Source organism: Paenibacillus sp. FSL F4-0236 (assembly GCF_038000135.1).
In the GTDB taxonomy this organism is placed as follows: Bacteria; Bacillota; Bacilli; order Paenibacillales; family Paenibacillaceae; genus Paenibacillus_AQ.
The window spans coordinates 5,362,662-5,420,332 of the sequence record NZ_JBBOBK010000001.1 but is presented as its reverse complement, the minus strand read 5'-3'; the positions used below and the strand labels follow the sequence as shown (position 1 = coordinate 5,420,332).

Annotated in this window: 47 protein-coding genes, 2 rRNA genes and 1 riboswitch (2 of these 50 cut by a window edge); of the genes, 43 read left to right on the top strand and 6 right to left on the bottom strand. The window is 46.5% G+C overall.

The genetic code is table 11. From position 1 onward, the window contains the following. The 5 genes from NSQ29_RS24205 to NSQ29_RS24185 form a co-directional block, all read left to right on the top strand. Positions 1-381, top strand: a 23S ribosomal RNA gene (locus NSQ29_RS24205); it begins 2,548 nt to the left of the window's first position. A 130-nt stretch (positions 382-511) separates the two neighbouring features. After that, positions 512-628, top strand: a 5S ribosomal RNA gene (rrf, locus tag NSQ29_RS24200). 238 nt (positions 629-866) lie between these two features. Next, the gene (locus tag NSQ29_RS24195; protein ID WP_149647558.1) at positions 867-1,622 is read left to right on the top strand and encodes an acyl-[acyl-carrier-protein] thioesterase; all 756 of its coding nucleotides are present in this window, start codon (positions 867-869) and stop codon (positions 1,620-1,622) included. A gap of 184 nt (positions 1,623-1,806) precedes the next feature. Then, positions 1,807-2,394 carry an RNA polymerase sigma factor gene (locus tag NSQ29_RS24190; RefSeq protein WP_341126296.1) on the top strand — a complete coding sequence of 196 codons (588 nt, stop codon included), beginning with the start codon at positions 1,807-1,809 and terminating at the stop codon, positions 2,392-2,394. Continuing rightward, positions 2,369-3,559 carry a DUF4179 domain-containing protein gene (locus NSQ29_RS24185; protein ID WP_341126295.1) on the top strand — a complete coding sequence of 397 codons (1,191 nt, stop codon included), beginning with the start codon at positions 2,369-2,371 and terminating at the stop codon, positions 3,557-3,559. The genes NSQ29_RS24190 and NSQ29_RS24185 overlap by 26 nt, the downstream gene beginning before the upstream one ends. Positions 3,560-3,665: 106 nt before the next feature. On the opposite strand, the gene NSQ29_RS24180 is transcribed toward NSQ29_RS24185, so the two are convergent. Continuing rightward, complete coding sequence (locus NSQ29_RS24180; protein WP_341126294.1) at positions 3,666-4,583, bottom strand: AraC family transcriptional regulator; 918 nt, start codon at positions 4,581-4,583, stop codon at positions 3,666-3,668. Between the two features lie 47 nt (positions 4,584-4,630). Next, entirely contained in the window at positions 4,631-5,077 is a 447-nt protein-coding gene (gene tsaA, locus NSQ29_RS24175; RefSeq protein WP_042184734.1) for a tRNA (N6-threonylcarbamoyladenosine(37)-N6)-methyltransferase TrmO, read from the bottom strand. Positions 5,078-5,204: 127 nt separating this feature from the next. Here tsaA and NSQ29_RS24170 point away from each other — a divergent pair, with 127 nt between their 5' ends. The 19 genes from NSQ29_RS24170 (at position 5,205) to ilvA (ending at position 27,572) form a co-directional block, all read left to right on the top strand. Continuing rightward, the gene (locus tag NSQ29_RS24170; RefSeq protein ID WP_341126293.1) at positions 5,205-7,340 is read left to right on the top strand and encodes a DNA topoisomerase III; all 2,136 of its coding nucleotides are present in this window, start codon (positions 5,205-5,207) and stop codon (positions 7,338-7,340) included. Positions 7,341-7,477: 137 nt separating this feature from the next. Next, complete coding sequence (locus NSQ29_RS24165) at positions 7,478-8,683, top strand: MFS transporter (protein ID WP_341126292.1); 1,206 nt, start codon at positions 7,478-7,480, stop codon at positions 8,681-8,683. 112 nt (positions 8,684-8,795) lie between these two features. After that, on the top strand, positions 8,796-9,059 hold the full coding sequence (locus NSQ29_RS24160; RefSeq protein WP_042193264.1) for a DUF1294 domain-containing protein: 264 nt from the start codon (positions 8,796-8,798) through the stop codon (positions 9,057-9,059). A 40-nt stretch (positions 9,060-9,099) separates the two neighbouring features. Next, a complete protein-coding gene (locus NSQ29_RS24155; protein ID WP_042184737.1) occupies positions 9,100-9,534 on the top strand; it encodes a universal stress protein in 435 nt (144 codons plus the stop codon). A gap of 375 nt (positions 9,535-9,909) precedes the next feature. Next, a riboswitch (purine riboswitch) is annotated at positions 9,910-10,011 on the top strand. A gap of 210 nt (positions 10,012-10,221) precedes the next feature. Further along, positions 10,222-10,707 (top strand): 5-(carboxyamino)imidazole ribonucleotide mutase, encoded by a 486-nt coding sequence (gene purE, locus NSQ29_RS24150; RefSeq protein ID WP_341126291.1) that lies wholly within the window; start codon positions 10,222-10,224, stop codon positions 10,705-10,707. Between the two features lie 53 nt (positions 10,708-10,760). Continuing rightward, positions 10,761-11,939: a 5-(carboxyamino)imidazole ribonucleotide synthase gene (gene purK / locus NSQ29_RS24145; protein WP_341126808.1), complete on the top strand. Its 1,179-nt coding sequence runs from the start codon at positions 10,761-10,763 to the stop codon at positions 11,937-11,939. Between the two features lie 5 nt (positions 11,940-11,944). Continuing rightward, positions 11,945-13,240, top strand: coding sequence for an adenylosuccinate lyase (gene purB / locus NSQ29_RS24140; protein ID WP_042124027.1), 1,296 nt, complete (start codon positions 11,945-11,947; stop codon positions 13,238-13,240). Positions 13,241-13,488: 248 nt separating this feature from the next. Continuing rightward, on the top strand, positions 13,489-14,379 hold the full coding sequence (locus NSQ29_RS24135) for a phosphoribosylaminoimidazolesuccinocarboxamide synthase (protein WP_341126290.1): 891 nt from the start codon (positions 13,489-13,491) through the stop codon (positions 14,377-14,379). 126 nt (positions 14,380-14,505) lie between these two features. Next, the gene (gene purS, locus NSQ29_RS24130) at positions 14,506-14,751 is read left to right on the top strand and encodes a phosphoribosylformylglycinamidine synthase subunit PurS (protein WP_036680912.1); all 246 of its coding nucleotides are present in this window, start codon (positions 14,506-14,508) and stop codon (positions 14,749-14,751) included. Between the two features lie 5 nt (positions 14,752-14,756). Next, positions 14,757-15,446, top strand: coding sequence for a phosphoribosylformylglycinamidine synthase subunit PurQ (gene purQ, locus NSQ29_RS24125; RefSeq protein WP_042124034.1), 690 nt, complete (start codon positions 14,757-14,759; stop codon positions 15,444-15,446). Then, the gene (purL, locus tag NSQ29_RS24120) at positions 15,424-17,670 is read left to right on the top strand and encodes a phosphoribosylformylglycinamidine synthase subunit PurL (protein WP_076286946.1); all 2,247 of its coding nucleotides are present in this window, start codon (positions 15,424-15,426) and stop codon (positions 17,668-17,670) included. The genes purQ and purL overlap by 23 nt, the downstream gene beginning before the upstream one ends. Next, positions 17,655-19,151, top strand: coding sequence for an amidophosphoribosyltransferase (gene purF, locus NSQ29_RS24115; protein WP_341126289.1), 1,497 nt, complete (start codon positions 17,655-17,657; stop codon positions 19,149-19,151). Before purL ends, purF begins: the two co-directional genes overlap by 16 nt. 114 nt (positions 19,152-19,265) lie before the next feature. Beyond that, positions 19,266-19,568 carry a hypothetical protein gene (locus tag NSQ29_RS24110; RefSeq protein WP_341126288.1) on the top strand — a complete coding sequence of 101 codons (303 nt, stop codon included), beginning with the start codon at positions 19,266-19,268 and terminating at the stop codon, positions 19,566-19,568. A 307-nt stretch (positions 19,569-19,875) separates the two neighbouring features. Further along, positions 19,876-20,916, top strand: a complete 1,041-nt coding sequence (gene purM, locus NSQ29_RS24105; RefSeq protein ID WP_341126287.1) for a phosphoribosylformylglycinamidine cyclo-ligase — start codon at positions 19,876-19,878, stop codon at positions 20,914-20,916. Further along, positions 20,916-21,533 (top strand): phosphoribosylglycinamide formyltransferase, encoded by a 618-nt coding sequence (purN, locus tag NSQ29_RS24100; protein WP_076286942.1) that lies wholly within the window; start codon positions 20,916-20,918, stop codon positions 21,531-21,533. The genes purM and purN overlap by 1 nt, the downstream gene beginning before the upstream one ends. A 161-nt stretch (positions 21,534-21,694) precedes the next feature. After that, entirely contained in the window at positions 21,695-23,242 is a 1,548-nt protein-coding gene (gene purH / locus NSQ29_RS24095; RefSeq protein WP_341126286.1) for a bifunctional phosphoribosylaminoimidazolecarboxamide formyltransferase/IMP cyclohydrolase, read from the top strand. Positions 23,243-23,265: 23 nt separating this feature from the next. After that, positions 23,266-24,531, top strand: a complete 1,266-nt coding sequence (purD, locus tag NSQ29_RS24090; protein WP_076300197.1) for a phosphoribosylamine--glycine ligase — start codon at positions 23,266-23,268, stop codon at positions 24,529-24,531. A gap of 286 nt (positions 24,532-24,817) precedes the next feature. After that, positions 24,818-26,113: an SEC-C metal-binding domain-containing protein gene (locus NSQ29_RS24085; RefSeq protein ID WP_341126285.1), complete on the top strand. Its 1,296-nt coding sequence runs from the start codon at positions 24,818-24,820 to the stop codon at positions 26,111-26,113. A gap of 196 nt (positions 26,114-26,309) precedes the next feature. Next, positions 26,310-27,572 (top strand): threonine ammonia-lyase IlvA, encoded by a 1,263-nt coding sequence (gene ilvA / locus NSQ29_RS24080; protein ID WP_341126284.1) that lies wholly within the window; start codon positions 26,310-26,312, stop codon positions 27,570-27,572. 86 nt (positions 27,573-27,658) lie between these two features. Here ilvA and NSQ29_RS24075 read toward each other — a convergent pair whose 3' ends face one another. Further along, positions 27,659-28,600: a hypothetical protein gene (locus tag NSQ29_RS24075; protein WP_341058849.1), complete on the bottom strand. Its 942-nt coding sequence runs from the start codon at positions 28,598-28,600 to the stop codon at positions 27,659-27,661. A 47-nt stretch (positions 28,601-28,647) separates the two neighbouring features. After that, positions 28,648-29,310, bottom strand: a complete 663-nt coding sequence (locus tag NSQ29_RS24070; protein WP_341126283.1) for a DUF1129 family protein — start codon at positions 29,308-29,310, stop codon at positions 28,648-28,650. 183 nt (positions 29,311-29,493) lie between these two features. On the opposite strand from NSQ29_RS24070, the gene NSQ29_RS24065 reads away from it, so the two are divergent. From NSQ29_RS24065 to corA, 8 genes are all read left to right on the top strand, one after another. Continuing rightward, positions 29,494-29,697: a hypothetical protein gene (locus NSQ29_RS24065; RefSeq protein WP_042184766.1), complete on the top strand. Its 204-nt coding sequence runs from the start codon at positions 29,494-29,496 to the stop codon at positions 29,695-29,697. A gap of 235 nt (positions 29,698-29,932) precedes the next feature. Next, positions 29,933-30,763, top strand: coding sequence for an alpha/beta hydrolase (locus NSQ29_RS24060; protein WP_341126282.1), 831 nt, complete (start codon positions 29,933-29,935; stop codon positions 30,761-30,763). Between the two features lie 85 nt (positions 30,764-30,848). Then, a complete protein-coding gene (locus tag NSQ29_RS24055; protein WP_339268666.1) occupies positions 30,849-31,625 on the top strand; it encodes a DODA-type extradiol aromatic ring-opening family dioxygenase in 777 nt (258 codons plus the stop codon). Between the two features lie 243 nt (positions 31,626-31,868). After that, entirely contained in the window at positions 31,869-32,966 is a 1,098-nt protein-coding gene (locus NSQ29_RS24050; RefSeq protein WP_341126281.1) for a DUF3048 domain-containing protein, read from the top strand. A 202-nt stretch (positions 32,967-33,168) separates the two neighbouring features. Further along, on the top strand, positions 33,169-33,786 hold the full coding sequence (locus NSQ29_RS24045; RefSeq protein WP_042184774.1) for a DUF47 domain-containing protein: 618 nt from the start codon (positions 33,169-33,171) through the stop codon (positions 33,784-33,786). A gap of 13 nt (positions 33,787-33,799) precedes the next feature. Beyond that, positions 33,800-34,792: an inorganic phosphate transporter gene (locus NSQ29_RS24040; protein ID WP_076300202.1), complete on the top strand. Its 993-nt coding sequence runs from the start codon at positions 33,800-33,802 to the stop codon at positions 34,790-34,792. A 98-nt stretch (positions 34,793-34,890) separates the two neighbouring features. Then, the gene (locus tag NSQ29_RS24035) at positions 34,891-35,259 is read left to right on the top strand and encodes a hypothetical protein (RefSeq protein ID WP_341126280.1); all 369 of its coding nucleotides are present in this window, start codon (positions 34,891-34,893) and stop codon (positions 35,257-35,259) included. Between the two features lie 917 nt (positions 35,260-36,176). Next, positions 36,177-37,136 carry a magnesium/cobalt transporter CorA gene (gene corA / locus NSQ29_RS24030; RefSeq protein WP_042184779.1) on the top strand — a complete coding sequence of 320 codons (960 nt, stop codon included), beginning with the start codon at positions 36,177-36,179 and terminating at the stop codon, positions 37,134-37,136. A 16-nt stretch (positions 37,137-37,152) separates the two neighbouring features. On the opposite strand, the gene NSQ29_RS24025 is transcribed toward corA, so the two are convergent. Beyond that, positions 37,153-37,722 carry a tyrosine protein kinase gene (locus NSQ29_RS24025; protein ID WP_341126279.1) on the bottom strand — a complete coding sequence of 190 codons (570 nt, stop codon included), beginning with the start codon at positions 37,720-37,722 and terminating at the stop codon, positions 37,153-37,155. 430 nt (positions 37,723-38,152) lie between these two features. On the opposite strand from NSQ29_RS24025, the gene NSQ29_RS24020 reads away from it, so the two are divergent. From NSQ29_RS24020 to rlmD, 4 genes are all read left to right on the top strand, one after another. After that, positions 38,153-38,443, top strand: coding sequence for a YerC/YecD family TrpR-related protein (locus NSQ29_RS24020; protein ID WP_019913624.1), 291 nt, complete (start codon positions 38,153-38,155; stop codon positions 38,441-38,443). Between the two features lie 3 nt (positions 38,444-38,446). Continuing rightward, on the top strand, positions 38,447-39,217 hold the full coding sequence (locus tag NSQ29_RS24015) for a sirohydrochlorin chelatase (RefSeq protein ID WP_341126278.1): 771 nt from the start codon (positions 38,447-38,449) through the stop codon (positions 39,215-39,217). Positions 39,218-39,446: 229 nt separating this feature from the next. Next, positions 39,447-40,337, top strand: a complete 891-nt coding sequence (locus NSQ29_RS24010; protein WP_042184783.1) for a diacylglycerol kinase — start codon at positions 39,447-39,449, stop codon at positions 40,335-40,337. Between the two features lie 90 nt (positions 40,338-40,427). After that, positions 40,428-41,912, top strand: coding sequence for a 23S rRNA (uracil(1939)-C(5))-methyltransferase RlmD (gene rlmD / locus NSQ29_RS24005; RefSeq protein WP_341126277.1), 1,485 nt, complete (start codon positions 40,428-40,430; stop codon positions 41,910-41,912). Positions 41,913-42,142: 230 nt separating this feature from the next. On the opposite strand, the gene NSQ29_RS24000 is transcribed toward rlmD, so the two are convergent. Further along, positions 42,143-43,933 (bottom strand): flavocytochrome c, encoded by a 1,791-nt coding sequence (locus tag NSQ29_RS24000; protein ID WP_341126276.1) that lies wholly within the window; start codon positions 43,931-43,933, stop codon positions 42,143-42,145. Positions 43,934-44,157: 224 nt separating this feature from the next. Here NSQ29_RS24000 and NSQ29_RS23995 point away from each other — a divergent pair, with 224 nt between their 5' ends. The 7 genes from NSQ29_RS23995 to NSQ29_RS23965 all read left to right on the top strand — a co-directional run. Beyond that, a complete protein-coding gene (locus NSQ29_RS23995) occupies positions 44,158-45,795 on the top strand; it encodes a sensor histidine kinase (protein WP_341126275.1) in 1,638 nt (545 codons plus the stop codon). Then, positions 45,770-46,552, top strand: a complete 783-nt coding sequence (locus tag NSQ29_RS23990; RefSeq protein WP_339244750.1) for a response regulator transcription factor — start codon at positions 45,770-45,772, stop codon at positions 46,550-46,552. The genes NSQ29_RS23995 and NSQ29_RS23990 overlap by 26 nt, the downstream gene beginning before the upstream one ends. Positions 46,553-46,953: 401 nt before the next feature. Beyond that, a complete protein-coding gene (locus NSQ29_RS23985) occupies positions 46,954-49,974 on the top strand; it encodes a DUF4855 domain-containing protein (RefSeq protein WP_341126274.1) in 3,021 nt (1,006 codons plus the stop codon). A 280-nt stretch (positions 49,975-50,254) separates the two neighbouring features. After that, positions 50,255-50,824 carry an SF0329 family protein gene (locus NSQ29_RS23980; RefSeq protein ID WP_341126273.1) on the top strand — a complete coding sequence of 190 codons (570 nt, stop codon included), beginning with the start codon at positions 50,255-50,257 and terminating at the stop codon, positions 50,822-50,824. Positions 50,825-51,305: 481 nt separating this feature from the next. Next, positions 51,306-51,455, top strand: a complete 150-nt coding sequence (gene scfA / locus NSQ29_RS23975) for a six-cysteine ranthipeptide SCIFF (protein WP_076098734.1) — start codon at positions 51,306-51,308, stop codon at positions 51,453-51,455. Between the two features lie 122 nt (positions 51,456-51,577). Beyond that, entirely contained in the window at positions 51,578-52,972 is a 1,395-nt protein-coding gene (gene scfB / locus NSQ29_RS23970; protein ID WP_341126272.1) for a thioether cross-link-forming SCIFF peptide maturase, read from the top strand. A gap of 390 nt (positions 52,973-53,362) precedes the next feature. Then, a protein-coding gene (locus tag NSQ29_RS23965; RefSeq protein WP_341126271.1) for an S-layer homology domain-containing protein crosses the window boundary here: on the top strand, positions 53,363-57,671 show its 5' portion. 1,694 nt of this gene lie beyond the right edge of the window; only the first 4,309 of its 6,003 coding nucleotides appear in the window; its start codon is at positions 53,363-53,365; its stop codon lies beyond the right edge, outside the window.

Here is a 57,671-nt window from a genome sequence, read left to right as displayed (position 1 = left end):
TCATCGCATCCTGGGGCTGAAGTAGGTCCCAAGGGTTGGGCTGTTCGCCCATTAAAGCGGTACGCGAGCTGGGTTCAGAACGTCGTGAGACAGTTCGGTCCCTATCTGTCGTGGGCGCAGGAAATTTGAGAGGAGCTGTCCTTAGTACGAGAGGACCGGGATGGACGTACCGCTGGTGCACCAGTTGTTTCGCCAGAAGCATGGCTGGGTAGCTACGTACGGACGGGATAAGCGCTGAAAGCATCTAAGCGTGAAGCCCCCCTCAAGATGAGATTTCCCAATTAGTAAGACCCCTTGAAGACGACGAGGTAGATAGGTTGGAGGTGGAAGTGCAGTAATGCATGGAGCTGACCAATACTAATCGGTCGAGGGCTTATCCTATACTTAGAACGCAAATTCAATTCGGATTCAGTTTTCAGGCGACTCAAGCCTGTAACACGCTTAGAAATTCATTCTCACTTCTGGTGATGAACGAAATTTCACGCGGCAGTGTCTGTTTCACAGACGCATGTTTGGTGGCGATAGCGGAGGGGTTCCACGCGTACCCATCCCGAACACGACCGTTAAGCCCTCCAGCGCCGATGGTACTTGGACCGAAGGGTCCTGGGAGAGTAGGACGTTGCCAAGCACACGAAGCCATTGTTGATTTATCAACAATGGCTTTTTTGTTCCCTTTATCGCTTAATTTAAATAATGTGGATAAGTCATGGGGAAATAACGAGAAAATAAAAGTTACTAACATGTGGATGAAATAATAAAATATATTCAAAAATGAAAGTAGTCCCCAATTTATGTGGATAGAGCAGTGGTATATGTGGATACTTCAAGTAAATGCAAGGATATTTTGCATGGCAGGAGGATAAACAATGGACAACAGTAGTAATCTTGTGTGGATAGAAGATTTTTCTGTACATGCGAGCGACACGGATTATCGTTCACAGGGTAAGTTATCCTTTATTCTGGATATCATGCAATGTGCGGCAGACTTCGCAGTGGGTAATTTGGGGATAAGTGTGGAAGAAATTCTGAGTGCAGGAATGGGCTGGATGATGATTACGTTAGACCTTGATTTTAAGCGTATTCCTCGCCCAAATGATGTGCTTAGCGTACATACCTGGAGTAAAGGTACTAAAGGGGCTCTATGGCAACGGGATTATCGTATTTTCGATGCAGATCATATAGAGATTGCCACAGCGCGTTCTATATGGGCTTTAGTAGATATTGAGAAGAGAAAGATACTCAGACCGAACGCTCTTCCAGTTCAGGTTAAGCACTATAATGGCGATTCAGTAGGGGATATGCCTGTTAAGGTAACGATCCCTACTGATATTACTATGGAAGAAGCTTATCGGTATCAGGTAAGATATAGTGGGCTGGATAGCAACGGACATCTGAATAATGCGCGATACGGAGATTTATGTTGTGATGCACTCAGTTTAGCGGAATGGGATAATGCAGAGTTCACACGCTTCCGGATTACATACCTACAAGAAGCTAAGTTTGGGGATGAACTGACTATTTTACGCTCAGCTGTAACGGATGATGGTATATATGTCCGTGGCCAGAATAGTGATATTGTATTTTTTGAAGCATGTATTGAGTTGAAAAATATAAATAAGTAAAAAGTTTATAAATATGGAATATTATTATAAAAGCGATTTCTCCGAGCATCTATCGGGGTAGTCGCTTTTTTTTGTTGAAAAACAGATGGTGTATATAACATATTTGGAAAAAATTTTGAGCCTGTCACAATTAAAGGGATCACAATCGTTATATAGTTGTAGTCAATAACAAGGAGGTGATTCTTTGGAACGTCGCAGCCCCGGGGTCCAAGTGAATCAAACAATAATTGAAGAGGCTATTGATCAGGTTCTTGCGGGTAACCGCGAAGCCTATAGAACTATAATACAAGCCTATGAAAGAAAGATTTATACGTATTGCTATTATATTTTGAGAAGTCATGAAGAAGCAGAGGATGCTGTGCAAGATATATTTGTAAAAGTGTATCAGGAACTCAGACGTTATGAGAAACGAGTCTCTTTTGATTCATGGCTGTATAAAGTGGCCTATCATCATTGTTTGGATCAGGTTCGCAAACGCAAACGAAGAAACCGTCTGTTGTCGCTATATAAAGAGCAGCAGCCGAAAGCCTATTATAATCCTAACGATGAGGAGCCATTGCAGAAGTTATTTATGGATGATCTGACAGCTGAAGAGAGCAATCTTCTGATTCTTAAGGTAGTAGAGCAGTACAGTTTTGAAGAAATGGGTCAGATTATGGATTGTAATTCAGCTACTTTACGCAAGAAATTTGAACGTCTACGCAAAAAGTTAGTCCGGCAAAGAATGAATGAAGGAGGAAGCCCTCATGGAGAAATGGCAAGATCCAACTGAAAGTCAGAAGATGGAGCACATTCGTCAAACATTCCAAAATCATGAAATGCCGGTAGACAGTTTCAGCGATTCAATTATGAAGCGAATAGGAGACGAGGGAATGGAAAAGCGAGCGTCAAGAAAAAGTGGGAATAAGTTTCTGAAAAAATCATTGGTGGCTGCCGCGGCAGCAGCAGTGTTGGGTGCGGGAATAATCGGTAGCGGATTTATATCCCCAGTCATGGCTGAAACGTTAAAGCAGATTCCTGTTGTAGGAAGTATTTTTAAGGGGATTGACGATAAAGGTCTAAATGCTGCTAAAGAAAAAGGATTATCTACTGCGCCTAACCAAAGCGTTACCCATGATGGAGTGACCTTGAAGGTTACCGATGCCTATTATGACGGCTCGCGGTTGGCTTTTGCGATTGAACGGGAAGGCATTGATAAGGATAAGATGATGGCAGAAATGATTATTGAACCGACTGAATTCGATCCAGCGGTAAAAGAACAGCAGTATGCGAAAGTGACAATGAACCAGTCCGAAAAAGGGTTGTTGGGTTCAGCAGAAGTGAAATTGCCGAATGGAAAGAATCTGGAGGCCCAAATGTCGTCTTTTGGCGATGTTGAGGGTAAAAAGAATGCTATTTTATACGATTATAGAAATCTAAATAATGTAGAGGCTTTGGGGAATGAATTTGAATTAAGCATCACTGTGCCGGTTACACAAATCGCAGAGCCTTTTGAAATTAAGGTGCCGGTGAAAAAAGTAACGGAAGGAATTATCAAGCTTGATCTGAACCAAACAAAAGAGGCAGAAGAATTCAGTTATACGATTACCAAGCTGGAATTAACTCCAGCCACAAGCAGATTACAGCTCAGCGAAGAAGGTAAAGCGCCAACTGTGAAAGAAAAGGATGGATACACAACCTCTGAAATGTTCTATGAAATTGTTGATGAACTAGGCAATGCATTTTCTTCGAGTGGGTCATTCAACTTGCCGGCTATAGTCTATCCTATGGGAGACAAAGATTTCAGTCCGTTCCCACAAACACCAAAAACAATTACAGTTAAGCCGTTTACTTACTCCATTGATGAGAGCCATAAAGCATTAAGAGATGAAGAAGGAAAACAAGTTAAACATTATTATCCGGAGCTTGAACAAACGATTCAGGTGGAGCAAGAGTAACTATTAATCCCATAAGCAAAAAAAGTCCGTGTCTGCATAGCAGATACGGGCTTTTTGTTAAAAGATAAGAATTTATAAGCTAAACAACTATAATATCTTTATATTTCTAAGAGAAACGGTTGTCATTTATAAAAGATGACAACGTAGTCTCTTCTTGTAAAAATTCTAACGGAATGTAGATTTCACTCACCGAGTTTTCGTTATCTGGTCCAAGATACAATTCACCATAAAATTCCAATTCAAATGGAATGGACATCCTGTATTCTGTTTTCGGCAGCCAGATTCCGTAGATATATTTATATGTAGAAGGGATATCACAAGAGCGGCCTTTATGGATGAATTTAAGATAACGTATAGGTGGTAAGATCTGAAGGGGGAAAGTCTGATTGTGGTCTGCATTTATAGGATTAAGTTCGCAGGCACACATGATCGAAAAACCGTTACTCTCATAGTCGTCTGGCCAGAAGCCAAGCTGATAATATTTTTCAGGTTGTATCCTATCAGATATAGTATCTACCTTACTGAAAAGCAAAGGCCAAGTATCAGAAATGACGGAGAAATCATGGTCTATTTTAACTACGGGTCCTTGAAGTATAATTTCCCCGAAATCAACGAGCTGGGGGGAAAGATCGCTATAAGAAGGGACTTGAAGTAGATCCTGTTCATATAGTCTAGGCAACAAAGGGAGTTTCGTTTTATTAATTCTTTTTCGAACAAGAGAGGGGGTCGTGTGCAGCATTCTTTTGAAGGCACGAGTAAAGGTCTCATAGTTACTAAAGTTATAGTCTAATGAGATGTCCTGGAGTGAGCGTTCTGGCATTCGGTGAATGTCCAAGGCTGCTTCAGTGATTTTGCGTCTGGCTATATAGTCGCCGGGTGCTATCCCAGTGACTGCTTGAAATAGGCGGGTGAAATGATAAAGTGAGTATCCCATTTCTTTGGAAAGGACAGCTACAGGAAGAAGCGTGTTTAAGCGATCCTCAATGAGATCTAATGCTTGAATGATTAGTTGGCGATTGTTCAAGAGATGCCCTCCCATAACAGTTAGAAATGGTGTCCAACACGATGACTTCAATTATTTGTTGTCCAGTCTCCCCAATTAGCAGCCCAATCGGGAACGGTCACTTCCATTACGCGATCGGCACTAGGAAAATAAGCTTTGATGTCGAGAATTGGTGTACCAGGATAGGCATCAAGTCCAGCCACCTCTACGATGCCAGAAGCTTCATCGACAGACAGGGTTGCTGCTACACTAAGCCCAATTGGATTAGGTCGAATAGGGGAACGGGAAGCGAATACTCCAGTTAATGTTTCGTCATAAGGTGGTTGAATCTGTGTAGTCTGGCGGAATTGATCATCTGCAAACTCGTGCAGCCACCAAAGCACTTGGCAATGACTAAATTGAGATAAACCTTTAAGCGCCGGGCTAAATTCCGGTTTGATTTCCAGTCGTAAATTACGTGGCGTACCTGTAACCCAACCTATAGGTACTATATTATAGCTTTCTTGTTCATTCATTGACTATGACTCCTTTCGGGTATCAGATATTATTTAGTTTATAACGGAGTGACCCGGTAAGGCCTGACGATATTTGCTAACATTCATTTAATGATATAATGAAATTTGATGTGGAAAGGGGAGCATTATGAAGACATTAGTATTGGCGGAGAAGCCGTCTGTTGCACGCGAGATCGCACGAGTCATGGGATGTAATAATAAACAGAAGAGCTATATTGAAGGTCCAAAATATGTGGTTACCTGGGCACTGGGTCATTTAGTCGGCCTGGCAGAGCCTGAAGATTATAATAAAAAGTTTGCAACTTGGGCTTTGGAGGATTTGCCTATTTTGCCGGAGAAGGCAAAGCTGAAGGTGCTGCGTGAGACCAACCAGCAATACAAAGCTGTTCAGCATCTAATGAAGCGTCAGGATATTGAGGAGCTTGTGGTAGCTACGGATGCTGCTCGTGAAGGAGAGCTGTTGGCACGTTGGATTATGAATATGGCGGGATGGAAAAAGCCATTCCGGCGGCTGTGGATATCCTCGCAGACTGATAAGGCGATTAAAGAGGGATTCGCAAAGCTCCGCCCAGGTCGCGATTTTGATCGTCTGTATGAATCTGCACGTTGCCGCGCAGAGGCGGATTGGATGATTGGACTGAATGTCACGAGAGCTTTGACATGTAAGTTCGGTTCGCCGCTCTCCGCAGGGCGGGTACAAACGCCGACATTAGGGATGATCATGGATCGTGAACAGGAGATTACGGGTTTCCGTTCCGTTGATTTTGAGACGCTGACTGCTGATTTTGGAGATTTCCAAGCGGCATGGCGGGCCAGTAACGGCGATGGTCGGATATTTGAAAAGGATAAGACGGCAAGTCTAAAGGATAAGCTTACTGGACGCAGCGGCCGTATTATTAAGGTACAAAAGAGTGAGAAGAGCGAACCTCATCCACTCGCTTATGATCTGACTGAATTGCAGCGCGATGCGAACCGGAAGTTCGGCTTCTCCGCGAAGCAGACCTCCAGTGTGCTTCAGCGGTTATATGAGCAGCACAAGCTTGTCACTTACCCGCGTACGGACAGTCGTTACTTAACATCAGATATGACGGGCACACTCAAGGAAAGACTGGATAGTGTTGCGGTCGGTCCATATGCAGCGTTAGCACGTCCATTGCTGCGCAAGCAGCTGCCGATTACGAAGCGGATCGTGGATGATAGCAAAGTAAGCGATCACCACGCTATTATTCCTACAGAACAGACCGTATTGTTAAATGGCCTGAGTACTGAGGAACGTAAGCTGTATGATCTGATTGTACGGCGTTTTATTAGCTTGTTCTACCCACCAGCTCGTTATGATGCGGTAGCTGTAACCGTCAATGTGGAAGGCGAAAGCTTCCATGTCAAAGGGACGACGGTAAAAGATGCCGGCTGGCGCGAAGTATACGGCGGAGATATGAGTAATGATGACGATGACGAATCTGCGGACGAGCCGGCAGCGGGCAGTGTGAAGCTACCTGAGTTGCGCGAAGGAGCAACTGTCACGATTGGCCGCTGCATGGTTCGTCCTGGACGAACACAGCCACCGAAGCGTTATAATGAAGCTTCGCTGTTGACGCAAATGGAGAAGCATGGCCTTGGAACCCCGGCGACCCGCGCGGATATTATCGAGAAGCTGGTAAGCTCCGATACCATTGAACGCCAAGGGAATCTGCTGCATCCGACTGGTAAAGGCAAGCAGCTTATTGAGTTGGTATCCACACAGCTACGGACACCAGATCTAACTGCGCGCTGGGAAGCTGAGCTGGAGAAAATAGCGCGTGGTCAAGGCAAGCCGGAGCTCTTCTTGCAAGGCATCCGCAGTATGGCACAGGAGCTGGTAACTGGCGTCAAAACTAGTGGAGCAGAATATAAACCGCATAATGTCTCGAACAGTAACTGTCCGGAATGCGGTACAAGACTGCTGGAGAAAAAGAGCAAACGTGGCAAGCTGCTTGTATGCCCAGCAGATAACTGTGGTTATACCCGTGCCGGAGAGAAAAGACTATCGAATCGCCGCTGTCCACAGTGCCATAAGAAAATGGAGCTCAAAGAGGGTAAAGCAGGCATGTTCGTACAATGTTTGGGCTGTGGAATCACAGAAACCTTGGATAAGGATCATAAGCATGTGAATAAACGCGAACAGCAAAAGCTGGTACAGCAATACAGTAAGCAAGAAAGCATTGGTTCTAACCTTGGGGAACTGCTGAAAGCAGCGCTTGAAGGGCAAAAGAAGGATAAGTAAAAAGGATCGCATGTATCGTAATAAAAAGGCTGCTGAGTGTACTCAGTAGCCCTTTTTTCTGTCCACGTAAGTTTTTGTGGTCTACAGATAGGCTTTGAATTAGAATGTTAAGCAAATACTTAGAGCAGGTGATTAGGGTGGCAGCTGAACAACAAGTGGATCAACTAAAAGCAGCAGGTAGCCCAGAGGGGCAGGGTGGCAGTAAGTTTTTCTTTCTCGTTATTGTATTTATGTTTTGGTTCTCTTCTTATATTTATGTTCCGGTGCTTTCTCCTTATGTGGAGCATTTGGGAGCATCGTATTTTATGGTGGGCATGGTGCTTGGCGTATATGGGCTAATGCAGATTCTGTTCCGACTGCCGATTGGCATCGGTTCGGATTATTTGAATCGGCGGCGTCCGTTTATCTATCTGGGACTGATTGCGAGCGGAGCCAGCTGCTTTCTTTTTATGTGGGGAGCACAGCCTGGGTGGGCATTGGCAGCACGAGCGGTATCCGGTATAGCGGCTTCGGCATGGGTTGTCTACACTGTGATGTTCGCGGGATATTTCCCGAAAGAGGAAGCTGGAAAAGCGATGGGCATGCTGCAATTCACTACGGTAATCGCCCAATTGACCAGTATGATGATCAGTGGCTATATGGTGGAGCATTGGGGCTGGAATACCCCGTTTCTGATTGGTGGATTTGTAGCGATTGCGGCGCTGTTGCTTGCGCTGCGGCTGCCTGAACAAAAACAGGAGAAACGGCAAAGTGCGATCCAGATCAAGGACTTAGCGGGTGTTATGAAGGAGCCACTTCTGGTAAGAGTTTCTCTGCTGTCAGTGTTGGCACACTGTGTGCTATTCATAACGATGTTCGGATATACGCCAAACCAAGCTCTGAATATCGGAGCAAGTAAAGAAAGCTTGGGCTGGCTGACGCTCGCTTTTATGATTCCGCATGCTGTCGCGACCCTCTATGGCTCACGGACATTTGGTAGGCTGCTAGGAGACCGGGGCACGCTTCTCTTAGGCTTCGCGGGAAGTGCATTGTTTACACTTCTTATTCCTTCAATGCCGACGTTAGCGACGCTCTGTCTGACTCAGATAGGAAACGGATTTATGCAGGGACTTATTTTCCCATTGTTGCTAGGCAAGTCGGTGTCAGAAGTAGATCCATATAAGCGTGCAACAGCTATGGGCTTCTATCAGGCGGTTTATGCAATAGGTATGTCGGCTGGGCCATTCGTGGCAGGCTGGATGAGCGCTCTTTATGGCTTGACCGGAGGGTTCTGGCTGGGTGGAATTGCGGCGGCGTTGGCTGCGGTGTTGTCATGGATATGGATGAAGGATGCGAAGCAGTGAAAAGAAAGAGGCAGGTAGCGAAGTTATCAGAGCGTGTAAGGATGATTGGTTTTTTGTGAAAAAGAGGAATATAATAGAGATAGATAGGAAGCAAGGAGGAGAGCCCGGGAGAATGGTCAAGGTTATAATGTTGTGGTTTGTGGTAATTAATATTATCGGATATGTAGTGATGTCCGAAGACAAGAACAAAGCCCGTAAACGGCGAGAACGTGTACCTGAGAAGACACTTTTTCTGCTGGCAGCTATGGGCGGGGCACTAGGCGTGCTGATTGCCATGTATCGTAAGCGCCACAAGACGCGACATATGTCCTTTAGGATCGGAATTCCGTTACTTCTGTTGCTGAATATCTTTTTGTACAGCTATTTTTTAAGGTGATAGTCTTAATGATTACAAACTAGAAAAAGAGGTGGCGTACATGTTATTCTCTAAAATTTTACTCGCCTATGATGGATCTAAGGCTTCTAATCAAGCATTGGAGCGCGCAATTGAACTCGCAAAAGTAACTCCGGGCTCTACGATGCATGTCGTACACGCATTTGAATTTCCAAGATTTTTTATCGGAGAAGCTCTAGCACCACTACCGGCTTCAGTAAATAAAGAATATTATGATTTAGCAGTGCAGACTACGGAAGAAGTCAAGGGACGCCTTGAGGCTGAAGGCTTGAATGCTGAGGTTGAGCTATTACAAGGATCACCCGCTGAAGTGATTTTGAAATATGCTAAAGAACATGCTATAGATGTAATTGTTATCGGCAGCCGCGGACTTGGCGGAATACGTGAGTTTGTTCTGGGAAGTGTGAGCCACAATGTAGTACAAAGCGCCCGCATTCCAGTGCTGGTTGTAAAATAATATAAAGTTAAAAGGGACGCTTATGGCGTTCCTTTTTTCAAATATAAGAAAGTATATGTTTCAAACTATACTTTATCCTTATATTTCTCGCATAAACGCTAACCGTCATACAGGGACGCCAAAGGCGTTTATACTTGATTATTAAGAAACGAAATGACTAAATTCATATCCAGTAGAGGAATTATATGTATTTCCATGAAGCCTATTCTACAGTTAATATAACATCTGTTGTTAGAGCTAATAGTGTACGGAAAGAAGTCTTTATCATCAAAATAAGTGGCTATCGAGAAATTAAATACGCCTAAAAGCGAACGATTATTAATCGGAATTTACCAATGTTCGTGTTTGAGTTGACATCCTGTGTAGGGGATTGTTAAACTGATGTCATGAGCAACTCGTATAAAACCGGGGATATGGCCCGGAAGTTTCTACCCGGGAACCGTAAATTACCGGACTACGAGGAAATAGGATGATAGAATGCGGCAATGCGGTCCGGGTAACGGAATGATGCATTATGCCATTTTCCGCGCTTAATGCAGCCTAATGATAGGCACGCGGATTATTTTTTCCTAATTTCTTTACTAGTCCGATCCTCCCGCAGCAAAATGCGTCTGGTCATCGGGCTTTTTTTATTCGAATTTACAAGATAAAGATATCCATACTAGTGACTGGAAGGTAGGTCGAATCATGTCTGTGCAGGTAGCTGTTATCATGGGCAGTAAATCGGATTGGGATACGATGGAGCACGCTTGTGCGGTGCTTGAAGAGCTGGGATTATCTTATGAGAAGAAGGTAGTATCTGCGCACCGGACGCCGGACTTGATGTTCAGCTATGCGGAGGAAGCCGCGGGCCGGGGTATTCGCGTCATTATTGCAGGAGCGGGTGGTGCAGCGCATTTGCCGGGTATGGTGGCAGCAAAGACGATCCTGCCTGTGATTGGAGTGCCAGTGCAGTCGAAGGCGCTTAATGGGCTGGATTCGCTTCTCTCCATCGTGCAGATGCCAGGAGGCATTCCAGTGGCAACGGTAGCCATTGGTAAGGCAGGAGCCATTAATGCAGGCCTCCTGGCTGCACAGATTATCGGAGTATTCGATCCAGAAGTGCAGCAGCGCGCGCAGCTGCGGCGGGATGCGATCCGCGACGAAGTCCTTGAAAGCAGCGACAGCTTATGAGACCGGAGGAGCTGAAGCTGCAGGAGGCTGGCGGCGCTACTTCGCCAGCCGCTATGGATGCGTCCGGTACGGACACCGTCCGGACGCTACTGCCTGGCGCGACCGTCGGCGTGCTCGGCGGCGGGCAGCTCGGGCGCATGATGGCGCTGGCTGGCAGCGCCATGGGGTACCGCTTCGTGGCGCTGGACCCTGCGCCGGATGCGCCTAGCGGTCAAGTCACGCCGCAGATTACAGCGGCGTATAACGACCGGGACGCGGCGCGGGAGCTAGCCCGCCGCTCGGACGTCATCACGTACGAGTTCGAGAACGTTGACGCGGGCGTTGCCGCGCTGCTGACGGAGGAATCGTACGTGCCGCAGGGCAGCGCGCTGCTGTATACGACGCAGCATCGGCTGCGCGAAAAAGCCGCCATCGAGGCGGCAGGCGTACCCGTCGCCCCGTACCGGAAGGTGGATAGCCTTGCGGAGCTGAAAGTGGCGGCGGCTGAACTTGGACTACCTTGTGTACTGAAGACAGCCACAGGCGGTTATGACGGCAAGGGACAAGCCGTGATCCGTCAGGTAGAAGAGCTGGAAGAAGCCTTCCGGCAAGTAGCACCCGGATCCGTTGTGCCGGAGCTGGTGCTTGAGAAGTTTGTAGCTTTTAAGTGTGAAATATCCGTTGTTGCTGCACGCAGTGCTTCTGGTGAGGTTAAGAGCTTCCCACCGTCGGAAAATATTCATGTGAATAATATTTTGCATCTGTCCATTGTGCCTGCAAGAGTGGCAGAGGACATTCAGCGGAGAGCATGCGAATTGGCAGAGACATTAATCGCTGGACTTGATGCGGTTGGACTGCTGGCAGTAGAAATGTTCGTCACAGAGGACGGACAATTGTACGTCAATGAGTTAGCACCAAGGCCGCATAACTCCGGGCATTACACCATGGACGCTTGCGCGACTTCACAGTTCGAGCAGCATGTCCGGGCGATTTGTAATCTGCCGCTAGGCGATACAACGCTTTTGACACCTGTAGTTATGGTAAATGTACTAGGCCAGCATTTGGATGGCGCGATTAAAGCGACCTGTACACAGGACGAAAAAGATAATAAGCTGGGTGTTGTACCTAAGCTTCATATATATGGCAAGACTGAGAGTAAGACCGGCCGCAAGATGGGCCATATCAATCTGCTCTGCAAGGATACCGGAGACGGCTTGTCCTGGGTGGAGCAATCTAAACTTTGGAGGAACTAAAGAATATGATCGAACGTTACAGCAGACCTGAGATGCGAGCTATTTGGACGGAGGAAAATAAATTCAAAGCGTGGCTGGAAGTTGAAATTTGCGCTTGTGAAGCATGGGCTGAGCTCGGAGTCATCCCGCACGAAGACGCAGCTAAACTGCGTAAAGACGCTAAATTCGACATCGCACGCATTGATGAAATAGAACAAGAGACTCGCCACGACGTTATCGCATTTACACGTGCGGTTTCCGAGAGCCTTGGCGCAGAGCGCAAATGGGTTCACTACGGTCTTACTTCTACTGACGTGGTAGATACAGCATTAGGTTACTTGCTTCGTCAAGCGAATGAAATTCTAGAGAAGGATATCATCAACTTTATTGAGATCCTTAAAGATAAGGCTATTGCTTACAAGGATACGCCGATGATGGGCCGTACGCATGGTGTTCATGCCGAGCCAACTACCTTTGGTCTGAAAATGGCTCTATGGTACGAAGAAATGAAACGTAACTTGGAGCGTTTCCGCCATGCTGCGAACGGTGTACAGTTCGGGAAAATCTCCGGTGCCGTTGGTACGTACGCTAACATCGATCCTTTCGTAGAAGAATTCGTTTGCCGCAAGCTCGGCACAAGCCCAGCTCCAATTTCTACACAAACGTTACAGCGTGACCGTCATGCTGAATACATGGCTGCTCTTGCTTTGGTAGCGACATCGTTAGACAAATTCGCTACTGAAATCCGCGCTCTGCAAAAGAGTGAGATTCGTGAAGTGGAAGAAGCTTTTGCCAAAGGTCAAAAGGGTTCCTCCGCTATGCCTCACAAACGTAATCCGATCGGCTGCGAGAACATTTCCGGTCTGTCCCGCGTCATTCGCGGACATATGGTTACAGCTTACGAGAACGTGCCACTCTGGCATGAACGCGATATTTCGCACTCCTCTGTGGAACGTATCATCCTTCCGGATGCGACAATGTTGCTCAACTACATGCTGAACCGTTTCGGTAACATCGTGAAGAACCTGACTGTATTCCCAGAGAACATGAAGCGTAACATGAACCGTACGTTCGGTGTTCCTTTCTCCGGTCGTATCTTGACTAAACTGATCGATAAAGGCCTTAGCCGTGAGCAAGCGTACGATACCGTTCAACCGCGTGCTATGCAAGCGTGGGAAGAGCAAAAACAATTCCGCGATATCGTGGAAGCTACACCTGAGATCACTAACGTTCTTACCCCAGAAGAAATTGAAGATGCATTTAACCCTTCTTGGCACCTTAAGCATGTGGACACCATCTTCCGCAAGCTAGAGCTTATCTAAAAAAGATAGGTTAGTGGTGAACTAAGGAGTTAGATATAAAGGAAATTGGTCGAATGGTGTAATGGAGAGGTAGTTTGGAACTGTAGAAGCGTTAGCGTTCGCCTTTATGGTTGGATTTCTACCGCGAAGAGCGGTTTAAATCAGGAAATCCAACCATAACAGCGATCGGAAGTCCAAACATTCCTCGGAATTACGCCTTTGAGACCAGTTGCAGTAATCAAGATCATTAGTTCAAGGGAGGAAAGGTCATGACATCGTCGGCCGTATCCACAGCCGTGGAACTCATCAATGCGCCGCTGCTCTATAAAGGGAAGGTTCGTGAGCTATACGATTTAGGGGAGAATGTACTGATCGTCGTCACGGATCGGATATCTGCTTTTGACTATGTGCTGGACCCAGCGGTACCTGAAAAGGGCAATGTGCTTAACCGTCTGAGTGCGTTCTGGTTCGGAAAGACCAAAGAGCTAATGGAGAATCATGTCGTTCATATCGATGTGGATCTGCTCGGAGATATCGTTAAGGACAAGGAAGCTCTCAGAAACCGTGTTATGGTGGTACGCAAAGCAGAGCGCATCGATATCGAATGTGTTGTGCGTGGGTGCATCACCGGTGGGGGCTGGAGACAATATCAAGAAACTGGCAAAGTGAATGGTATTGAGCTTCCTAAGAACTTGCGCAAAAATGCGCTGCTGGCACAGCCAATCTTTACCCCTGCGGCTAAAAACGATGTAGGTCATGATGAGGATATTCCTTTTGAAACAATGCAGGAGCTAATCGGTGCTGATCTTGCTCTCGAGCTGCAGGAGAAGAGCTTGCAATTGTTCTCTTTTGCCAGAGAGTATTGTGCTGAGCGGGGAATCATTCTAGCAGATTGTAAATTTGAATTCGGCTTGCTGGATGGCAAAGTGATTCTGATTGATGAGATTTTTACGCCGGATGCTTCACGTTTCTGGGCTAAGGACAAATACGCTCTTGATATCGAAATTGATAGTATGGATAAAGAACCTGTTCGTACGTATCTATCTGCATCCTCCTGGGATAAAAATAGCAAACCTGATCCACTTCCACTAGAAGTAGTTGAAGAAACAACGCGCCGTTATCTGGACATTTATCATCGTCTTACTGGCAAGTCTTTATAGCTCAACATTGTGTGTTTACTCATGGGAATAAATGAAGTGTATGTTTTTAAAGCTAGAGTTACTTTTAGTAGAGTTTCAGCTTTCAGAAAGTATATACACATAAAAATTAGGAGGAACTACAAGCATATGTTAAAAGCGACGGTATATGTCACCATTAAGAAGAGCGTTCTCGATCCACAAGGTGTAGCAGTGCAAGGAGCACTTCATTCGGTAGGTTTTCAAGAAGTTGAAAGTTTGCGTATTGGGAAATATATGGAGCTGACTTTGGACACGGATAACCGTGCTGAAGCAGAAGTACGTCTCAAGGAAATGTGCGAAAAGCTACTTGCCAACACGGTGATCGAGGATTACCGCTACGAATTGGAGGACTAAACGACATGAAATTTGCTGTACTTGTCTTCCCAGGCTCTAACTGTGATATTGATTGCTACAAGGCGGTAGAGGACAGTCTCGGCGAACCAGTCGATTATGTGTGGCATACAGCGACAGATTTGTCGGCGTATGATTGCATTTTGGTTCCAGGCGGATTCTCATATGGTGATTACCTGCGCTGCGGCGCGATTTCAAGATTTGCTCCTGTAATGGCTGAAGTTGCTAAAGCAGCAGAGCAAGGGAAATTCGTGCTAGGCATTTGCAATGGGTTCCAAATTCTTACTGAGGCTGGTTTGTTGCCAGGCGCGCTGCGTCGTAACATGTCCATGAAGTTCCGTTGTCATGATACAGTGCTTAAGGTTGTTAATAACGAAACCCCATTTACTATTGATTATGCTAAGGATGAAGAAATCATCATCCCAATCGCTCACGGCGAAGGAAACTACTACTGTGATGAAGAGACTTTAGCAGAACTGAAAGCTAACAATCAGATTGTGTTCACATATAGCGATAATCCTAACGGCTCTGTAGCTGATATTGCGGGTGTTAGTAATGTGCAGGGGAATGTAGTCGGCATGATGCCTCACCCTGAGCGTGCAGCTAACAGCTTGCTCGGATCTGAAGATGGCAAACGAATGTTCACATCTATACTGAAGACTTGGAGGGATCGTCATGACGCAGCAAGTATCCGTTAAGGAACCGACCGCAGAACAGATCGCAGAGCAGAAAATTTACAGCCAATTCGGTGTGTCGGACAGCGAATATGAGCTCATCAAGTCTTTTATGGGACGTTTGCCGAATTATACTGAAATCGGCGTATTCAGCGTAATGTGGTCCGAACACTGTGCATACAAGAACTCTAAGCCATTGTTGAAACGTTTCCCAGTTACTGGACCACGTGTCCTGATGGGACCTGGCGAGGGCGCAGGGATTGTAGATATCGGAGACAACCAAGCGGTTGTATTCAAAATCGAAAGTCATAACCACCCCTCTGCGGTAGAACCTTTTCAAGGTGCGGCAACAGGCGTAGGTGGTATCATTCGTGATATTTTTTCCATGGGCTCAAGACCTATCGCACTGCTGAATTCCTTGCGTTTCGGCAAGCTGGAAAGCGATCGCGTGAAATATTTGTTCGAGCATGTCGTGTCGGGTATTGCTGGTTATGGTAACTGTATCGGGATTCCAACCGTGGGCGGCGAAATCATGTTCGATGATAGCTATGACGGTAACCCGCTTGTTAACGCAATGTGTGTCGGTCTGATTGATCATGATAAAATCCAGCGTGGTGTCGCTAAAGGTGTAGGAAACCCAGTCTTCTACGTAGGTCCTCCTACTGGACGTGATGGAATTCATGGGGCTACTTTTGCATCCGTTGAACTAAGTGAAGAGTCCGAAGCAAAACGTACAGCTGTACAAGTAGGCGATCCATTTATGGAGAAGCTCGTTATGGAATCTTGTCTAGAGTTAATCGACAGCGGCATCGTTATTGGGATTCAGGATATGGGTGCGGCTGGACTTACCTGCTCTAGTGCCGAGATGGCAAGTAAAGCGGGCAACGGTCTGGAGCTGTATCTTGATCAGGTGCCACAACGTGAAGACGGCATGACCCCTTATGAAATGATGCTTTCGGAATCGCAAGAACGGATGTTGTTCGTAGTAGAACCGAAGGATGAAGCTCAGGCGCAAGAGATTTTTGATCGCTGGGGTGTAATCTGCTGTAAGGTCGGTAAAGTAACGGATGATGGTCGCTTGAAGCTATATCATCACGGTGAGGTTGTTGGCGACATGCCTGTAACAGCGCTCGTAGATGAGTGCCCAGTCTACAACAAACCATCTGAGGTTCCTGCTTATTATGTAGAAAATGAATCGGTAGATACACTTCGTTACGCGGAAGTTACAGATCTAGGTGGCGCACTTCGTACTGTTCTTGGATCACCAACCGTAGCAAGCAAAGCTTGGGTATACAACCAATATGATTACATGGTTCGGACTAGTACGGCTGTTCGACCTGGATCTGACGCGGCTGTAGTTACCATTCATGGTACACGTAAAGGACTTGCGATGACCACGGACTGTAACGGGCGTTATGTTTATCTTGATCCTGAAGTGGGTGGACGGATTGCAGTCAGCGAAGCAGCTCGTAACATCGTTTGTTCGGGTGCTGAACCGCTTGCTATTACCGATAACCTGAACTTCGGAAACCCTGAGAAACCTGATGTGTTCTGGCAAATGGAGCGTGCGGTTGATGGTATGGCTGAAGCTTGTCGTGTGCTGGATACTCCGGTTATCGGCGGGAATGTCAGTCTATATAACGAAAATACGACGGGATCCATTTACCCAACACCGGTTGTCGGCATGGTTGGTTTAGTAACGGATACGGATCATATTACGACTCAAGGCTTCAAACAAGAAGGAGATTCCATTCTTCTGCTAGGTGTAACAAAAGCTGAGCTTGGTGGTAGTGAATTTCAATATGCTGTTCATGGTGTAACCGAAGGCCGCCCTCCAGCTTTGGATTTGGCTACTGAGAAAACACTGCTGAGCGCAGTGCTTACCTCGATTCGCGGCGGTCTGGTGCGTTCAGCACATGACTTGTCCGAAGGCGGTCTTGCTGTAGCACTTGCAGAGAGCTGTATCAGTGGTGGTATTGGTGCGAACGTTGAACTTTCTGCTAATGGACTTAGATCCGATGTAGCTTTGTTCAGTGAGAGCCAATCACGTATCGTGCTGACGGCAGCACCTGAACGTGCGGAAGAGCTGAAAGCAGCGATTGCTGCCAGCGGCGTTCCAGTGGAAATCATCGGAACTGTAGGTGGAGACAGACTGCGCGTAAATCTGGACGGTGCATCCGTATTAGATGAAGCTGTAGCAGAATTGAAATTCGTTTGGGAGGATGCTATTCCATGTCTTATGAAATAAAGACCGGGAAAGAGCAGGAGACTCCTATCCTGTGGACTGGTGACTTTTACAATGAAGGAACGGGCTCGGGAGATATTTTTGACACATTAAAAGAAGAATGCGGCGTTTTCGGGGTCTTCGGACACCCGGAAGCGGCGTCCATGTCTTATTACGGCTTGCACGCCTTACAGCACCGTGGGGAAGAAAGTGCGGGCATCTGCGTAGCAGATGGTCGTGATTTCAACTATCACCGCGGGATGGGGTTAGTAAAAGAAGTATTCGACAAGGACAAAATTGCCTCACTGGTTGGAGACATGTCCATCGGGCATGTACGTTATTCCACCAGCGGAGACAGCCGCTTAACTAATGCACAGCCGCTCGTATTCAAATATCGTGACGGTGATTTGGCGATTGCTACAAACGGTAACATAGTAAATGAACCGTTGATTCGTAAACAGCTTGAGCAAAGCGGATCGATCTTCCAAACCACAAGTGATACAGAAGTGCTGGCGCATCTGATTGCGCGTTCGTCTAAGGATTTTGTTGAAGCGGCTAAGGATGCGCTAAAACAACTGGTTGGCGGATTTGCTTTTCTGCTTATGACGAATGACAAATTAATTGTCGCTTCGGATTCCCATGGTTTGCGTCCGCTTGTAATGGGACGGATCGGCGACGCCTATATTTTTGCTTCCGAATCTTGCGCCTTAGAAGTTATCGGAGCACAGTTAGTCCGCGATATCGAACCTGGCGAACTGCTCGTGCTTGATAAAAATGGCCTGTTAGAGGACCGTTTTACCGAGCCAAAACGTAAAGCGCTATGCGCGATGGAGTATATTTACTTCTCTCGCCCAGACAGTGATATGAACGGCGCTAACCTGCACACCGCCCGTAAGCGGATGGGTAGCCGAATGGCATTAGAAGCTTTCGTAGATGCTGACCTCGTCACTGGTGTACCGGATTCAAGTATCTCGGCAGCGATTGGATTTGCGGAGCAGACAGGCATTCCTTATGAGCTTGGGCTCATCAAGAATAAGTATACAGGCCGGACCTTCATCCAGCCTAGCCAAGAGCTGCGTGAGCAAGGTGTGAAAATGAAGCTAAGCGCCGTGCGCAGTGTGGTGGATGGCAAACGTGTTGTCATGATCGATGATTCCATCGTGCGTGGAACAACTTCACGGCGGATCGTCAATCTGCTCCGCGAAGCGGGAGCCGTAGAGGTTCACGTGCGGATTACATCGCCGCCCTTCAAGAATCCTTGCTTCTACGGCATTGATACCCCAGACCGCCGCGATCTCATCGCGTCGTACAAGTCCATTGCGGAAATGTGCGAAGAGATTAATGCCGATTCCTTGGCATTCTTGTCACCGGAGGGCTTAATCACTTCCATTGGTGGTCACAACAAAGATGATTACAAAGGCGGGCTATGCCTTTCCTGCTTCGATAATGATTACCCGACGCAGGTTGATTTTGGCGGGGAAGAGAAAGATGGCTGCTCGTGTTGACATCCCCCTAAGTCCCCCTTGCAAAGGGGGATTCCGAAGGGCTCTGCCCTCCGGCCACCCGAAAGCTCGGCGGTAGGAGTTGGGTTATAACTTGCTAAGAAGACTTGGGTACGAGTGCTCGCTTTGTCCCTGTGTGCTACGCACGGACGGGACACGCTTTACGGCGCTCCGCCCCCGGCTGCATACCGCCGCCGGGAATGGCTCGCCAAGCTAGTCGCTAGTCTCGCTAAGGTAGGCGCTCGGCTACGCCCAAAGCGCCAAGAGCAGCTCACCAAGCTCGTCCCTGTTTGCTGCGCAAATGCGGAACCCGCTAGTCTCGCTAAGGTAGGCGCTCGGCTGCGCCCAAAGCGCCAAGAGCAGCTCACCAAGCTCGTCCCTGTTTGCTGCGCAAATGCAGGACCCGCTTGTTTCGCTTAAGGAGGTGCATGGCTCAGCTCATGCACCGAGGTCTTGAGGTCCGTGTGCAAGGCGCGCACTGCGGCTTGCAGTAGGGTGAAAGCGGTGGTTGGAGGGAGTTATGGAGAGGAAGTTTGGAACTGTAGAAGCGTAGCGCTCGCCTTTATGTTTGGATTTCTACCGCGAAGAGCGGTTTAAATCAGGAAATCCAAACATAACAGCGATCGGAAGTCCAAACATTCCTTGTAATAGCTCCCCTATAACCACCAAAAAAATCCCGAATGCCCCACAAACGCGCTCTAAATTAAAATAAGATGAGGTGTCCCAAGTGTCGGAAGCTTATAAAAACGCCGGAGTGGATATTGCGGCTGGTAACGAAGCGGTAGAACGCATGAAAAAGCACGTAAAACGTACTTACCGTCCAGAAGTAATGACGGATCTTGGTGGGTTCGGAGCGCTGTTTGGCCTCAATAAAGATAAATATGAAGAGCCAGTGCTCGTATCGGGAACCGATGGTGTAGGCACGAAGCTCAAGATCGCGTTCGCTGCGGATCGCCATGACACGATTGGGATCGACGCTGTAGCTATGTGCGTGAACGACATTGTAGTGCAAGGCGCGGAGCCGCTATTTTTCCTCGATTATCTGGCTTGCGACAAAGTCGTACCGGAGAAAATCGAAGCGATCGTAGCAGGAATCGCAGAGGGCTGTCACCAAGCAGGTTGTGCGCTGATTGGCGGCGAAACGGCTGAAATGCCGGGCATGTATTCAGCGGGTGAGTATGATATCGCTGGATTCACAGTTGGCGTTGCTGACAAAGCGAAGCTGGTAACAGGCGCTAACATCGCTGCTGGAGACACAGTGATTGGTTTAGCTTCTAGCGGCGTGCACAGCAACGGCTTCTCACTGGTGCGTAAGCTTTTGCTTGAGGATGATGGCTATGGCCTGAATGATGTGCTTCCGGAGCTTGGAGCTCCGCTTGTGGATGTACTTCTTGCACCAACTAAGATTTATGTGAAGTCTTTGCTGGCGCTCTTGGAGCAGCTTCCGGTGAAAGGGATGGCACATATTACGGGTGGCGGATTCATCGAGAATATCCCGCGCGTATTGCCTGACGGTGTAGATGTGGAGATTAATTACGGATCGTGGCCGATTCTGCCGATCTTCGGTTTGATGCAGAACAAAGGAAAAGTAAGCAACCGTGATATGTTTACTACTTTTAATATGGGAATTGGACTTGTTCTGGTAGTAAGTAGCGCTGATGGAGAACATGCTCTTGAACTGCTCAAAGCGAGCGGAGAAGAGGCGTATATCATTGGTAAAGTGACAGAAGGGGAACGCAAAGTAACCTTTACTGGAGCTGAAGTGTGATGCAATGGAGTCGAATCGCTGTTTTTGCTTCTGGGCAAGGCAGTAATTTTGCTGCACTGATCGATGCACAGAGAGCAGGCTTGCTTGGTGAGGGCAATATTGAGTTGCTTGTATCCGACAAGCCAGAGGCACCTGTAGCTAAGCGAGCGGAGGATGCGGGCATTCCCGCCCTCTTGCTGCGGCCAAAAGACTTCGCCAGCCGTGAACTCTACGAAGCAGAGATTGTAGCAGAGCTTCAGCGGCGGGAAATCGGGCTGGTTGTGCTGGCAGGATACATGCGTCTTATTACGCCAGTGCTTTTAACGCCGTATGCTGGACGAATTATTAACATTCATCCATCGCTGCTGCCTGCTTTTGCAGGAAAAGATGCAATCGGACAAGCGCTGGATTATGGCGTGAAGCTGACGGGTGTTACTGTGCATTTTGTCGATGGAGGTATGGATACCGGGCCTGTTATTGCTCAGCGCAGCGTAGCCCTGCAGGATAACGACACGGCGGATTCATTGGCAGAACGTATTCATAAGGTTGAGTATGAGCTGTATCCCGAAGTGGTTGGTGCTTTTGCCAGCGGGAAAGTGGAACTGAGTGGAAGAAAGACGATTATCCGCGAAAAGTAAGCTGCACCGCAGCCATTCGAAGTTTTGGATCGACATTTGGTGACAGACCGAGATGTTTCAGGGTATTTCTCGGGAAATATTGCATAAGCGGCGTTATGTGTCGCGTTGTGGGTTTTCTTCATATTAAATCGCACGTACAACCTGAAGGAGGACTATTCAAAGTGAGTATCAAAAGAGCGCTAGTCAGCGTATCGGATAAACAAGGTATCGTGGATTTTTGCCGCGAGTTGTCTGCATTAGGCGTAGAAATTATCTCTACAGGTGGAACAAGCACGCTTTTGGCTAAAGAAGGTGTTCCAGTCATCGGGATTTCCGATGTGACAGGATTCCCAGAAATCATGGACGGACGTGTCAAAACCTTGCACCCTGCTGTACACAGTGGATTGCTTGCGGTTCGTGATAACGAGGAACACACGCGTCAAATGAAGGAGCTTGGTCTGGACTACATCGATCTGGTTGTTGTGAATCTGTATCCTTTCGCGGAAACGATCGCAAAACCTGACGTATCTTACGAGGAAGCCATCGAGAATATCGATATCGGCGGACCTACGATGCTGCGTTCTGCGGCGAAGAACCATGCTTTTGTGAGTGTAGTGGTGGATGCTAATGACTACGCTACTGTACTTGAAGAGGTTCGCGCAGGTGGAGATACAACGCTAGAAACACGCAAATGTCTTGCGGCAAAAGTGTTCCGTCATACGGCGGCTTACGATGCCTTGATTTCCGATTATTTGGCTAACGTTACTGGCGAGCCTCTGCCAGAGCGCTACACCGTGACTTATGAGAAAATTCAGGATCTGCGTTATGGCGAGAATCCGCATCAAAAAGCGGCGTTCTATCGCAAGCCATTGGCGGCACTGGATACACTCACTGCGGCTGAACAATTGCACGGCAAAGAGTTGTCTTATAACAATATCAACGATGCTAACGCAGCACTACAAATCGTGAAAGAATTTGAAGAGCCTGCTGTCGTAGCGGTTAAACATATGAACCCTTGTGGTGTAGGTGTGGGTGAAAGTGTATACGAAGCTTATCAAAAAGCTTACAACGCGGATCCAACTTCTATCTTTGGTGGGATTGTAGCAGCAAACCGGATTATTGATGCAGACACAGCGAACCTGCTGAAAGATATTTTCCTCGAAATCGTGTTGGCACCAGGCTTTACGGAAGAAGCACTGGAAATCCTTACGAAGAAAAAGAATCTCCGTTTGCTCAAAATCGGTAACCTTAGTACGGCTAGTGCGCGTAAGAGCAGCTTTGTAGTTACCTCTATTGATGGAGGAATGGTTGTACAGGAGAGCGATGTGCACTCTGTGAACCCAGATGATCTACAAGTCGTTACGGACCGTAAACCAACCGAGGAAGAATTGAAACAATTGTTGTTCGGATGGAAAGTAGTTAAGCATGTGAAATCTAATGCGATTGTGCTGGCTGCTGATGATATGACCGTTGGCGTAGGTGCAGGACAGATGAATCGCGTTGGTGCAGCTAAAATTGCAATCGAACAAGCTGGTGAAAAATCTAAGGGAGCCGTACTCGCTTCCGACGCGTTCTTCCCAATGGGCGATACGCTTGAAATGGCAGCAAAAGCAGGAATCACTGCAGTGATTCAGCCAGGCGGCTCCATTAAAGACGAAGAGTCAATTAAGGTCGCTAATGAGTATGGTATTGCTATGGTCTTCACAGGCGTCCGTCATTTCAAACACTAGAGCACTGGGAGGATCATATTCGGATGGATATTTTAGTGGTTGGCGGCGGCGGCCGGGAACATGCGATGATTTGGAGTCTATCCCAAAGCCCCAAGGCAGGTAAAATCTATTGCGCACCCGGCAACGCCGGGATTGCGCAGTTAGCCGAATGTGTGCCGATCGGAGTATTTGAGTTCGATCGTCTGACGGCTTTTGCGAAAGAGAAGGAAGTAGGTCTTGTTGTAATCGGCCCAGATGATCCACTCGCTGCTGGGATTGTGGATGCTTTTGAAGCACAGGATATTCCTGTGTTTGGCCCACGCAAGAATGCGGCGGAGATCGAAGGCAGCAAAACCTTTATGAAGGATCTTTTGCATAAATATAATATTCCGACAGCAGCCTATGAGAAGTTCGACGACTATGAAGCTGCGCTAACTTATTTGCGGGAACAGCCGCTTCCGATCGTAATCAAGGCAGATGGTCTGGCTGCAGGAAAAGGCGTGACGGTTGCTTATTCGTTGGAAGAAGCAGAGCAAGCGCTTGCTGATATTATGGTCACTAAGGTATTCGGTGAGGCAGGCGCTCAGGTTGTTATTGAGGAATTTCTAGCTGGACAGGAAATGTCGATTCTGGCTTTTGTCGATGGAGAGACGGTGCGTCCTATGGCTGCTGCCCAGGATCATAAGCCCGTATTTGATGGGGATAAAGGTCCTAATACCGGCGGAATGGGTACCTATTCGCCTTTACCACATATTGATGAGGCTATTATCCAAGAAGCGATCGAGACCATCATTAAGCCGACGGCAAAAGCTATGGTGGACGAAGGTCGTCCCTTTAGCGGTGTACTATTTGCGGGACTGATGATTTCTCCTGAAGGGAAACCAAAGACGATTGAGTTTAATGCTCGTTTCGGTGATCCTGAGACTCAGGTCGTGTTGCCTAGACTCAAGAGCGACTTGCTAGAAATCTTTCTGGCGGTCACAGAGGGCAGACTTGCAGATATCGACATTGAATGGAGCGACGAAGCGGCTGTATGCGTAGTTCTCGCTTCGGGAGGATATCCAGGCCCTTATCCAAAGGGTGTACCGATTGAAGGTCTTGAAGACAGCCAAGGAGGGCTGATCTTCCATGCTGGTACGGCGCGTGGTGAAGACGGAAGCTGGGTGACGAATGGTGGCCGGGTACTAGGCGTGGTAGGCCTAGGTGCTACGATTGCTGAAGCTCGTGTTGCAGCTTACGCTAGAGCCGAAGGAATTTCTTTTTCCGGAAAACAAAGCCGCAGCGACATCGCTATGAAAGCTTTGGTATAAGGATAAAGAACTGTATCTAGCATTTTTTGCGCTTAAAGTCCTAAAAAAGGACTGACAAGTGATAGAAGAAGTGCTATAATACTACACGTACGGGGGAAAATGTGCGGATATATACAGATAAGGGTCTTTCCGATCATGGGAAGGCCCTTTTAAATCGGAGTCCTTCAGACTTTGTGAAGTAACCTTATAAAGGATGCCTCGTGCCTGGAAATGATGATACTTATAGTGCATACTAGCGATACGCTTATGGCGAATGGCTACTCACAGATTTAAGGAGGAATTCGTTTTGAGTAAGATTGGAAGAAATGATATGTGTCCTTGCGGAAGCGGGAAAAAATATAAGAAATGCTGCCTTGGTAAAGAAACTTCTGCAGTAGAGTCCATTATGCAACTTGTAAACAAGGAAGAAGCGGCAGCTAGCGAGACTGTGGCTGAGAAACAGGAACCCGTAGCACAACCTGAAGTGAAGCTAACTCTTGCTACGCTCAGAAAAAAAGTGTCACGTGATCTGAATTGGGAGCATCCAGCACATGAACAACTGGCGCTGCACCTTATTGAGAGCATGAGAGAAAGCTATGATAGAGAGCTTATTTGGGAAGCTCTAGTTCTGTGGAATGGTTATTCCCGTAAGATTAAGCCTGCTGTGAAGAAAATGGGCTCTTTCTGTGCGGCGATCGAATTTATTTTGTCTGAAGAATATGGCTTCTCCCTAACACAAGCGGATCTTGCTACCAAGCATGAGGTTACTACGCCTACCATCTCTAGAAAGGTCAAAGAGATGCTCAATTACATTGAGGAATACGGCATGGGTGGTGCGGAAGAAGAATTACTTTTGCTGAATATCTCAGGCAGTCCGAAGGATCAGGAGCAAGCACTATTACAAAAGGCTATGCAAACCAATTCATCCAACCGCCGGATACAGTTAGCTGAAGCTGCACTAGAGGTTTATCCGGACAGTCCGGATGCGTATCTCATTTTGGCTGAGGAAGCAGAGAATGAAGCAGATGCTCGTGCTTTTCTAAAAGCAGGGATGGATGCAGGTGAACGTGAGCTTGGAGAAGCCTTTTTCGCTGAGAACAAAGGACATTTCTGGGACCTCCACGAGACTCGTCCATACATTCGAATTTGCAAAAGCTACGCCGACTCTTGTTGGTTTAGCGGAAATGCAGAAGAAGCACAAAAAGTACTTGAGCACATTTTAGAGCTGAATCCTGAAGATAACACAGGTGCGCGTTACCTTTTAACGGCTGCGTATCTCTACACCAACAAGCTCAAGAAGACAGAAAAGGTGCTGGAAAAGTTCGGAAATGATGCAGCGGCGACAGTAGCTTACGACCGGATGGTCTTAGAATATAAGAAGAATGGGATTACTTCCCAACTGAAAATGTTGTACCGCGTAGCGCGGAATGTGAACAAGCATGTGCCGGATTATTTGTTAGGGATCAAAAGATTGCCGCATAACCTTCCGGATTTTGTGGGAATGGGCGACGCTAATGAAGCTATCGAATATGTGATTGTACACTCGCGTTTGTGGACAAGCCTACCTGATCTGCTGAAGTGGATGCTGAAGCAACAGGATTAGTAGAATTCAGATCTTGGACGGACATGAACTTAAAGAGGCTATGGGAGATTCCTGTAGTCTCTTTTTTAATATAAGAAAGTATAAGATTTGCATCAATAATTGTATTGCATACAGCGGACAATGCTTGAAAAAATGTCTTTGGGAGAGTATGTTTACAAGAAGTAGAATGAATAGATGATAGTGAGGCGAGAGGGTTATGAGAGAAGAGGAAGACCGAATCGTAGGAATGGAAGATATCGTACGGGCTCATCACGTACTGCGGGAGGTCATCATCCGGACTCCACTACAGCGTGACGCCGTACTATCGGCCAAGTATGATTGCGATGTATATTTGAAGCGCGAAGATTTGCAGATTGTCCGTTCTTTTAAAATCCGCGGAGCTTATAATATGATTCGTAGTCTATCTGCAGAAGATAGAGCTAAAGGTATTGTCTGCGCGAGTGCAGGAAATCACGCACAAGGTGTAGCCTATTCCTGTAAGGCACTTGGAATTAAGGGCAAGGTCTTTATGCCCAGCACTACACCTAACCAGAAGGTTAAGCAAGTTCGACGGTTCGGCGGTGAGTTTGTTGAGGTCATTCTGAAGGGCGATACCTTCGATGATGCTTATGATGAAGCGCTTCAAGCTTGTATAGATCACGGAATGACATTGATCCACCCGTTTGATGAGCCGAGAATTATTGCAGGCAATGGAACGATAGCGATGGAAGTGATGGAGAACCTGGATCACCCTGCGGATTTTATGTTCGTAACGATTGGTGGGGGCGGTCTGGCAGCAGGAATAGCCACTTATGTGAAGACGGTGAGTCCATCTACTAAGTTGATTGGTGTGGAACCGCTTGGTGCTGCTTCAATGACTGAAGCGATCAAGCTTGGAGAAGTGGTAACGCTAAAAGAAATTAACAAGTTCGTGGACGGAGCGGCTGTAAAGCGCGTTGGCGGACTGACTTATGATATTTGTTCCCGGCATCTGGATGACATCGTGATGGTACCTGAAGGCAAGGCTTGTACCACCATTCTGGAGCTGTATAACGAGAACGCTATAGTGGTTGAGCCAGCGGGATCCTTACCTATCGCAGCACTTGATCAGTACCGTGATCAAATCCGCGGGAAGACGGTCGTCTGTATCATTAGTGGGGGTAACAACGATATTGACCGTATGCAGGAGATCAAAGAGCGGTCACTGATTTACGAAGGCTTAAAGCACTACTTCATGGTGAACTTCCCACAACGGGCAGGTGCCCTGCGTGAATTCTTGGACGAAATCCTCGGTCCAGAGGATGATATTACCCGTTTCGAGTACATCAAGAAGCATGATAAAGAGAATGGTCCCGCGCTTGTAGGCATAGAGCTATTGTCCATTGAAGCTTATGAACCACTTATCGAACGGATGCAGCAGAAGGGTGTAGATTATGTAGAAATCAATAAGGATTCCAATCTCTTTAACATCCTTATTTAATTTCTTTCATCACTTTAATCATTTCGTTAATGAACATAGAAAGGCCCGTCCCAGAATGAATGGGGACGGGCCTTTTGTATATCATACTAGAGAGGTAATTCAGTCTTACGGTATTGTTCGACTTCATCTGTTAATTTATAATCTTTGTCCTTCATCAATTTCATGAAGCCATCTAGTTTCTGCAGGAATGGGCTGTTGTCTTTATTCTTGGTGAGAATGCTAGAGTAGGCTTTCTGCGCCTCCAAGTCCATTTCAAGATTGTCATAATGGAAAAGGGGCGTGTTATTCTGGCCGTAAAACGTATTGTTAACATAGGTAGAATATAAGGATTTCACGGCTGAAATTCGGTTCGATTTCGGATAATTTAGAATAAATTGCTCTTGAGATAGTGCTCGCGCAGCTACATCGGTCCAACCAATGACAAGCCCGTTATCCTTGGAGGAGGGCAGATCAGACTCCGTAGCCATAATGGATAGATACGCGCTGATATCGTCAGTGACATAAAGTTTATATTTGCGGTAAGCCTCATAATCGATCACCGGGAAAAAAGTGCCTTCCGCGGTCTCCAGTTTATATCCATTTTCGCTGGCACTCTTCAGCAGTGTGCGCAGAGTTAGATCTTCTGTGGCATCAGCAAGGGTCTTCATACTTGCGCCAGCTTTATAGATGGCGGTGAGCTTCCGCTGGACATTGCTGGTACTGAATTTGCTCTCCCACGCCGGAAGCGCCGCCTTGTGCAAATTCTCAAGCTTCAGTGTCATTATCGTGGCACGATACGAACCTACCGCATACATATTGGCGTTCAAATATTTAATAGCTTCGGGTAACTTGTTAGAGGAAGACAACAGCGGCAATGCTGCTTTATAGATAGCCTCCGCATGATTATTGTTTGCTGTCAAAGCATTTGCCTTAGTGCCTCCCACAGGAGGGCTGGCAGCGCCTTCAGCTTGAATCGTTCCTATAGGTACCGCGCCTAGTCCCAATGTTACTGCTAGAACAGAATAGAGAATATATTGCTTCTTATTCATGAAAGTTCCCCCTGTCTATCGGATGAAATATGGGTGGAGCATGACTTTTATTTTCTAAAAAATATAAACTTTAGTCCAATTGCCCCAATCAGGGAAACAATTAAGCTTACCCACGGGGATAAAGTTATGACCGGAAACAATCGGTCGAGGTACAAGCCAATGAATACGGCAACTACGGCGATTCCGATATAGACGCCAAGGCCCTTGATATCAAAGGGTTTGGCTTTAGGTGCATCCCCCTCAGACAAGGAGGTTAACCATTTCATAATAAGTTCGATCAAGATAATGGAACCTGCCCCAACAGCGAAGAGGGTGAAGAGGCTAATCTCTCCGAACATCCCAGGTGATCCGTTAGTCCATTGCAAGAAGAGTCCACCTATAGCAAAGATCCCGAACAAACAGGTTAGAGCCGCGCAGGGAATCATCAAGTAATAGTTCCATTTGCTGCGTGCTGAGCGTGTGGGAACGCTGTCTATGATTTCTTTAAAATAATCATCCGGATTCTCGCCAAACACCTGTTTAGCGTTTTTACCTTTTTTTTGTTCTTTCAGAAGCAGCTTGGCTGCATCCAGTAAAAGTTCTTCAGCGCGGAGAGCCTCAACCCTACTGGCCCGCATCGTTAGGATCATATCTTCAAAATAGGATCGATTGAAAGGCGACATCTGCTCACGCAGGGCGTTATTTTCCTTAATCATATCTTTCACTTTCATAATAGGGATGTAAACCTCCAGTAGTGTTAATCGGTATAGTCTTTAACCTAGAGTATACGTTTGCCTGACAGGTCAGCGCAAGGACAAGCATTTCTATTTTCCTATGCATAATCCTTTTATAAGAGTGAACACTGATAATGTTGTTGCTTGATCAATATAGCTTTGGGAAAGGTTGGGAGCTTTATGGAACATGAGAACAAGAAAGAACAGGACAGTGTCATGGGCAACGGTTTCGAGCCTACGCCCAATCATTCAATGGGGGATTGGGGCGGCTCTGATGGATTCAGCATGTGGAATTCCACAGAAGAACCAGCAACAGAGGGTGCGCTTAAGGATTGGGAAGGCAGTCAAGAAACCCATGAGATGTTTAACGACAGCTATGATTGATTGACGACCCTGGAAGCTCATCATGCGATTGAAAAACAGCCAGTCTTCATTATTTTGGAGACTGGCCGTTTGACGTTCCGGTTTATACTCCGAATTTGCTCTTGCAAATTACTAAGATCTGTCCCGTTCCTGTTGACAATATGAACGAAATCTTTATAATAAGAATATAATTCACACTAAGTTAATCGGAATTCTAATAAATTAAAATAATGATTAAATATAGGAGGTTACGGCAATGGAACGGAATATTGTAATTCGGCATAACGGCGAAGAATTGACAGCGAGCATCCATTATCCGAGTAAAGAGAAGGGAACTTCCACACGTTGCAAGGACAGATTGCCATTAGCTGTAATCTGCCATGGATTTGTGGGTAACCGGATTGGAGTCGATCGGATATTTGTCAAAGCAGCTCGTGAGCTGGCGCAAGACGGGTATATGGTCATTCGATTTGACTATGCGGGCTGCGGCGAGAGCAGCGGTAATTACGGCGGGGAGGATATGGAGTCGATGATCGCTCAGACTAGAGCGGTGCTCGATTACGGAATTAGCTCTGCCGATGTGGATCCACAGCGTGTGACGCTTATTGGCCATAGTCTGGGTGGGGCGGTTGCGCTTCTGACAAGTATTCGTGATCGCCGCGTGAAGAATCTCGTGCTGTGGGCCTCCGTGGGATATCCCTTCAATGATATTGTGAAGATCGTAGGGCGGGAGGCGTATGACCGTTCGGTGAAGAATGGATCGGCGGATTACGTGGGTTACTCGTTCACACCGGTATATTTCAATTCTTTGGCGGCCTTCCAGCCTTTCCAAGAAGCTAGTAAATTCAGCGGTGATGTGCTCGTCATTCATGGTACGTCTGACGATGTCATCCCCGTGGATTATGCATTCCTTTACCAGAAATTATTCTGGACACGTCCTGAGGGACGATGCGATAAAGAGATCATTTTTCAAGGTGATCATACCTTTTCTTCTGGGCAAGCACAGCAGCAGCTGCTTAAGCGGACAAGAGAGTGGATGAACGAACAGGAGCATGTGCAGACAGAGTGGCAAAATTGGATGATATAGGTGATGGACTTTACTCGCAATAACTTGAAATTAGCGGTAAAATAAAGATGCACACCATATACTGGGTTATGGAGGTTGGCATCCTATGAAATTACCGTCATTTTTTATCGCGCACGGTTCTCCGCTCCTCGCACTGGAGGATAACGAGTATACCCGTTTTCTGGAGCGGCTTGGTCAAGAACTAGAAGCACCACGGGGTATAGTAGTATTCTCAGCGCACTGGGATAGCCCAGAACAGCTACTCACCATGGATGAGAAGCACGAAACACAACACGACTTCTACGGATTCCCTGAAGAAATGTATACGCTGACCTATCCAGCCCCAGGCGATCCAGCTCTAACCAAGCGGATTTCCGAGCTCTTTAAGGGTAACAATCTTTCACATCAGCCCGTTCTGGGGCGAGGACTCGATCACGGAGTCTGGGTAATACTGAAAAAAATGTTTCCGAAAGCCGATATTCCGGTAGTCGCTTTATCCGTCGATTCACTACGTTCTCCGAAGGAACAGTACAATATCGGGCGGATGTTAGCCCCTCTGCGTGACGAAGGCATACTGCTGATAGGAAGCGGTGGACTTGTTCACAATTTGCGGATGCTTAATGAAAGTGATCAGCCTGAAGAGTGGGCGCTTGAATTCGATGCGTGGATTGCCAAGGGGTTAGAATCTTGGGATTTACCTTCACTGTTTGCTTATGAGAAAACAGCTCCGCATGTTCGTGATGCGGTTCCATCTTACGGAAGAGAGCATTTCGCACCTCTCTTTTATGCGATGGGAACAGCGGATGGCAGCAGGAAGGCAGAGCGAATATTTCAAGCGTATCAATATGGGACATTAAGCCTCAATTGCTGGAAGCTAGACTAAATGGATAAGATGCACGCAGGGTACAGCCGGAGATCGGCTGTGCCCTTTTTTAAAATATAAGAAAGTAAAAGTTTCACGCTATGCATTATCCTTATATTTCTCGCTTAACCGTATATCGTCCTAATAAGGACGCTGAAGTCGATTACACTTGATGCAAGCGGATCAAGACAAATGGGACTGGCTGTGATTAAATGGAAGAAACCAGTTAAGATACATAAAACGTTTAGGAGGAACTACAAGCTTATGAAAGTAAACTGCTCTTCTTCCCGTCTATTATCTGCCCTTGTACTAAGTACCCTATTGCTCTCCGCTTGCGGAACAGAGAGTGCAAATAATGTAATTGCCCCGACACAGCAACCTACAGCAGATCCTGCGCCAATTGAAACGATCCAACCATCGCCTACAGCAGATCCAACTGCTGAACTCGTTTCCGGATTAACAGGTCTTCCCGTTTCTGAAAACAGTCTCCCACGTCCCTTAGCTGTTATGATTAATAATGCTCCAGCGGCCCGGCCACAGTCGGGGGTGAGTGAAGCGGATATTTTATATGAGGTCCTTGCTGAAGGTGGCATTACGCGGTTGATTGGTATTTTTCAAAGTCATACCGGAGTGGTCAAAATCGGACCGATTCGCAGTATTCGCCCTTATCTGCTCGATATTGGCGAGAGCTACGGTGGTGTGACGGTGCATGCCGGGGGGAGCCCCGCGGCTTATGCTATTTTGCAAAAAGAGAAAAAAGCAGATATGGACGAAATCGGTCGTGCCGGAGCTTATTTCTGGCGGGACAAAGCACGTAAAGCCCCTCATAATCTCTACAGTAATGCAGCGAAGCTGCGGGAAGGTGCCGAGAAGCTGGGTTATGACAAAAGTGTGAAGGTGCCAGGGTATCTTTTTAACAATCCAGATTACATACCGACAGGCGGAGAACAGGCCGCTGAGTTTAGCGTAAACTTCTTGCTTAAAAGCTATAAAATTGACTATAAATACGATACTCAGCTCCAGACCTATCAGCGTTACGTGAATGGTAAACCACATTTGGATCTGAATAACAATAAGCCAGTAGAAGCTGCAAATGTGATGGTGATGGGTTCCGATCATAAAGTACTTGATGATGTTGGAAGACTTCAGGTTGATGTGGAGCTTGGTGGAGAAGCGTTGCTCTTTCAGAGAGGACAGGTCACAAAGGGCAGATGGTCGCGTGAGCCAGGTGATGTGATTCGGTTTGTGAAGGATGGTAAAGAAGAGCTAATGTATCCAGGAATCACCCATATTTTGGTTGTCCTTAATTCACCTTCATTTAGCAGTCATGTGGTATACGGCGGAGCAGATAGTGCAACCTAAGAAAGTCGGAATATCCAGTGTTATACAGATTTGTGTTCGGAATTATGGGTAAGTGTTAATAGAGTGTAAAAAAGTTCATTTCTATAGCTTCTATACCTTCTACGGATATGTTAAGATAACAAGGGTTGTCATTCATTTTCATGCTTTTTACATATGGGTGACTCTGTACTCACGGTAATATTATGTAAAGGGGTTTAAAACAATGAAGTTGAGAAAAAAGGACATATTCTTTGAGACGCTGGAAAATATGGCGGATACCATTGTCCAAGCTGCAGATTATTTTGCTCAGAATATCACTGATCTCCAGAATAATGTCGATAGTTTCGCTGCAGAGATGAAGAAGTACGAATCCCAATGTGATACTTACACGCACACCGTAATTAAGGAACTGAACAAGACGTTCATTACGCCACTTGAGCGTGACGACATTATGGACTTGATTACAAGCATGGATGATGTCATTGATGGCTTGGAGGCATCTGCCTCACGTTTCTATATGTACAACCTTCTTGACCCGGATGAATACATTGTACAATTTGCCGAAATCCTTCGTCAGTGTGCTTATGAAATCCAAAAAGCGGTTCATTTGCTTTCCCAGAAGAAGCTGCTGGCCATTCGTGAATATACGATCCGTTTGAATGACCTTGAGAATCAAGGGGACGAAGTCCTTCGTATTTGTACCAAAGCTCTATTTGAAACCGTTAAGGACCCGATTGAGCTGATTAAGCGCAAGGAATTATATGAGCGACTCGAGACCACTACAGATAAATGTGAAGATGTAGCCAACATGTTGGAATCGATCATCATGCGCAACTCATAAGGGGTACTAGAATATGGAAACATCGATATGGATTCTTGGAATTGTTATATTTCTCGCGCTTGCGTTTGACTTTATTAATGGTTTCCATGATACGGCCAACGCGATTGCTACCTCTGTCTCTACACGTGCGTTAAAACCTCGAACAGCTATTATTATGGCGGCACTGATGAACTTTGTCGGAGCTTTGATGTTTACAGGTGTAGCTAAGAAAATTGGCGGAAGTATCACAGACCCCACGTTGCTGGAAAATGGTCTGGATATCATAATAGCCACGCTGATTGCTGCGATTATTTGGAATTTGATCACCTGGTGGCTCGGAATTCCGTCCTCCTCCTCTCATGCACTGATCGGCGCTTTGGCTGGTGCAGTATATGTGGGTGCAGGTTCGTCGCATATTAACTGGGGCGGATTTGTGGAAATTGTCGAGGGCTTGATCTTCTCGCCAATTATTGCATTTGTTATCGGTTATATCATCATGACAGTCCTGAAATGGATTTTTGCAAAGCGTAGTCCACATACGGTTAATAAGGGCTTCCGTTCCATGCAGGTTGTGACGGCGGCATTACAGTCGTTTACTCATGGTACGAATGATGCGCAGAAGGCGATGGGGATCATTACCTTTGCCCTCGTTACATCAGGACGCCAAGAGACTATGGATGTAATCCCTCTATGGGTTAAGATTGCTGCGGCTACGGCTATGGCACTCGGTACCTCCATTGGCGGCTGGAAGATTATCAAGACCATGGGTACGAAGATTTTCAAAATCGAGCCGATCAACGGCTTTGCGGCTGATATTTCCGCGGCTTCCGTTATTTTCTCGGCAACACTGCTTCATTTGCCAGTCAGCTCCACACATGCGATCACTTCAGCGATCCTGGGTGTTGGCTCCGCAAAACGCTTCTCTGCCGTGAAATGGGGAGTAGCTGGACGTATTGTAGTTACCTGGTTTATTACGATTCCAATCAGTGCGGTATTAGCCGGTCTGATTTTCAAAATCATTTTTTAAATCCCTTTAATAAAAAGATGTCAGTTAGCCTTTGGCTGCGGACATCTTTTTTTGTTGTTTGGGTGGTGCGGGGGAAGAGCGGTATAAGTCCCGTAGAATTGACGGGATTCGGCGATTGGAGGGGAAAGAGAGGTATAAATCCCGTAGAAATGACGGGATTTGGCAATTGGAGGAGAAAGAGCGGTATAAGTCCCATAAAAATGACGGAATTGGGCGATTGGAGGGGAAAGAGCGGTATAAATCCCGTAGAAATGATGGAATTGGGCGATTGGAGGGGGAAGAGCGGTATAAATCCCGTGGAAATGACGGGATTTGGCAATTGGAGGAGAAAGAGCGGTATAAATCCCGTAGAAATGATGGGATTCGGCGATTGGAGGGCAAAGAGCGGTATAAATCCCGTAGAATTAGCTAAGTTACGTCGAAGAAGCATAAAGAGGGACATTTATACCCCAGAATTGGCTAAATAGCGACGAAGAAGGGAAAAGAGGGACATTTATACCCCAGAATTGGTGAAATAGCGTCGAAGAAGTAGAAAGAGGGGTATAAATACCCCAGAATTGGCGAAATAGCGTCGTATAAGCATAAAGAGGGGTATAAATACCCCAGAATTGGTGAAATAGCGTCGTATAAGCATGAAGAGGGGTATAAATACCCCAGAATTGGTGAAATAGCGTCGAAGAAGTAGAAAGAGGGGTATAAATACCCCAGAATTGGTGAAATAGCGTCGAAGAAGTAGAAAGAGGGGCATAAATACCCCAGAAATGGTGAAATAGCGTCGAAGAAGTAGAAAGAGGGGCATAAATACCCCAGAAATGGCGAATGACGTCGAAGAAGCATAAAGAGGGGTATAAATACCCCAGAATTGGTGAAATAGCGTCGTATAAGCATGAAGAGGGGTATAAATGCCCCAGAATTGGTGAATGACGTCGAAGAAGCATAAAGAAGGGGATAAGTGCCCTAAATTTGCAGAGTCTAGCTCGTACAACCGAGAGTGGTTAAAGCTTGGATAAGGTGCTTATGAGCTTATGTCTGGGCGTAGCTATTTGTGCATCTGTCGAATTTAGGCGGCGGTTAGAATTTAAACTAACTAATCCTTAAACAAATCACTTGATATGATTTGATTAGTTCGGTGACAACCCAAACCTATCTACTCTATCCATTCTATCCCCGCCATCTTTACACTATGAGCCGAATGATCAGAGGGAGAAGAGGCTGAACGAAACTTACTAAAGGGTATTCCATCCTTTCCGGAATGGGACGCTATAGAATAATGGAACCTCAGAGCTACGACTTCTAGGCTGAGATTCTTTTTTGTTATTTTTGGAAGACTCCATTTCTTGCGGTACAATAGATGCGTGGAAGAAGATGAAGCGGAGGAACATTTATGATACGTACACTTGCGGTGACGCATACAGGTGAGGTGCTGACAGACATACCTCTGCAGGATATCCGGCGGGAGGATTATGCATGGATATGGGCAGATTTTGCTACACCTACGGCAGAGGAGACATTGCTGCTGGATCACTATTTTCATTTTCACCCTTTGGCGATTGAGGACTGTATGCATGTGCTGCAGCGGCCGAAGCTGGATCATTATGAGGAAGTACAGTTTTTTGTACTGCATGCGCTGAATGAAGAGACGCTGGATGCTGAAGAGATTGACCTTTTTTTGAGTGCGAATTACCTCGTGTCCTATCATCATCAGGAAAAAACAGAGATGAATGAAGCTTGGGAGCAGGTGAAGCGTGAAATACATAGTCGTAAAGGCTGGTCGGGTGGTCCGATGGCGGCTGCATATACTGTAATGGACAAGCTGGTAGATAAGTATTTTCCATGCCTCTATAGTTTAGAGGACGAGCTTGCGGATCTGGAGAGCAATGGCGGCAGTGAGTCGGTGGAGGATTTGATGAGCCAAGTGTTTAATGTGCGCGGAAGGCTGCTCAAGATGCGGCGGACGATTGTGCCGATGCGCGATTTGATGTACCGGATCGTGAATTCGCAGCATGTCCAGAGCAACGGTGAGGAACGGATTTATTTTGGCGATATCTATGACCATTTGTTAAAACTGTCGGATATGATTGAGGCGGATCGAGAAATGACTGCGGATCTACGTGACAGCTACATTTCTCTTAACTCCAACCGGATGAATTCGATCATGAAAACACTAACAGTAATCACCACCGTATTCATGCCGCTGACGCTGATCGCCGGAATTTATGGGATGAACTTTGTAGTGATGCCTGAACTCGAATGGAAGTATGGGTATTTTGGCGTTCTGCTGTTTATGCTGGTGGTGGGCGTTAGCATGTTCAGATGGTTCCGGCGTAGTGGATGGTTTAAGTAAAAATAAAACGTCACCGCTATTTGCGGCGACGTTTTCCGGTAGGGGGAGTAGAGCGCCGGCGTGTGGTTGTAGTAGATTTACGACGCCCGGAGGTGGAGCGTCTTTTTTTGCGCCGACTCGGGCTGTACAGTGCGGCATCCTCTTCGGCTGCCAGTGCGCCTGCTGCTCCTTTTCCTTTGCCGAAGCTACCCATGAAGAGCTTAACCATCGGAGCCATCTGCTGGAAGCCGGACATCACCTTCTGCACTTTACCCATGGAGTTTACGATCCCGTCAATACCGCCCATTCGGTCGATGATACCTTTGATTTGCTCCATATTCCCACCGATTCCGCCCCCGCCGCCTAAACCGCCTAAGCCGCTAAGCAATCCGGCAAGCCCGCCGCTTGCCTTTGTTGTAGCTTCAGCAGCAGGAAGCGCTAGAGCTGTTTCAGTGGCAGCTTCTGCTCCTAAAGCGGGAAGGATTCCGCTCTCTCCTGGGGAGGATGAAGGCGCATATGGACTGAGCCCGGGGTAAGCAGATGCATTATAAGTATCGGTCAGTGAACGCTGGTTCCGGCGGGAATGATTATAGTAATGATCAGGCATAATATCACATTCCTTTGTTAGTGGTTTGCTATACTGTATGTCATGGGCGAACATACGGTATAGACGAATGCCCGGGTTACCCGTGATAGGAGCGGAAAAGGGCGAATGCCTATAATCGTCTTTAAGAAGTGAAAAAAGCGTGTACATGCTTGATTTTCGGCGCTTATGTAGTACTATAGTGTAGGTGCTATTTCTTATGTAGGAAGAAACAAACGTAGTTTGATACATATTGAGTGTGCGCCACGGGTGGACGTTTGTCCATCGATTTCACTCTTTACAGCGTGAAATCGTTAATGCTTGAAAAATGCGCTCCAGTGCAATATAGTAAAGGCAGGATAGTCGCATGAGGTTTATGTTTCCGGAGCTAGTTTTGTACGGAGCTTAATTAGAGAAACTAATGCTGATAGAACTTTTAGGGGATGAAAAGCTGATGCAACTTAAGAAGTTGAATGATAAAAGTATCGACCAATTATTTGAAGCTATTTTAACGTTAAAAAATATGGAAGAATGTTACGTGTTCTTTGATGATTTGTGCACTGTGAACGAGATTCAATCGCTGTCGCAGCGACTGGAAGTAGCGCGTATGCTCGGCAAAGGCTCCACCTACAACCAGATCGAAGCAGAGACGGGCGCAAGCACAGCTACGATTTCCCGTGTAAAACGTTGCCTGAACTACGGCAATGACGGATATAAATTAACGCTGGAACGTTTGGGACGCTAATTTATGGTACCGGGCGTACTTATTATCAGTCATGGCTCTCGCGATAAGGCTTGGGTGTCAATCGTAGAGGAAGCCGTAAGCGGATTATCGCTAGGTGAAGAGATTCATGTTGTGGTCTCTTTTTTAGAGCTGGTAGAGGGTCGTCTGATTCAAGATGGAATAAATGAGCTGGAACACGCAGGGATCACAGATATTATTGTGATCCCATTGTTCGTTTCCTCAGGAAGCACACATGTCGATGAGATAGAATATGCACTTGGCGCCAAACCTGAGCCTGAACGTGAGACGGATTTAGCGCTGTTCTCAGTGAAGGCTAAAGTTCACTACGGTTATCCTATCGACGATGATCCGGACATCGCTGTAATGATCTGGGACAAGCTACGTGAGCTGTCTACGGAACCGAAGCGAGAGACGATTTTGCTTGTGGGTCATGGCAGTGTATATGATGGCTTCCGTCAGCGCTGGCAGCAAGGCATATCTTCGCTGGCGGGACGTGTACGTGAGGTAAGTGGCGTAGCGGCGGCCGACTATGGTCTGCTGAGTCCAGATAGTGTAAGAAGCAAGGTAGAGTATTGGCAGGAGCAGGGTCACGAGGTACTGGTGGCGCCGCTTTTTTTGAGTGAAGGCTATTTTACTAAGCATGTGATTCCGAACAGACTTAAAGGGTTAACCTATAAGTATTCTGGTCAAACGCTTCTGCCCCATCCCCTTCTTCCGCATTGGATTGAGAGACAGGTAGAGACACTCCTCGAACAGATTCGAATGAAACGATAAAGCACCTACCCTTGAGCACACTTAATCATAAAAAAAGTGCCCACATCTGTGGATAATACGGGATTTGTTGCATACACATATAAATAGTTGTTTTTCTCTAAACTTAGTGTCATTAATTGCTGTATAATGGAATATTTGCATGAAAGGGCCTTTAACATTGATTGTAGTGGTCCGAATTAGGTATAATCAATTAGGTTATTCTATTATAAAAACAGGTGGCGTTCCGGTAATGAAAACTGCGAGATTGATTTATAATCCCACTTCTGGACGGGAAGAAATGAAGAAGCGGCTCGCCGATATTTTGGACCGGCTGGATATTGGTGGCATTGAAGCTACCTGCCATGCAACAACCGGAGAAGGCGATGCTATGCTAGCTGCTGCAGATGCAGTAGAACGCGGTTATGATTTGATCATAGCAGCCGGTGGCGATGGCACTTTAAATGAGGTTATAAATGGTATGGCGGAGAAGCCTAATCTTCCCCCGCTCGGCGTTTTGCCGCTTGGTACTACTAATGATTTTGCACGTGCAATGGGGATCCCGAAGAACTGGGAAGATTCCTGTGATCTGATCATTCGCCAAGAGACACGTCCGATTGATATCGGTAAGGCAAATGACCGTTATTTTATTAATATAGCAGGCGGCGGTAGTCTAACCGAACTGACATATGAAGTTCCTAGTAAGCTGAAGACCATGATTGGGCAGCTTGCGTACTATTTAAAAGGTATTGAAAAAATGGTCAGCCTATCTCCTCAGGAACTAATCATTCGTGCCAATGGGCAGGAAGTTATTCATGATGAGTTTATGCTGTTCCTGATTGCAAATACGAATTCTGTTGGCGGCTTCGAAAAGCTTGCTCCCGGCGCTCGGATCGATGACGGTCTATTAGATGTTATAGCGGTTAAAAAATGCAACCTGGCAGAGTTTGTCCGTTTGGTCAGATTGGCTCTTCGTGGCGAACATTTGAATGATAAGAAGGTTATTTATTTCCGTACGGATGCGATGGATGTAATCTCTCCAGGACATGTCCAATTGAACTTGGATGGCGAACTGGGTGGAGAATTGCCAGGGCGATTCCGGATTTTGCCACAGCATTTGCGGATTTTTGCTGAAAATAACTAAGCTAAGAGCGATTGTAGATGATTGTGGGATATATAGTTATGATAATTGGGTTTATACAGCGATGATAATGAAAGAAGTGAACTATAAATAATGAGTAAACACCGCAGTGAACGCAGCACCAGCCGCCCAGTCGGCAAGGCGCCTGTCGCCGGACTGCCTGTGAATAAAAATGATGAGGTTATGCTCGATATTATCGGCATGACCCATGAAGGTGAAGGGGTAGGCCGCGTAGAAGGCTTTACCCTTTTTGTGCAGGGAGCCCTTCCCGGAGAGAAGGTCCGGGCAAAGGTGCTCAAGACCAAGAAGCAGTATGGCTACGCCAAGCTGCTGAATTTAGTAGAGGCGAGCAGCGCCCGCATCGCGGCGCCCTGCGAGATCTATGACCAATGCGGCGGCTGTCAGCTGCAGCATATGGACTATGCGGCACAGTTGGCGTGGAAACGGCAGCTGGTGGTGGACAACCTGGAGCGGATTGGGAAGCTCCAGGTGAGTGGTGGTGGCGGAGACGCTGGAACGGATCAGGCAGCGGGCATTCTCGTCCGCCCAACACTGGGCATGGACGAGCCTTGGCGTTATCGCAACAAGGCTCAGGTGCCAATCGGCGTAACGGAAGGTGGCCTTGTGGGTGGCTTTTACGCGCGGGGAAGTCACCGGATCATCGATATGGAAACATGCTTGATTCAGCATGAAGATAACGATGACGTTGTGCGCAAGGTGAAAGAAATCGGACGGAAGCGCGGCATTACTGCTTACGACGAAGAATCCGGCAAAGGCTTACTGCGTCATGTCGTAGTAAAGAAAGCCTTCCGTACTGGTGAGATGATGGTCGTACTCGTCACTAATGGCGAACGCATCCCACATCTGGACGAATGGATCACTGAGATCCGCCGTGAAATCCCAGCTGTTACAAGCATCTGCCAGAACGTGAATACTAAACAGACGAACGTAATCTTCGGTGATACAACGCGTACCCTTTGGGGGAACGATGTTATTTACGATTATATCGGCGATGTGAAATTCGCGATTTCTGCCCGTTCTTTTTATCAGGTTAACCCGGCTCAAACTGAAGTTCTTTACGGTAAGACGGTAGAGTATGCAGGACTTACGGGAAACGAGACTGTTATAGATGCTTATTGCGGTATCGGGACGATTTCATTGTTCCTTGCACAGCATGCTAAACAGGTCTACGGTGTAGAGATCGTACGTGAAGCGATTGAGGATGCACGGGCGAACGCCACTTTGAACGGTATGGATAATGTAGTGTTTGAGGTAGGCGCATCTGAGGATGTAATCCCTAACTGGAAAGAGAAGGGGATTACGGCAGATGTTATCGTGGTCGATCCTCCGCGTAAGGGCTGCGATTCACGACTTTTGGAGACGATTCTGGCGATGAAGCCGGAACGTGTGGTGTATGTGTCTTGTAATCCGTCGACACTGGCAAGAGACTTGCGGGTGCTCGAAGATGGCGGGTATAAGACAGTGGAGGTAACTCCGGTGGACATGTTCCCGCATACGGTGCATGTGGAGTCGGTAGCTTTGTTGGTGAGGAACCCTTGTCAAGTAGACACTAAATAATTGGACAATATTAATTCCACTAACGGAGAACGATAAAATAGCAGAGAGTTAGACGAGCGTAGCCCCTAGGCTCCACCATAAAAAACCGCCCTGTTCGCAATGTTGCTTACAGGGCGGTTTGCTATGTCATAGAGGGCAGCTTGAAAGTTAGCAGTCAACCTGCACTCTACAAACTATCTTGCACGTTTTTAAGACTAACTTATTAATAGAGCAGTTACACAAACATAAGATTACTCTGCTACAACTTGTTTACCTGCAATCCGGCCGAATGTGAAGATATCAGCGATGGCATTACCGCCAAGACGGTTTGCACCATGAATGACCCCTGTTACTTCACCTGCAGCGAACAGCCCAGGGATGACTTCGCCTTTTTCATTCAATACGCGAGTCTTCTCGTCGATCACCAAGCCGCCCATTGTATGGTGAACGGATGGTACAGCTTTTTCGATGTAGTAAGGGCCTTTTTCAAGAGATTTCAATCCACCGCGATGTTTGAAATCAAGGTCTTTACCTGTTTTCGCATAATCATTTACTTTATTAATCGTTTCTTTCAAAGTGTTCACGTCAATTTTGAAGAAATCAGCCGCCTCTTCAATCGTATCGGCTTTAAAGAGCAAGCCTTGTTTAACGAGCTGATCGTATTCGTCTTGATGAACTTCGATCGTTTTACCGATATCCTCAATGCCTTGATTCCATAATTGATACGTATATCCGCCCGTTTGGGCAAGAATTGCTTTAGAAATAACGTCACGACGTTCTAATTCCTCAACGAAGCGCTTGCCTTCTTGGTTAATCAGGATCGCACCATCGAAGCGGGAGTCTGCAACCAGGGAAATAACACCTGTCTCAGGATTACAGATTGGATACGTTTGAATACTCTCCATATTTGTCAGTTTGGCGCCAATCGTTTCTGCCATAACGATACCGTCACCTGTAGATCCTGGTGTATCGGTAGACATATATTTTTCATCCATTTTAGGGTTATACTTTTTACGCATCTCTACATTGGATCCAAAACCACCGGTAGCGATGATGACGCCTTTGTTCGCATGGAATGTGATCTTGTCGCCAGTACCCGAAGTCGCAGTTACACCTGTTACTTTGCCGCTTTCGTCCTTCAGCAAGGTTTCGGCTTTCATATTCGTTTTGATCGTGATTTGATCAGCGTCTGTTTTGGCTTTTAACTTAGTAATCAATTCAACACCTGTATGACCTACAGGAATCAACGCACGTTTTCTGGAATGGCCTCCAAATTGGAACAGATGATCAGGTAAGAACTCTACCTTGATATCATCGCGCAGCCATTCGGCAGATGTTAGAGCATTGTCGGCAAGAATACGAACCATCTTTGGATCCCCGAGGTTGTCTCCACCTTTCATCGTATCATTATAGAACAAGTCAGCTGTGTCATCTGTGATGCCAAGAGCACGTTCAACCCAGTTGTCAGGCGCATTCATCTCACCACCGGAGATCAATGTGTTGCCGCCAACAGCTGGCATTTTCTCGAGCAGAACTACACTAGCTCCAGCGCTCTTCGCTTCGATAGCCGCACTAAAGCCAGCACCCCCGGCACCGATGACGACAACATCATAGGTTTGCTCGAGTTCTTCTTTGTCTTTGCTTTTACTGACTGCAGCGCCAGCGACAAGGGTAAGTCCAGACTTCGTAATTGCATCTTGAATGGCTTCGAGATATCCTTTGCTTGTAACCGTAGATCCGCTAACGGCATCAACTTTTGCGCTGTTAGTTGCCATGACATCTTGCTTGAGCTGCGTATAAACAGGTTCTGCAAGTACTTCATTTTCCTTATGCTCTGTTACTTTAATGTCAGTGATCTTGTTATCTAATAAGGAAACTTGTACTTTAATATCGCCATGTTTACCTTGCCCAACTCCTTCAAAGACTTGAACTCCGTTTGCATCTGCAGCGGGTGCTGCATCTTTACCGCCGCAGGCAGCAAGCGTGAACATAAGACTGAGGACTAGTAGAATAGATAACAGCTTTTTCGTGTGAGTTCGCATAATATCTCCTTCATTCTGTTGTGAATTGGTTACATACACTAGGGAGAGGAAGATTTGCTAGGCAAATCCCTTATCTCTAGCCTAGACATGAATGTTATTTCATGTGAAAATATGCACAAGACCTATTATAGATTTAGTACAGCATTATGTATTTGCACAGATTAGCGTTTTTTTGTCTTTTTCGGGCATGTAAGAAACGGATATTGTGAAGGGCTATGATTACAATGAAATCAATTCACTTAAAAATTACGTTAATCGCAGGAGGCTGCTTCTTGCTGCTGTTCGTTGCATTGCTTGTAACAATATATTTGGAGATGAACCATACGGTTGTCCCTTTGAATAAGAACTTAACGCAGCAAGTGGTTAATGCACGCAGCGACCAGATTGATTATTGGTTTAATCAGCGCATTGGAGAGATAGACATGCTTGCTTCTCTAGCTTCGGACCATCAGTGGACACGAGATGAATTGCTGCAAGAGATCGATAAGTTCGAGGTGAAGAAGCAAGTAGAGTACGAATCCATACGCGTGGTGGATATTCACGGAAATTCCTGGTCAGCAAGGGACAAGCCTTTTTCGATACTAAACCGACCCTACTATCGAAAACAACTGCTAAATTCAGATTCCAATTATGTGGTGAGTAATCCGATCGTATCCAAAGCGAATGCAGTTGAAATCGTCGTCATTCTCTATCGCGTGAATCCATCGGTGAATGATGAAGTAGCTTATATTGCCGCAGCCGTCTCCGTCAAGAAGATGAAGGAGATTGCTCAAGATGTAATGCTATATGACCAGTCAGGCCAGCTTATCATCGATTGCAGAGAGCTGGGTGAAGGAGATGAAGCGGAGGATGCAGCAGATAAGAAGAACATGAGTGTATTTGAGGCTCCAATTCAAAATGTGGAAGGCTGGAAGCTAGTACTCGAAGTACCGAATTCAAGTCTATCGCTAGCGGTGATCAAAACCCAGCGGACTGCATTGCTGGTAGGCGTTCTTATCGGTAGTGCGTTTATCGTCTTTCTGATGCTGCTTGCTTCTTCCATTATTCGTCCAATTCAGTCGCTTCGCCAGGTAATGGAAAATGTGCAGAACGGCAACCAAACCATACGAGCAGATGTTACGCGCTCGGATGAGATCGGCGATCTTGGGCGAAGCTTCAATGACATGCTTGTTCAATTATACGCTGTGGAGCAGGACCGAAAGGAGATGGAACTCAGACTGATTCATGAGCAGATCAAGCCGCATTTTTTATACAACACATTGGATACGATCCAGTGGATGGCAACGGAACATGGAGCAGACAATGTGGTGGAGATGGTGGAAGCGCTTAGCGCGTATTTTCGATTAGGGCTTGGCACAGGCAGTCCCTACATTCTGCTTGATCAGGAGTTGTACCATGTCGAGAGTTATCTTCATATTCAAGGCGTACGATATGAGGAGATTCTGGACTACGAGCTTCGATATGATGAAAAGCTTGCTCAGTGCCAAGTCGTTCGCTTCATGCTGCAGCCGTTGGTAGAAAATGCGATTTATCACGGGATTAAGCCACTTGGGGATCAAAAGTGCAAAATTTCGATCACAGCATATAAACAGGTCGATTATTTGGTCATTAAGGTTGAAAATAATGGGGTTATGATTCCTGAAGAGAAGCTTGAACAGATGAATCAAGCCCTTCTTGATGATAAATATGATCGTTCTGCCACAGGCTTTGGGCTATACAGTGTAAACCATCGCATTCGACTAGCTTACGGGGTGCCATATGGCCTTGCAGTGAAGAGCGAAGATGGCATTACCGTTATGGTCATTCGAATACCTTTGGACGGGGAGTGGAATGAAGATGTGGAAGATTGTCATCGTCGATGATGAAACGATCATTCGCAAAGGCTTGCGACAATACATTGAGGAGAGTCCGTATCTTTTTGAGGTTGCAGGAGAAGCGAAAAGTGCAAACGAAGCATTGAATATGGTGGAGGAAGCCCCACCACATGTATGTCTTGTGGACATCAACATGCCGAATATGAATGGGCTCGATCTGATGAATATATTGCGCGAACGCTGTCCGTCGGTTCTGGTTGTCATCATCAGCGGCTACGATAACTTTGAATATGCGCGTCAAGCCGTGCAACTGCAAGCATTCGATTATGTATTGAAACCTGTGCCGAAGAGTGATCTGAACAAGCTGCTTCATCGGATCGATGAGCATCTTCAGGCAAAATATCCTTTGCATTCACATGAAAGCAGGGTGGATAAGGAGCTGGGGCTTCCCGGGTATACAGGGGATGGAACAGTGCTTATCCAAAAAGTGATCGAGTATATTGACAGTCATTATCAGGATCCGGAGCTATCTATTACTAGAGTAGCAGCGCTATTTCATATCAACCAAACCTATCTTAGCAAGCGTATGAAGCAAGAAATCGGTGCTTCATTCCTTGACTATGTCACCGAGCTCCGGATATCGAAGGCGAAGGAGATTCTGGATGACGTAATGCCGAATATCAAAATCGGGGATCTGGCCGTGAAGGTAGGGTATAAGAGCCAGTACTATTTTAGTCGTGTGTTCAAAAATAGAGTCGGCTCAAGCCCCTTAGAGTACAAAAAGCATCCGTTCGGTTATGGATAGGGCATCAATTTAGTAGAACGCCGCAGTAATTAGGCGCCACCATATATAAACACGACGCAGCCTCGAGGGGTTGCGTTTTTTATGTGGCGGATTGTTTAGAGGACATTGATAGAAAATAGGTAGGACCTTAGGAGGTAAGCGCTATCTTTATACCTATAAAAACGCGACGTGAAGGCCTTCATGTCAACAAGTGTATACCCAATGTCATTAATTATCTATTTGAAAGAAAGGCCACTTTTCATAATGTTACTATAAGGACATTGACATATGTTATAAGCTTCTATGACGTGTCGGAATCTCGGAAGGGAGGAAAGAGCATCGAGGTAAGCTGAAATGGAAGCGCATACCATTTAGGAGATTGATGTTTCTTGACTCAAGAATCAGAAGGGAGTTCGTACGATATGAAGAGGAGTAGAAAATGGGTAGCTCTCGTTATGGTTGCGATCATGATCGTAACGATGATGCCGATCGCGCAAGCGGAAGAGGCGCTGCCGCCTACACAGACAGAGGAACAGACACCAACGAACCCGCCGGGCGAAGCCGATCCGGTCGAGGTGACGAATCCATCAGACCTACCGGGAGCGGGTACGGAGGGTGTTATTGCGTCAGTGTATGGGGCGGTATATCACAATCTTGCAGCGGGCTTATCTTATGAGTGGTCGCAAGAGCCGGAAGCTTCAAATCCGGATGAAGGCAACAAACTTACGGATGGTATATATGGGGCAAGCAATAGATCCGACGTAGCATGGGTTGGACATCATTTGGGTAAGACACGCGAAGTTGTGTTTGATTTGGGGGCGAAGAAATCACTCACGGGTATTAAAGCCAATTTCCTCGAAGATTGGCCAACGAACAATGTACTCGTGCCACTCACGGTATCGATGTACGTCTCTGATGACAAGGTGAACTGGGGACTGCTCAAAGACAATGCCACGCAGAAGCTGTGGAATGATGGTAAATACACGGAGACCTATGTGTGGGATGGCAGCAAGGACGGTATTAAAGCGATCGGCCCAGATGCGAAAATCGCGTATGCTCGGTACGTGAAAGTAACATTCACAATGCATACGCGTGCAATGACCTTCGTGGATGAGATTGAAATCCTCGGTGAAGAGGGCAAAGTTGCCGGAGCCGTAACTGTTCCAACGCATACGCCGAAATTCTTGGCGGCAGGCGAAGCGACAGCGGGTATAGAGCATCTTGGACTTTTGTATAACGGGCAATATGCGAATGACTTAGGCATCTGGACAAAAGAACGGATCATTCCGAACATTAGTTATGTCGATAAGGACGGCAAGATTAAGGATCGACTCTTCGACGGCGTCCTGTATCTTGGCATTAACTCTCCAAATCCAGGTCGTGATTTCGGCGGGCGGGCTTATCTTGAAGATTGGCAATGGTATCTGGATAAGACCTTTGCGGTAGGCGGTGATATGGATGCGTTAAACGCAGCGGCTAAGGAAGTATCCGATGCGCTGAACGAGTCTGGCGTGAAGGAAAAGGTTGTCCTCATGATTCCGGATCCAGGTGAATCGATCACTAATTTCGGAGCTATTGAACAAGGTGGAGAATCGCTGAACTTTAATGATTCCGTTGGCAAAGAGAAAGCCCTTGCGAACCGTGAAAAAGCAGTTCAATGGTGGCTGCAGCAAGTCAAATCGAGATGGGAAGCAAAAGGCTATGCTAACCTCGAGCTTGTAGGTATGTACTGGTTCGAAGAGCAAATCAGCACAAGCCAATCCGGACCGGATCTGATCCGTTCGGTGAGCAGCACCCTGCATGACATGCAAATTAGCGGCAAGGACCTGAAGTTCTTCTGGATTCCGCACTTCTTCGCTTATAAAGCGTTCATGTGGAAGGATGTCGGCTTCGATGCGGTGACGATCCAACCGAACTACTTCTTCGAGCCGACGGATATCGAGCGCTTGGAGGATTCTGCGAATCTGGCGAAGCAGTATGGCATGTCCAATGAACTCGAGTTCGATGATCGGATGCTGACGGACGGCGTGTTCCGCGAGCGGTATATCGATTACTTGAACAGCGGTGCGAAGACAGGGCTTATGAAGGATGGCTTCAAATCGTATTACCAAGGCAACAATGCAGTCTATAACACCGCGGTAAGTAAAGATCCAGCGACACGCGTTCTTTACGACTGGCTGTATCAATTTGTTAAAGGAACGTATCAGATCAACGAGGCTCCGCCTTCCGAGGTAGACGTGCAGATGAACGGCAAGCCGTTCCAGAGCGGGATGAAGCTGCCCGATTCAGAATCCGTAGCCTTTACATGGAAGCTTAGAACTGATGATGGTCTGACGAAAGTGACGGCGACGTATGACGGCAAGCCTTATACAGCAGGTACCGTTATTCCGCTTGCAGGCAAGCTTGGCAAGCATGAGCTTAACATTACCGTTACGGCGGGGCATATGGTGACTAAGTCATATGTTATCGAAGCAACGACAAATGCATCTGGTATGAAAGCGTTAGTCGACCGCTTCGAAAAAGCGAAGCAATTTACCAATTCTGCAACGGTGCGTTCTTTGAACAACTATTTGGAAATGATGAAGCGCTATGAAGGGAACGATGCAGCGCAAGTCACCAAGTATCTCAAAGGCTTTAACGCAAAGCTGGATGAATTCAAGAAGGCGGGTACGATAAAAGATGAGGCGTACAATACGCTGAAGGAAAGCATCTATTACCTCATAGGCAATTTGGCGCAGAATAAAACGGTAGAAGCTTCGTCGACCGAAGGCAATAATGCGAATTATGCACCGGCTAAAGCCGTCGATGGATTCCCTGCTTCAAGATGGGCGAGCGAATACGTGGACAATACTTGGTTCCTGGTCGATCTCGGTGAAGTGAAGGAAATGGATACAGTTCGAATCGATTGGGAATATGCTCGTGCAGATAAATACAAACTTTTTGTGTCGAACGATAAGCAGAACTGGATCAATGTCATGCCAAATGACGGAATTATTACCGCGCATGATGGCAAAGAAACGATTCAGTTCAACCCGGTCAAGGCAAGATACATGAAGTTACAAGGCATAAAAAGAGCAACCGATTACGGATATTCCATCTACGAGTTTGGTGTCTATAACCTCTCGGGCGCTGTAGACGTGAAAGGCATTGAGGGCATACAAGTAAAGGTTGACGAGGAAGCGAAAAAAGTAACGATTGATGGATTGCTGATGAATGGCGTCCTTACAAATGTGAAGTTGAAGGTGCTTGATCCAAAAGGCAAGGTTCAACTCGAAGATGAGACGAAGAGTACAGTCGCGGGAAGCTTCCAATTCACATTCAAACTTACGGGTAATTTAAAGGGAACCAATGAGGCGTATCTATCGACTGGCTATATGAGCGAGCCTGTAAAAGTGACCTTTGAATACTCAAAAGAAAACCCGGGTAAAGGTCACGATAAGTAATGGAGAAATAATCATCCAAGCAGCAATACGACCCGCGCTGAAACTTCCTGTACCGGTTATCGAATTATCTGTCCGAGTAAGACTAATAACCGAAGTAAAAACGTTTGAGGCGTAACATAACAAGCCGATTAGGTACCAGACCACGGGGTCTATACCTAATCGGCTTGTTTCTATGTACAGTATCAAGATATTATTCAGGTTTTAGTGGGATTGTATTATGTATTGTATAATAGAACGACTGCCTCAACAGGTATTTATAACATAAAACATAGGAGGATACATGTCCTGGAGCAAATTGAAGCAACAACTGGAGAGTTTTCTCTGTCCTGCGTTATACGGCAGGGTTGAATATCGCGCAAGCAGTTACCGTTATTTACCTGATAAATCAGGGAATTGTTATATTTCGGTAGATAAAAAGAACGTACTTAATATGAATGATAGAACTAGCTCAATTAGATGGTATCAGACGGAGCAGGAGATTAAGAATGATTCAGATCTTCAAATTCCTATCAACCATGAAGAAATTGAAGCGGTTAGAAAAGATAGCAAGGGGATCATCCCGGAGGATCGTTTAATAGTCATTGCAAGAAGCAGAAAAATATCAGAAGTTGCAAAGGAGCTTTTGTCAGCACAGACGTCATTAAGTAAATCCAATTTTATTGTTATAGCTACTAAGTATTTATCTATTTCCATAGAGGAGAGCTTAGAAAGTGACGATATCTTATTGAATATTCTAGCCTTAGTGGACAGACGAGTTGGAAAAAAGCGAATTTTAAACATGAGCGAGAAGATGAAGTTAAAGCATCCAAGTGTGCAATATTTTTATGAACTAAGGCGTAGTACATTATAAAAATAAATAACTTCATTGAATATTCAAGAAACACTCCCTACAAAAATCCCTAATTCTACGCGACTTCTTCCCACCATAACAATAGCCATGATAATGAGAGGGATGTTCGCATATAGTGCATATGGAATCGGAGAGTGTCGCTCTACTGGTAAGGAAGGATACAGTGTTATGAAATCCTTATATTTATTGGACTTTACGGACAAGTATGAGGAAAAATCGTTGTTAAAGAGATGGCATCATTGCCGTCTCTTTTTTGTTTCACTTTTTTAGTATTGCGCTGACTCTGGTTCCCGCTACCGCATCTTACGATCACAAGTACGAAGACTGCAGCATAATTAGCGTTGATGCTTATGTTCAAGCTCTCTCTGCTCTGCTCTGCTAGGTGACGGGAATCATAGACGTACTTGCGTGATGTTGCTACGATGTTCCATGGAAATTAAGTGAAAGTGATCACAAGAAATTACAGAAGGAGTTATTTATCGTGAAAAGAATCGTAACACTGAGCACCCGCAAACTGATGGATACCGCAAAACACGGCGGATGCGGCGCATGCCAGACATCTTGCCAATCCGCTTGTAAAACTTCCTGCGGCGTTGCAAACCAGAAGTGTGAAAATGCAATGAACAGATAGGATTCGGAATTTTACCGCCCATTGCTCCGCTGATGGGCGGCTATTTTTAAGAAATGGATTCTATCCCTAAAGGATGGCAAAGCCGTTTCTACTTGTGTGCAAAAGGAGCTTGATTAGTAAGTATGATTCATCAATATAAACTAAACGGATACAATATCGTGCTCGATACCTATAGTGGCTCGGTGCATGTTGTTGATGACCTAGCATATGAAATTATAGCGGATTATGAGAAAACTTCTGCCGAAAAAATCGTGACAACGCTGTTGGATAAATATAAAGATGATTCCAGCATTTCCGAGAGCGACATTCGAGAAACCATCGCGGATATCGAGGAACTTAAAAATGATGGCCAGCTCTTTACAAAAGATGAGTATGAGAACCTCTCGCTCGATTTAAAAAAACGGAAAACTTATGTTAAGGCACTCTGCCTCAATGTTGCGCATACCTGTAATTTGTCATGCGACTATTGCTTCGCTAGCCAGGGGAAATACAACGGAGATAGGGCAATCATGAGCTATGAGGTTGGACAAAAAGCTATCGATTACCTGCTTGAAAATTCGGGTCATCATCGAAACCTGGACATCGACTTTTTCGGCGGGGAACCGCTTTTGGCCTGGAAAGTGGTTAAACAGATCGTAGCTTATGCAAGAAGCAAAGAACAAGAATACAAAAAGAAGTTCCGCTTCACCTTCACGACGAACGGGATGCTGCTGAACGATGAGGTCACCGAGTTTTTAAATCAGGAAATGTACAATGTCGTATTAAGCCTGGATGGAAGAAAAGAGGTTCATGACCGACTTCGCCAAACGGTTAACGGAAAAGGCAGCTACGATCATATTGTTCCGAAGTTCCAGGAATTCGTTCGTAAGCGCGGAGACCAAGAGTACTATGTACGAGGAACCTACACTCGCAACAATGTCGATTTTACCAACGATATATTTCATATCGCTGACCTTGGTTTTGACAAGCTCTCAATGGAACCGGTCATCTGTGATCCAAGGGAACCTTATGCACTTACCGAGGAGGACCTCCCGGAGATATACAACCAATACGAAATTCTCGCCAAGGAAATGATTGGGCGCGGTGAGCAAGGCAAGGGATTTACCTTTTATCATTACATGCTTGACCTCTCGGAAGGACCTTGCATCCAGAAGAGAATCACTGGCTGTGGTTCAGGAACCGAATATCTTGCTGTCACCCCTTGGGGAGAGCTTTTTCCTTGCCATCAGTTCGTAGGGGATGAAGAATACAGCATGGGGAACCTCTGGGATGGCATCACAAAGCCTGAGCTGCAATGTCAATTTAAAGAGAGTAATTGCTACTCGAAGCCGGAATGCAAAGACTGCTGGGCGAAACTCTACTGCAGCGGCGGTTGTCCTGCCAATGCGCTACACGCGACGGGTTCCCTGGTCGGAACCTATGACTTCAGCTGTGACATCTTCCGCAAGAGGGTCGAATGTTCCATGATGGTGAAGGTTGATGAATCTATTAGAGCGATGGAAGGGCAATCTAGCTAGTTAACGTAACGGACGAATAAACTATAACCGAGGAATAGACACTTTTAAATAAAGTGCCTTTCTCGGTTTTTTTGTATGAACTAGAACTATGATCATAGATCGTTTTTTCCATCGGCAATCAGGATGAGGAATTCAAAACGTGACGGCCTAATCTGTTTAATAGACAGAGAGGGCTTTTTTAATGTGCGAATCTATGATTTTTTCTTTGAACACAAATACATATGACTAAAGTCATATTAAATTCGTGATTTAGCGTATTTTTTTGTCGAAAAATAAACTATTTTCTAGTGAATGTCGATATAATAGGATAGAAATCTTCTTTTCTGTAGTAACTGCAATTACGGAAGCGTTAACAATTATATGAATAGTCATTCGACAAGGAGGAAAGCGATGTTAAAAAAGTTAGGCAAGATTGGATTGGCATTTATTTTAGTCATTGGGCTACTGCCGATGATTTCACTCCAGGCATACGCTGCCACACCTTCATTCACCAAAACGGTGGACTTTCCCATTCAGCCTCCAGTTACAAACGCCTCGGGTAAGAATGTTTCTGATGTTGATGTTCTTCCTGACGGAAGTACCGCAGTAGTGTTGAACACATTCGCTTATCAAGGTAATTCCTACGTTTATTCTTATTTTTTGAAGATTTTTGACAGCACGGGAGCTCCTAAAGCGGATGTTCCTCTAAGTAACTTAATGGATACCTATTACAAAATGACTGATGTGAATATGCTTGCGCTAAGTGATGGAAGGATTCTGATTACTTACCATAAAAGCGACAGCGGCGATAACAATTTGCAATTGGGAACCGTTAGGGAGAGTACTCCCAATGCCTATTTCATGGTGCTAAACCAGTCAGGACAAAAGGTGGTCGGTCAAACGCAGATTAATACATACTCTGCCGCCAGTACCCCGGCACTCACGCGCTTTGTCTCTATAACAGAATTGTCTGACGGCAATATAGCTTTTTCCTGGCAACGAAACGACAATATTAGCATGGCTACGCGTGTGTTCTCTGTTACGGGTAACCCGATCTCGAGCGAAACACTGCTGGTTTCCCATAATGCGAGCATGTCTTATGTATCCGCTGGAGACGGTGTATATATGGTTGCTTATAATTCGGGAGTAGGGCCCCAGACAGATACTATTCATCTGAAGATATTCAGTAATAGTGGGACTCTGTTAAAAACGATTGATAAAGGAATAAGAACGGATGAAAAACAGCTGTTTCTATCAACGTTGAACAACGGCAATTTCATGTTCAGTCAATATAGTTATAGAAACGGCACATCAACAGTCTCCTTATATGATAAGAACGGTACGAGCAAAGGTGATTTTACGGTAAATGGCTCTCTAGGCGAATCTTCGGCTGCTATTTATAGGGATGGTGCAAATCCGGGCTTTGTAACCGTAAGTACGGACCCCACTTCTACCAATGCCATCAATGATGCGTACAACAACTTTAAAGAATGGTCGGGAACGCAGTATGCTTACCTGAATTATTATGACAATGACGGTAACTTAGTCTTTACATCGGATCAGCCGATGGATTCCGCTCCGGTGGCTATGCAGGGTTTCAATGAAGCCACTTGGATGTACGCTGTGGAATATTATCCAAGCTTCAAATTGTATCCCACCTTTGGTGACAAGCTTGTCTTGGCGACAACCGATAATACGGATGCTGATCATTATAGAATAACCGCTAAAATATTTGAGACGGGAGCTCCGGCACCAGCGGCTATCATTGACTATGCAGCGGAGCAACTGACCGGACTGACGCCAAACAGCGCCTACTCGGTTAACAACGGTACGGCGGTAACGGCGACAGTGGATGGTAAGCTAGCTATAGACATCAGCTGGTTTGGAACGTCAGTGAGCATCGTGAAAAAAGGCGATGGCTCGTCGACAACGGATAGCCCGGCACAAACGCTGACTATTCCATTCCGTCCAGGGGCACCGACTGGTGTAACGGCGACGAATGAAACGGCGATAAGTGCTAACGATGGTACATTGACTAACGTAACAACTGCGATGGAGTACAAGAAGGGTGTGGCGGGTACTTGGACGAATATTTCAGGTGCAACCGTAACGAGACTTGATCCGGACATGTACTATGTCCGGACAAAAGCGACGGTGACGGCGTTTGCGTCAGAAGCGAAGAGCGTGACGGTGGCTACGTTTGTGGCAACACCGGAAGTGACACCGGCAGCCATCATTGATTATACGGCAGAGCAGTTAACCGGTCTGGTGCCAAACGGCTCGTATACGGTGAACGGTACGGCAGTAACAGCGACAACAGATGGTAAGCTGGCCATTAACAGTGGTTGGTTGGATACGTCGCTGAGCATCGTGAAAAAAGGCAATGCCTCGACGACATTGGATAGCGCGGCGCAGACGCTAAGCATTCCGCCTCGTGCAGGGGCGCCGACTGGTGTAATGGCGACGGATGAAACGGCGATCAGTGTTAACAATGGTACATTGACGAACGTGACAACCGAGATGGAATTCAAGAAAGGTACAGCAGGTGTATGGACGAGTGTAGCAGGTGTAACCGTAACGGGACTTGATCCGGACACGTATTATGTGCGGACGAAAGCGACGACGACGGCATTTGCGTCAGAAGCGAAGAGCGTGACGGTGGCTACGTTTGTGCCAACGCCGGAAGCGGCACCGGTAGCCACCATTGATTATGCGGCTGAGCAGTTAACAGGTTTGACGGCAAGCGGCTCGTACACGGTAAACGGCGTCTTGGTGACAGCGACAGTTGATGGCAAATTAGCTATTGGCAGCAGTTGGTTGGGGACGTCACTGAGCATCGTGAAGAAGGGCAATAGTTCTACGACAACGGATAGCACAGCGCAGACGCTAAGCATTCCGATCCGTCCAGGGGCGCCGATAGGTGTGACGGCGACAGACGAAACGACGATAAATGCTAATAATGGTACCTTGACGAACGTGACAACCGAAATGGAATACAAGAAGGGTGCGGCAGGTGCATGGAAGGAAGTGACGGGTGTAACCGTAACGGGACTAACTCCGGACACGTACCATGTGCGGACGAAAGCGACGGCGACGGCATTTGCGTCAGCTTCAGTGCAAGTAGCGGTGGTTGCTTTTGTAGCAACACCGGAAGTGGCACCGACAGCTGTTATTGATTATTCGGCTGAACAATTGACAGGTCTCACGCCAAACAACTCGTACACAGTAAACGGAGCTTTGGTAACAGCGACAGCTGATGGCAAATTAGCTATTGGTAACAGTTGGTTGGGAACGTCGCTGAGTATTGTGAAGAAAGGCAATGGCTCGATGACAACGGATAGTGCGGCGCAGACGTTAAGCATTCCGTCCCGTTCAGGGGTGCCGACTGGTGTAACGGCGACGGATGAAACGGCGATAAATGCCAACGATGGCAAATTGACGAACGTAACAACCGTGATGGAATACAAGAAGGGCACAGCAGGTGCATGGACGGATGTGTCAGGCACAACCGTGACAGGACTTATTCCGGACACATATTATGTGCGGACGAAAGCGACTTTGACAGCATTTGCGTCAGAAGCGAAGATCGTGACGGTGGCTGCGTTCGTGCCAACGCTGGAAGCAACACCGACAGCCATCATTGACTATGCGGCAGAGCAGTTGACAGGCTTGACGCCAAGTGGCTTGTACACGGTAAATGGTTCAGCGGTTACGGCGACAGCAGATGGTAAGCTGGACATTAATAGTAGTTGGATAGGAACATCGCTAAGCATCGTGAAGAAGGGCAACAGCTCGACGACAACGGATAGCGCGGCGCAGACGTTAAGCATTCCGTCCCGTTTAGTGGCGCCGATTGGTGTGACAGCAACGGGTGAAACGGGATTGAACACAAACGATGGTACGCTCATCAATGTTACTACTGCAATGGAATACAAGAAAGGTACAGCAGGTGCATGGACAGATGTACCTGGTACAAGCGTGACGGGGCTCACTCCAGACACGTATTATGTGCGGACGAAAGCAACAGCGACGGCATTTACCTCGGCTTCGGTGCAAGTGACGGTATCGGCATTCACGAAAATGCCAGAAGCGACGCCAGCGGCCGTCATCGACTATGCTACTGAGCAATTGGTGGGCCTGACGCCAAGTGGCTCATACATGGTAAACGATACAGCGATTACGGTGCCAGTTGATGGCAAGCTGGAAATTGATAGCAGCTGGTTGGGAACGTCACTGAGCATCCTTAAGAAAGGTGACGGTTCAACAACTACGGATAGTGCGGTACAGACGTTAAGCATTCCATCTCGTGCAGCGGCTCCGGTAGGTGTGACTGTCACGGATGTGACGTACAATGGGGCTAATAATGGCACCATTCAGAATCTGACAGTCCAAATGGAATACAAAATAGGCAGCACGGGTCTTTGGACAGAAGTTACAGACACAATGATTACGGACCTTGCGCCGGACACGTATTATGTTCGGGAAAAGGCAATGGCAACAGCATTCGCTTCTATTGCTGTTCAGGTTATCGTTCATGACTCGAATGCGGTCATTCCGTCCGCGCCTGAAGTCACGGCAGATGATCAGAACAATACGATTGTTGGTCTGGACACAAGTATGGAATTTTCATTGGACGACGGAACTTATGTACGGTTCGACGGAACCAACTTGCCGGACTTGAGTGGTGAGCACATTGTTAAGGTACGGGTGGTAGCTAGCG

Excerpts from the sequence above, each read along its gene's own strand:
- NSQ29_RS24195 (WP_149647558.1), top strand. The coding sequence starts at position 867 with ATGGACAACAGTAGTAATCTTGTGTGGATAGAAGATTTTTCTGTACAT.
- NSQ29_RS24185 (WP_341126295.1), top strand. The coding sequence starts at position 2,369 with ATGGAGAAATGGCAAGATCCAACTGAAAGTCAGAAGATGGAGCACATT.
- tsaA (WP_042184734.1), bottom strand. The coding sequence starts at position 5,077 with ATGAATGAACAAGAAAGCTATAATATAGTACCTATAGGTTGGGTTACA.
- NSQ29_RS24170 (WP_341126293.1), top strand. The coding sequence starts at position 5,205 with ATGAAGACATTAGTATTGGCGGAGAAGCCGTCTGTTGCACGCGAGATC.
- NSQ29_RS24160 (WP_042193264.1), top strand. The coding sequence starts at position 8,796 with ATGGTCAAGGTTATAATGTTGTGGTTTGTGGTAATTAATATTATCGGA.
- NSQ29_RS24155 (WP_042184737.1), top strand. The coding sequence starts at position 9,100 with ATGTTATTCTCTAAAATTTTACTCGCCTATGATGGATCTAAGGCTTCT.
- purE (WP_341126291.1), top strand. The coding sequence starts at position 10,222 with ATGTCTGTGCAGGTAGCTGTTATCATGGGCAGTAAATCGGATTGGGAT.
- purK (WP_341126808.1), top strand. The coding sequence starts at position 10,761 with ATGGATGCGTCCGGTACGGACACCGTCCGGACGCTACTGCCTGGCGCG.
- purB (WP_042124027.1), top strand. The coding sequence starts at position 11,945 with ATGATCGAACGTTACAGCAGACCTGAGATGCGAGCTATTTGGACGGAG.
- NSQ29_RS24135 (WP_341126290.1), top strand. The coding sequence starts at position 13,489 with ATGACATCGTCGGCCGTATCCACAGCCGTGGAACTCATCAATGCGCCG.
- purS (WP_036680912.1), top strand. The coding sequence starts at position 14,506 with ATGTTAAAAGCGACGGTATATGTCACCATTAAGAAGAGCGTTCTCGAT.
- purQ (WP_042124034.1), top strand. The coding sequence starts at position 14,757 with ATGAAATTTGCTGTACTTGTCTTCCCAGGCTCTAACTGTGATATTGAT.
- purL (WP_076286946.1), top strand. The coding sequence starts at position 15,424 with ATGACGCAGCAAGTATCCGTTAAGGAACCGACCGCAGAACAGATCGCA.
- purF (WP_341126289.1), top strand. The coding sequence starts at position 17,655 with ATGTCTTATGAAATAAAGACCGGGAAAGAGCAGGAGACTCCTATCCTG.
- purN (WP_076286942.1), top strand. The coding sequence starts at position 20,916 with ATGCAATGGAGTCGAATCGCTGTTTTTGCTTCTGGGCAAGGCAGTAAT.
- purD (WP_076300197.1), top strand. The coding sequence starts at position 23,266 with ATGGATATTTTAGTGGTTGGCGGCGGCGGCCGGGAACATGCGATGATT.
- ilvA (WP_341126284.1), top strand. The coding sequence starts at position 26,310 with ATGAGAGAAGAGGAAGACCGAATCGTAGGAATGGAAGATATCGTACGG.
- NSQ29_RS24075 (WP_341058849.1), bottom strand. The coding sequence starts at position 28,600 with ATGAATAAGAAGCAATATATTCTCTATTCTGTTCTAGCAGTAACATTG.
- NSQ29_RS24070 (WP_341126283.1), bottom strand. The coding sequence starts at position 29,310 with ATGAAAGTGAAAGATATGATTAAGGAAAATAACGCCCTGCGTGAGCAG.
- NSQ29_RS24065 (WP_042184766.1), top strand. The coding sequence starts at position 29,494 with ATGGAACATGAGAACAAGAAAGAACAGGACAGTGTCATGGGCAACGGT.
- NSQ29_RS24060 (WP_341126282.1), top strand. The coding sequence starts at position 29,933 with ATGGAACGGAATATTGTAATTCGGCATAACGGCGAAGAATTGACAGCG.
- NSQ29_RS24055 (WP_339268666.1), top strand. The coding sequence starts at position 30,849 with ATGAAATTACCGTCATTTTTTATCGCGCACGGTTCTCCGCTCCTCGCA.
- NSQ29_RS24050 (WP_341126281.1), top strand. The coding sequence starts at position 31,869 with ATGAAAGTAAACTGCTCTTCTTCCCGTCTATTATCTGCCCTTGTACTA.
- NSQ29_RS24045 (WP_042184774.1), top strand. The coding sequence starts at position 33,169 with ATGAAGTTGAGAAAAAAGGACATATTCTTTGAGACGCTGGAAAATATG.
- NSQ29_RS24040 (WP_076300202.1), top strand. The coding sequence starts at position 33,800 with ATGGAAACATCGATATGGATTCTTGGAATTGTTATATTTCTCGCGCTT.
- corA (WP_042184779.1), top strand. The coding sequence starts at position 36,177 with ATGATACGTACACTTGCGGTGACGCATACAGGTGAGGTGCTGACAGAC.
- NSQ29_RS24025 (WP_341126279.1), bottom strand. The coding sequence starts at position 37,722 with ATGCCTGATCATTACTATAATCATTCCCGCCGGAACCAGCGTTCACTG.
- NSQ29_RS24020 (WP_019913624.1), top strand. The coding sequence starts at position 38,153 with ATGCAACTTAAGAAGTTGAATGATAAAAGTATCGACCAATTATTTGAA.
- NSQ29_RS24015 (WP_341126278.1), top strand. The coding sequence starts at position 38,447 with ATGGTACCGGGCGTACTTATTATCAGTCATGGCTCTCGCGATAAGGCT.
- NSQ29_RS24010 (WP_042184783.1), top strand. The coding sequence starts at position 39,447 with ATGAAAACTGCGAGATTGATTTATAATCCCACTTCTGGACGGGAAGAA.
- rlmD (WP_341126277.1), top strand. The coding sequence starts at position 40,428 with ATGAGTAAACACCGCAGTGAACGCAGCACCAGCCGCCCAGTCGGCAAG.
- NSQ29_RS24000 (WP_341126276.1), bottom strand. The coding sequence starts at position 43,933 with ATGCGAACTCACACGAAAAAGCTGTTATCTATTCTACTAGTCCTCAGT.
- NSQ29_RS23995 (WP_341126275.1), top strand. The coding sequence starts at position 44,158 with ATGAAATCAATTCACTTAAAAATTACGTTAATCGCAGGAGGCTGCTTC.
- NSQ29_RS23990 (WP_339244750.1), top strand. The coding sequence starts at position 45,770 with ATGTGGAAGATTGTCATCGTCGATGATGAAACGATCATTCGCAAAGGC.
- NSQ29_RS23985 (WP_341126274.1), top strand. The coding sequence starts at position 46,954 with ATGAAGAGGAGTAGAAAATGGGTAGCTCTCGTTATGGTTGCGATCATG.
- NSQ29_RS23980 (WP_341126273.1), top strand. The coding sequence starts at position 50,255 with ATGTCCTGGAGCAAATTGAAGCAACAACTGGAGAGTTTTCTCTGTCCT.
- scfB (WP_341126272.1), top strand. The coding sequence starts at position 51,578 with ATGATTCATCAATATAAACTAAACGGATACAATATCGTGCTCGATACC.